At 44.4% G+C, this 57,671-nt stretch carries 47 protein-coding genes (1 of these 47 running past the window's edge); 30 read left to right on the top strand and 17 right to left on the bottom strand.

The features are described 5' to 3' along the window. Window positions 1-1,237: the 3' portion of a dihydroorotase gene (locus FEM33_RS02400; RefSeq protein ID WP_139010522.1), read on the top strand. Its footprint begins 125 nt before the window's first position; the window shows 1,237 of its 1,362 coding nt (coding positions 126-1,362); the start codon falls outside the window, past its left edge; its stop codon occupies window positions 1,235-1,237. Here the strand turns inward: FEM33_RS02400 and FEM33_RS02395 are convergent. From FEM33_RS02395 to FEM33_RS02385, 3 genes are all read right to left on the bottom strand, one after another. Beyond that, the gene (locus FEM33_RS02395) at window positions 1,220-1,645 is read right to left on the bottom strand and encodes a (deoxy)nucleoside triphosphate pyrophosphohydrolase (RefSeq protein ID WP_139010521.1); all 426 of its coding nucleotides are present in this window, start codon (window positions 1,643-1,645) and stop codon (window positions 1,220-1,222) included. The genes FEM33_RS02400 and FEM33_RS02395 overlap by 18 nt on opposite strands. An 88-nt stretch (window positions 1,646-1,733) precedes the next feature. Further along, a complete protein-coding gene (ruvB, locus tag FEM33_RS02390; protein WP_138283369.1) occupies window positions 1,734-2,759 on the bottom strand; it encodes a Holliday junction branch migration DNA helicase RuvB in 1,026 nt (341 codons plus the stop codon). A 99-nt stretch (window positions 2,760-2,858) separates the two neighbouring features. Next, on the bottom strand, window positions 2,859-5,735 hold the full coding sequence (locus FEM33_RS02385; protein ID WP_139010520.1) for a PKD domain-containing protein: 2,877 nt from the start codon (window positions 5,733-5,735) through the stop codon (window positions 2,859-2,861). A gap of 224 nt (window positions 5,736-5,959) precedes the next feature. On the opposite strand from FEM33_RS02385, the gene FEM33_RS02380 reads away from it, so the two are divergent. Both FEM33_RS02380 and FEM33_RS02375 read left to right on the top strand, forming a co-directional pair. Then, window positions 5,960-6,991 carry a PorP/SprF family type IX secretion system membrane protein gene (locus tag FEM33_RS02380; RefSeq protein ID WP_139010519.1) on the top strand — a complete coding sequence of 344 codons (1,032 nt, stop codon included), beginning with the start codon at window positions 5,960-5,962 and terminating at the stop codon, window positions 6,989-6,991. A gap of 107 nt (window positions 6,992-7,098) precedes the next feature. Then, the gene (locus FEM33_RS02375; protein WP_139010518.1) at window positions 7,099-7,887 is read left to right on the top strand and encodes an NIPSNAP family protein; all 789 of its coding nucleotides are present in this window, start codon (window positions 7,099-7,101) and stop codon (window positions 7,885-7,887) included. Window positions 7,888-7,978: 91 nt separating this feature from the next. Here the strand turns inward: FEM33_RS02375 and murQ are convergent, their stop codons facing one another. Beyond that, the gene (gene murQ, locus FEM33_RS02370) at window positions 7,979-8,788 is read right to left on the bottom strand and encodes an N-acetylmuramic acid 6-phosphate etherase (protein WP_310588801.1); all 810 of its coding nucleotides are present in this window, start codon (window positions 8,786-8,788) and stop codon (window positions 7,979-7,981) included. A 344-nt stretch (window positions 8,789-9,132) separates the two neighbouring features. Between murQ and ilvD the strand changes: the two genes are divergently transcribed. The 13 genes from ilvD (at window position 9,133) to msrC (ending at window position 25,065) form a co-directional block, all read left to right on the top strand. Further along, a complete protein-coding gene (gene ilvD, locus FEM33_RS02365; RefSeq protein ID WP_139010517.1) occupies window positions 9,133-10,818 on the top strand; it encodes a dihydroxy-acid dehydratase in 1,686 nt (561 codons plus the stop codon). Window positions 10,819-10,875: 57 nt separating this feature from the next. Next, a complete protein-coding gene (ilvB, locus tag FEM33_RS02360) occupies window positions 10,876-12,636 on the top strand; it encodes a biosynthetic-type acetolactate synthase large subunit (protein ID WP_139010516.1) in 1,761 nt (586 codons plus the stop codon). A 17-nt stretch (window positions 12,637-12,653) separates the two neighbouring features. Continuing rightward, window positions 12,654-13,187, top strand: a complete 534-nt coding sequence (gene ilvN, locus FEM33_RS02355; RefSeq protein WP_138283363.1) for an acetolactate synthase small subunit — start codon at window positions 12,654-12,656, stop codon at window positions 13,185-13,187. A 67-nt stretch (window positions 13,188-13,254) separates the two neighbouring features. Further along, complete coding sequence (ilvC, locus tag FEM33_RS02350; protein WP_139010515.1) at window positions 13,255-14,301, top strand: ketol-acid reductoisomerase; 1,047 nt, start codon at window positions 13,255-13,257, stop codon at window positions 14,299-14,301. A gap of 69 nt (window positions 14,302-14,370) precedes the next feature. Next, a complete protein-coding gene (ilvA, locus tag FEM33_RS02345) occupies window positions 14,371-15,627 on the top strand; it encodes a threonine ammonia-lyase (RefSeq protein ID WP_139010514.1) in 1,257 nt (418 codons plus the stop codon). A gap of 540 nt (window positions 15,628-16,167) precedes the next feature. Next, on the top strand, window positions 16,168-16,983 hold the full coding sequence (locus FEM33_RS02340; protein WP_139010513.1) for a hypothetical protein: 816 nt from the start codon (window positions 16,168-16,170) through the stop codon (window positions 16,981-16,983). A gap of 30 nt (window positions 16,984-17,013) precedes the next feature. Continuing rightward, window positions 17,014-17,874 (top strand): AraC family transcriptional regulator, encoded by an 861-nt coding sequence (locus tag FEM33_RS02335; RefSeq protein WP_139010512.1) that lies wholly within the window; start codon window positions 17,014-17,016, stop codon window positions 17,872-17,874. Window positions 17,875-18,056: 182 nt separating this feature from the next. Beyond that, entirely contained in the window at window positions 18,057-19,460 is a 1,404-nt protein-coding gene (leuC, locus tag FEM33_RS02330; protein ID WP_139010511.1) for a 3-isopropylmalate dehydratase large subunit, read from the top strand. Between the two features lie 84 nt (window positions 19,461-19,544). Continuing rightward, on the top strand, window positions 19,545-20,141 hold the full coding sequence (leuD, locus tag FEM33_RS02325) for a 3-isopropylmalate dehydratase small subunit (protein ID WP_139010510.1): 597 nt from the start codon (window positions 19,545-19,547) through the stop codon (window positions 20,139-20,141). Between the two features lie 83 nt (window positions 20,142-20,224). Beyond that, complete coding sequence (locus FEM33_RS02320) at window positions 20,225-21,796, top strand: hydroxymethylglutaryl-CoA lyase-like TIM-barrel protein (RefSeq protein ID WP_139010509.1); 1,572 nt, start codon at window positions 20,225-20,227, stop codon at window positions 21,794-21,796. A gap of 61 nt (window positions 21,797-21,857) precedes the next feature. Beyond that, entirely contained in the window at window positions 21,858-22,928 is a 1,071-nt protein-coding gene (gene leuB, locus FEM33_RS02315; protein ID WP_139010508.1) for a 3-isopropylmalate dehydrogenase, read from the top strand. 261 nt (window positions 22,929-23,189) lie between these two features. Beyond that, on the top strand, window positions 23,190-24,347 hold the full coding sequence (locus FEM33_RS02310; RefSeq protein ID WP_139010507.1) for a 2-isopropylmalate synthase: 1,158 nt from the start codon (window positions 23,190-23,192) through the stop codon (window positions 24,345-24,347). 232 nt (window positions 24,348-24,579) lie between these two features. Further along, complete coding sequence (gene msrC, locus FEM33_RS02305) at window positions 24,580-25,065, top strand: free L-methionine (R)-S-oxide reductase MsrC (protein ID WP_139010506.1); 486 nt, start codon at window positions 24,580-24,582, stop codon at window positions 25,063-25,065. A gap of 67 nt (window positions 25,066-25,132) precedes the next feature. Here msrC and FEM33_RS02300 read toward each other — a convergent pair whose 3' ends face one another. Beyond that, window positions 25,133-25,429: a muconolactone Delta-isomerase family protein gene (locus FEM33_RS02300; protein WP_139010505.1), complete on the bottom strand. Its 297-nt coding sequence runs from the start codon at window positions 25,427-25,429 to the stop codon at window positions 25,133-25,135. A gap of 288 nt (window positions 25,430-25,717) precedes the next feature. On the opposite strand from FEM33_RS02300, the gene FEM33_RS02295 reads away from it, so the two are divergent. From FEM33_RS02295 to FEM33_RS02275, 5 genes are all read left to right on the top strand, one after another. Beyond that, window positions 25,718-26,287, top strand: a complete 570-nt coding sequence (locus FEM33_RS02295) for an RNA polymerase sigma factor (protein ID WP_138283350.1) — start codon at window positions 25,718-25,720, stop codon at window positions 26,285-26,287. Next, window positions 26,256-27,734, top strand: coding sequence for an outer membrane beta-barrel protein (locus FEM33_RS02290; RefSeq protein WP_229214045.1), 1,479 nt, complete (start codon window positions 26,256-26,258; stop codon window positions 27,732-27,734). Before FEM33_RS02295 ends, FEM33_RS02290 begins: the two co-directional genes overlap by 32 nt. A 380-nt stretch (window positions 27,735-28,114) precedes the next feature. After that, window positions 28,115-29,422: an LVIVD repeat-containing protein gene (locus tag FEM33_RS02285; protein WP_139010504.1), complete on the top strand. Its 1,308-nt coding sequence runs from the start codon at window positions 28,115-28,117 to the stop codon at window positions 29,420-29,422. Then, window positions 29,419-29,997, top strand: a complete 579-nt coding sequence (locus FEM33_RS02280; protein WP_139010503.1) for a hypothetical protein — start codon at window positions 29,419-29,421, stop codon at window positions 29,995-29,997. The genes FEM33_RS02285 and FEM33_RS02280 overlap by 4 nt, the downstream gene beginning before the upstream one ends. Window positions 29,998-30,291: 294 nt before the next feature. Continuing rightward, a complete protein-coding gene (locus FEM33_RS02275; RefSeq protein ID WP_139010502.1) occupies window positions 30,292-32,475 on the top strand; it encodes a S9 family peptidase in 2,184 nt (727 codons plus the stop codon). Between the two features lie 84 nt (window positions 32,476-32,559). Here FEM33_RS02275 and FEM33_RS02270 read toward each other — a convergent pair whose 3' ends face one another. From FEM33_RS02270 to FEM33_RS02260, 3 genes are all read right to left on the bottom strand, one after another. Further along, on the bottom strand, window positions 32,560-34,092 hold the full coding sequence (locus tag FEM33_RS02270; RefSeq protein WP_139010501.1) for a M28 family peptidase: 1,533 nt from the start codon (window positions 34,090-34,092) through the stop codon (window positions 32,560-32,562). A gap of 427 nt (window positions 34,093-34,519) precedes the next feature. Continuing rightward, a complete protein-coding gene (gene hemB / locus FEM33_RS02265; protein WP_201747687.1) occupies window positions 34,520-35,503 on the bottom strand; it encodes a porphobilinogen synthase in 984 nt (327 codons plus the stop codon). Between the two features lie 173 nt (window positions 35,504-35,676). Next, on the bottom strand, window positions 35,677-36,363 hold the full coding sequence (locus FEM33_RS02260) for a response regulator transcription factor (RefSeq protein ID WP_139010500.1): 687 nt from the start codon (window positions 36,361-36,363) through the stop codon (window positions 35,677-35,679). A gap of 114 nt (window positions 36,364-36,477) precedes the next feature. Between FEM33_RS02260 and FEM33_RS02255 the strand changes: the two genes are divergently transcribed. The 4 genes from FEM33_RS02255 (at window position 36,478) to FEM33_RS02240 (ending at window position 40,288) form a co-directional block, all read left to right on the top strand. Then, window positions 36,478-37,497, top strand: coding sequence for an alpha/beta hydrolase (locus FEM33_RS02255; protein WP_139010499.1), 1,020 nt, complete (start codon window positions 36,478-36,480; stop codon window positions 37,495-37,497). A gap of 108 nt (window positions 37,498-37,605) precedes the next feature. After that, the gene (locus FEM33_RS02250; RefSeq protein WP_139010498.1) at window positions 37,606-38,430 is read left to right on the top strand and encodes an enoyl-ACP reductase FabI; all 825 of its coding nucleotides are present in this window, start codon (window positions 37,606-37,608) and stop codon (window positions 38,428-38,430) included. Window positions 38,431-38,570: 140 nt separating this feature from the next. Then, window positions 38,571-39,380 carry a hypothetical protein gene (locus tag FEM33_RS02245; protein ID WP_139010497.1) on the top strand — a complete coding sequence of 270 codons (810 nt, stop codon included), beginning with the start codon at window positions 38,571-38,573 and terminating at the stop codon, window positions 39,378-39,380. 86 nt (window positions 39,381-39,466) lie between these two features. Then, window positions 39,467-40,288, top strand: coding sequence for a DUF4349 domain-containing protein (locus FEM33_RS02240; RefSeq protein ID WP_139010496.1), 822 nt, complete (start codon window positions 39,467-39,469; stop codon window positions 40,286-40,288). Between the two features lie 33 nt (window positions 40,289-40,321). Here the strand turns inward: FEM33_RS02240 and FEM33_RS02235 are convergent, their stop codons facing one another. Then, window positions 40,322-41,863 carry a YifB family Mg chelatase-like AAA ATPase gene (locus FEM33_RS02235; RefSeq protein WP_139010495.1) on the bottom strand — a complete coding sequence of 514 codons (1,542 nt, stop codon included), beginning with the start codon at window positions 41,861-41,863 and terminating at the stop codon, window positions 40,322-40,324. A 156-nt stretch (window positions 41,864-42,019) separates the two neighbouring features. Between FEM33_RS02235 and FEM33_RS02230 the strand changes: the two genes are divergently transcribed. Further along, window positions 42,020-43,030, top strand: a complete 1,011-nt coding sequence (locus tag FEM33_RS02230) for an N-acetylmuramoyl-L-alanine amidase family protein (protein ID WP_139010494.1) — start codon at window positions 42,020-42,022, stop codon at window positions 43,028-43,030. A gap of 1 nt (window position 43,031) precedes the next feature. On the opposite strand, the gene FEM33_RS02225 is transcribed toward FEM33_RS02230, so the two are convergent. Together FEM33_RS02225 and FEM33_RS02220 are read right to left on the bottom strand one after the other, a co-directional pair. Beyond that, the gene (locus FEM33_RS02225; RefSeq protein ID WP_139010493.1) at window positions 43,032-43,880 is read right to left on the bottom strand and encodes a TIGR01459 family HAD-type hydrolase; all 849 of its coding nucleotides are present in this window, start codon (window positions 43,878-43,880) and stop codon (window positions 43,032-43,034) included. A gap of 45 nt (window positions 43,881-43,925) precedes the next feature. Further along, window positions 43,926-44,966, bottom strand: a complete 1,041-nt coding sequence (locus FEM33_RS02220) for a hypothetical protein (protein ID WP_139010492.1) — start codon at window positions 44,964-44,966, stop codon at window positions 43,926-43,928. Window positions 44,967-45,164: 198 nt separating this feature from the next. On the opposite strand from FEM33_RS02220, the gene FEM33_RS02215 reads away from it, so the two are divergent. Then, the gene (locus FEM33_RS02215) at window positions 45,165-46,148 is read left to right on the top strand and encodes a 1-acyl-sn-glycerol-3-phosphate acyltransferase (protein ID WP_139010491.1); all 984 of its coding nucleotides are present in this window, start codon (window positions 45,165-45,167) and stop codon (window positions 46,146-46,148) included. A 46-nt stretch (window positions 46,149-46,194) separates the two neighbouring features. Here FEM33_RS02215 and FEM33_RS02210 read toward each other — a convergent pair whose 3' ends face one another. Continuing rightward, the gene (locus FEM33_RS02210; RefSeq protein ID WP_139010490.1) at window positions 46,195-47,250 is read right to left on the bottom strand and encodes a VOC family protein; all 1,056 of its coding nucleotides are present in this window, start codon (window positions 47,248-47,250) and stop codon (window positions 46,195-46,197) included. 303 nt (window positions 47,251-47,553) lie between these two features. Between FEM33_RS02210 and aroB the strand changes: the two genes are divergently transcribed. Beyond that, a complete protein-coding gene (aroB, locus tag FEM33_RS02205) occupies window positions 47,554-48,588 on the top strand; it encodes a 3-dehydroquinate synthase (protein WP_139010489.1) in 1,035 nt (344 codons plus the stop codon). 95 nt (window positions 48,589-48,683) lie between these two features. Beyond that, window positions 48,684-49,253, top strand: coding sequence for a DUF4136 domain-containing protein (locus FEM33_RS02200; RefSeq protein WP_374756417.1), 570 nt, complete (start codon window positions 48,684-48,686; stop codon window positions 49,251-49,253). A 360-nt stretch (window positions 49,254-49,613) separates the two neighbouring features. On the opposite strand, the gene mraY is transcribed toward FEM33_RS02200, so the two are convergent. The 5 genes from mraY to rsmH all read right to left on the bottom strand — a co-directional run bounded on the left by mraY (window position 49,614) and on the right by rsmH (window position 56,127). After that, window positions 49,614-50,828 (bottom strand): phospho-N-acetylmuramoyl-pentapeptide-transferase, encoded by a 1,215-nt coding sequence (gene mraY, locus FEM33_RS02195; protein WP_139010487.1) that lies wholly within the window; start codon window positions 50,826-50,828, stop codon window positions 49,614-49,616. Between the two features lie 137 nt (window positions 50,829-50,965). Next, window positions 50,966-52,447: a UDP-N-acetylmuramoyl-L-alanyl-D-glutamate--2,6-diaminopimelate ligase gene (locus tag FEM33_RS02190; protein ID WP_139010486.1), complete on the bottom strand. Its 1,482-nt coding sequence runs from the start codon at window positions 52,445-52,447 to the stop codon at window positions 50,966-50,968. An 8-nt stretch (window positions 52,448-52,455) separates the two neighbouring features. Then, entirely contained in the window at window positions 52,456-54,606 is a 2,151-nt protein-coding gene (locus FEM33_RS02185; protein ID WP_139010485.1) for a PASTA domain-containing penicillin-binding protein, read from the bottom strand. A gap of 56 nt (window positions 54,607-54,662) precedes the next feature. Further along, entirely contained in the window at window positions 54,663-55,073 is a 411-nt protein-coding gene (locus tag FEM33_RS02180) for an FtsL-like putative cell division protein (protein ID WP_139010484.1), read from the bottom strand. Between the two features lie 136 nt (window positions 55,074-55,209). Beyond that, on the bottom strand, window positions 55,210-56,127 hold the full coding sequence (rsmH, locus tag FEM33_RS02175) for a 16S rRNA (cytosine(1402)-N(4))-methyltransferase RsmH (protein ID WP_139010483.1): 918 nt from the start codon (window positions 56,125-56,127) through the stop codon (window positions 55,210-55,212). Between the two features lie 137 nt (window positions 56,128-56,264). Between rsmH and FEM33_RS02170 the strand changes: the two genes are divergently transcribed. Further along, window positions 56,265-57,512 carry a peroxiredoxin family protein gene (locus tag FEM33_RS02170; protein WP_139010482.1) on the top strand — a complete coding sequence of 416 codons (1,248 nt, stop codon included), beginning with the start codon at window positions 56,265-56,267 and terminating at the stop codon, window positions 57,510-57,512. The last annotated feature ends 159 nt before the right edge of the window (window positions 57,513-57,671 follow it).

Here is a 57,671-nt window from a genome sequence, read left to right as displayed (position 1 = left end):
CGTTATTGATGCCGGCGGCAAATACCTGATGCCCGGCGTTATCGACGATCAGGTGCATTTCCGGGAGCCCGGATTAACGTATAAAGCCGATATTCATACAGAATCAAAAGCAGCAGTTGCGGGCGGTGTGACTTCCTTTATGGAAATGCCGAATACCGTTCCGAATACGCTGACGCAGCAACTGTTGGAAGATAAATACAAAATCGCTTCTGAAACGTCATTTGCCAATTACTCGTTTTTTATGGGTGCATCCAATGACAATTACGACGAAGTGATGCGTACAAACCCGGCGGAAGTCTGCGGCATCAAGATCTTCATGGGTTCTTCAACGGGTAATATGCTTGTGGATGCACCGCAGGTTCTGGAAAAACTGTTTGCCAATGCGCCATGCGTCATTGCAACGCATTGTGAAGACGAGCCGACTGTACGTCATCGTATGGAATTTTTTAAAGAAAAGTACGGCGAGAATGTTCCTTACAACATTCATGCATTGATCAGGAATGAAGAAGCCTGCCTTAAATCATCTTCCTTTGCAACTTCGCTTGCGCACAAGCATAATACAAGGCTGCATATCCTGCATATTTCAACGGGTGATGAAGTATTCCTGTTTGAGCCGGGAATCAGAAAAGACGGCAATATCCTTCTGTCCGACGGAAATCCGAAACTCGTAACGGCCGAAGCCTGCGTGCATCATTTATGGTTTGATGCAGAGGATTATCACAGCCTCGGCAATAAAATAAAATGCAATCCGGCGATCAAGGCACCGCATCATAAAGAAGCTATTCTGCAGGCTGTTCTGGACAACCGCATTGATGTCATTGCTACGGATCATGCACCGCACACGATTGCCGAAAAAGCACAGCCTTATTGGCAGGCACCTTCCGGACTGCCGCTTGTGCAGCATACGCTGAATGTAATGCTCGAATTAAGTAGAACAGGAAAAATCTCTGTTGAAAGAGTTGTAGAAAAAATGAGCCACGCCGTTGCCGATTGTTTTCAGATCAAAGACCGCGGCTACGTGCGGGAAGGATACTGGGCCGACCTGATTTTAGTAGATACCAATGCCGCTACAAAGGTGGAAACAGCAAATATTTATTCCAAATGCGGATGGTCTCCGTTTGAAGGAACCAGCTTCCAGTCTGTCGTTACGCACACGTTCGTTTCAGGCAATCTTGTATTTGAAAACGGAATGTTCAGTGAAGCTGGAGATGGAAAAAGATTACAATTTGATCGATAAGTAATCGTAATAATTCTGAATAATATTCAGATCTCCTTCTGTCCAGTCAATGGAAGGCAGTTCCTCGGGATTCAGCCATAAAACCTGCTCGTGTTCGGTTAACGTAATTACGTGAGAACGAAGCCTGCATACGAATGGGACAAGAATGATTTCACGCCAGCCCTGGTCTTTCACAGTAACCGGGAGTTTGTGAATGATTTCGATTTCTACATCCAGTTCTTCCCTGATTTCACGGATAAGACCTTCTTCGTCGGTTTCTCCTTTTTCCAGCTTGCCGCCGGGGAATTCCCATTGTAGTGGGAACGATAATGCCGCGCTACGCTGACCTGCCAGTATTTTTCCTTCATGTTCAATCACAGCACAAGGCACTCTCACTACTAACTTTTCAGAAACAAATACTTCAATCATAGAGGCAGTTACAGTAAATTTTACCGCAAAAGTACTACATCAATTGTTAATATACATTTAATTCTTAAAACAAGATTGTATTTTTTTGCTAAAACAATTCTCCGGAACGATGGCGCGGAAGTATTCCTAAGTGCTTGAAAGCCTTTTCAGTAACTTCGCGGCCGCGTGAAGTTCGTTTCATATAGCCTTCCTTGATCAGAAAAGGCTCATATACTTCTTCAATGGTTTCCGCTTCTTCTCCGCAAGCCGTTGCAATGGTGGAAATTCCGACCGGACCGCCTTTGAACTTTTCTATGATTGTGCTTAGAATCCGGTTATCCATTTCGTCCAGACCATTCTGATCGACGTCCAGTGCCTGCAAAGCCATTTCAGCAATGGCAACGGTGATTTTTCCGTTTCCTTTCACCTGTGCAAAATCACGCGTACGGCGAAGCAGATTATTGGCGATCCTGGGCGTACCTCGGCTTCGGCGGGCAATTTCGTAAGCTGCATCTTCATCCAGCGGCGTCCCCAGAATAGCTGCCGAACGTCTTAATATAGTTGCCAGAAGCTCGGCATCGTAATATTCCAGACGTGCATTGATGCCGAACCTTGCACGTAAGGGCGAAGTCAGCATACCGGCTCGTGTAGTAGCACCGATGAGTGTAAAGGGATTCAACCCGATCTGAATGCTGCGTGCATTCGGACCGCTGTCAAGCATGATATCGATTTTATAATCCTCCATGGCTGAATAAAGGTATTCTTCAACAATGGGGTTCAGGCGGTGGATTTCGTCTATAAAAAGGACGTCGTGTTCCTGTAAATTGGTCAGTAAGCCGGCGAGATCGCTTGGCTTGTCCAGAACCGGACCGGAAGTGATCTTTATTCCTGCGCCAAGTTCATTGGCTACAATGTTGGACAAAGTAGTTTTCCCCAAACCCGGAGGCCCGTGCAGCAGCACATGGTCCAGTGCATCGCCCCGCTGGCGTGCAGCCTGAACGAAAATTTTCAGGTTTTCAAGAATTTTATCCTGTCCTGTAAAATCATCAAAGGTAAGCGGACGCAATGCACGTTCGATTTCCTTTTCAGTATTGGAAAGCTGTTCTTTATCTCCGGACAGATAATCCTGGCGCATAATGTTTTTTACAAATTAACAGGCATTTGCAGCTTTCAAACTGCAAATGCCGAAATGATTTTAATCAAAAATAACGAATTTTATCCGTAAAAAGAAGGATCAGCGGATGATCATTACAGAGCCGCGCTTTACATACGGGGCACGTTCGGGATAGTACTGGCTTTCATAGGAAAGCACATAAGGATAACTTCCCGGCTGTACTTTTACACCTTTATAAGTGCCGTCCCAGCGGTCTTCAATGTTGTTTGTAGCGTAAATGACTTCTCCCCAGCGGTTGTAAATCCGGATCGAGAAATTGGTATAATAAGCTCCGAAAATCTCCAGAATCTCGTTATGGCCTTCTCCGTCCGGCGTAAATGCATCCGGAATAAAAAACCGCGGTTCACATCTGTCAATGACATTGGTTGTCTGTTGCGCAACGCAGCCCTCTTTGTTGGTTGCCTCTACTGTATAAGTACCTTCCTGATTTACAAGTACCGTTCGCGTTGTATCTCCGGAATGCGGCCAGTTATATGACAATGGCCCCTGACCGTTTGCGTCCAGCATAACGGACTGTCCGTCCGGAATACAAATTGCGTATTCGGGCGCGAGGTTAATAATTGGCGAAGGCAGTTCACCAACCTGGATCGTATCGGAATTGAAGCAATCGTTTCTGTCTTTTACAATGACAAAGTAGGAGCCCGGCTGGCCAACTGTGATGTCTCTGGTCTGTTCGCCTGTGCTCCAGTTGAACTCAATCCATCTTTCACTTTGCACGGACAAGAGTATGGAGCTGTCGCGGCATAAGGTCGTATCCGGCCCGATCGAAAATGCAGGTGGCTTGCGGAGTGTTATTTCAATGGTATCGGCTGAAAAACATTCACCTTCCGGCCCGTTAAAAGCCACTGCAATGTATCTTCCTGTTGCCACTGCATTGTAGGTCTTTTGTCTTCCCACAACCCTTCCGCGATGAATCCATGCATAAACCTCGGCCTGAACATTCATGTCCAGCGGAACAAAATTGCCGCAGGTATCTTTATCCGCACCCAGGTTAATCTGCGGAGGCGTTTCATAAATGGTTACTTCCTGAACAATCGTTGTGTCCTTGCATTTGTTGCTTGCCCGCAGCGCAACCAGGTACGTTCCGGGTTCGGTATAAGTGTAAGTTGCCTTTTGTTCTTTGGAAGGAGCAGTAAAATTGCCGTTTCCGAGAAAATCCCATTGATACGAATCTTCTATCGGGTCGCATATCGGGCTGGCCTGGAATGTCGTCGGTTCATTGGTACAAAATCCATCCGCTTCAAAACCGGGCCCGGACGATTCCTGTGTGAAATCCTGAACCATATTCGGCAAGCCCAGCTTGCTTACTTTCCCGCCCAGATTAACGCCGTCTCTTTCGTAATCCACGCCGGTAAGTGAACTTCCTTCCGGCTCGCCAATCACTGCCAGGTATTCGCTTCCTTCAATGGCCATGTAAATTTTGCCATCGGGAGCAAACTGCAGCGCACCGAAATTCCGGGTAGCCGAACTGTCAATGGTTATGGCCGTTTCTTCCAGAAGGCTGTCGGGCAAAGTAAGGTCGTATTGTTTCAGGTATGAACTTGCACCGTTACCGCCTTTGAATGAAATGTACATTTTTTCACCGCTTGGCGAAAATTCGATACCGTACGCCGTAGGCGGCGCAGGCCCGAGATCAATGGTTTTATCATAAGTAAGAACGCCTGTTGAATCGTTGAAGCTGAAAAGCTCTACATAATTCTGGGGCGGGCCGGGCACAATCACAGCCAGTCTCCGCTGACCGGTTGTACTGTCCGGAGAAGAAAATTTCATGTAACCTTCGGCTTCTGTCGGCGTGTCATGCGGCATACCGAGTTCCGGTGCACTGGTTTCTACCAGTCCGCCTGTTGTTGCATGGAAAATCCGGAATTTATTGGTTCCGTAATCGTGAGAAATAACCCAGTAAGTACTGTCACGGTCGTTGCGTGCAGAAATGATCCGTTCGGTTGTAGGCTGCTGAAGAGTTGTATTTTGCTCAATAATGGCGCCGAGGCCATTATTTCTGCGCATATCCACAACGCTAACTGTTAAAAGCTTTTCGCCGTTGATATCCGAAGTTGTAAAAACATTGAATAAATACTCGCAGCCTTTACAGGTCGGTTGCGGCACAATAAGAACGGACTGCGTGGAATTCGGGCTTCCTTTCAACGGTGCGCAGTTCCCCGGTGAAAAGCACGGCATGACGTCCCCGTTTTTGTTCCATACCGTAATTCCGTCGGAATAAAACAGCAACTGACCTTTGGAATTGGCAATGGCCGATGTTCCTTCGGGCGTATTCAGCTTTCCGTCCGTAATGGGCGTCGGCGGGCTGTTTGAAAAATCAAGTCCCGCATTTCCGCCGAAAAACCATTTGGCACCTTCCTGATTGGCCGGTTCCATACAGATCTTGACATTCACGCGATCCTGTATTTTACAGCCGTTTGGCAGAATCACTTCCACGGAGTAACAGCCAGAACTGTCCACATTCAAAGTTTGTGTCGTGTCGCCTTTCGGGTACCAGACAAACTTTGCGCCGGACGGTGCTCCGTTCGGATAGGGGTCCAGAACAAGCGTATCGCCGGGGCAAATGGTCGTATCTGTTTTCCATTCCTGAAATGAAGGCGGCAATTCACCGATCTGCACCACTTTTGAAACTGTTTCCGTGCCTCCGCCATTTAATGTACGCGTAAGTGTAACGGTATATGAACCCGGCGCAAGATAAGAATGCTGCGCATTGCGGCGTGTATCCGTAGCGCCGCCTTCTCCGAAACTCCATTGCCACGCAACGGCTGTACTCAGCGTATCCCTGAAAGAAGTCGAGTCGGCCTGGCAGTCCGGATTCTGCATGCACTGACCTTCCACAAGAAACGGAACCTGTGCTTTTACTGATACTGCTGCAAGCAATAAAAGAAAGAAAGTCGAATAAAATATTTGTTTGTACTTATTATAAAATCGCCCCATGTTTCGTTACTTGTTCAAACACCCCTGTCCACCACATTTGATATTCAGTTTACCCGACTTTACTAACGAAAATAAAATATTAAAATTTTGTGCGGTAATGTCGTTAAAAGCACTCTAATTTGAATATCAGTACGCAATTTGATGATATTTTGTGAATTTAAATTTGTAATTGTTTTTTGCCTGTTATCCAACCGCTTTTAAAGTGCGGTATTCAATAAAAATTTATGACCAAGTGTTTACTTTTCCTGTTTATACTGACACTGTCCGGCCTTAAAGGTTGGAGTCAGGACCCGCAGTTTTCCCAGTTTTATGCCAATCCGCTTTACCTTAACCCTGCACTCGCAGGCGGGGCGCTGGCGCCGCGGGCAACGATCAATTACCGGAACCAGTGGCCGTCGCTTTCAGCAAATTTTGTAACAACGACGTTTGGCGGAGATGTATTTCTTCCCAATTATAACAGCGGGCTCGGCGTACTTGTAACCATGGACAGCCAGGGTTTGGGAAACCTGAAATCAACCGAACTGGCATTGCAGTATTCCTATCAGATCCAGCTGAATGAACTGACATCTTTGCGTCTTGGCATACAGGGCGGTTTTGCTTCCCGTACACTCGATTATTTCGGGCTGACTTTCGGTGACCAGTATGACAACGGCGGACTTACCGGACAGCCTTCCGAAGATCCGTTTGCACAAGGCGGCCCCAATGTTTTTTATGCAGATTTCGGAACGGGTGCAATGCTGTATTCGGACTGGTACTGGGCGGGGGTTTCGGCACATCATTTAAACAGGCCGAATCAGGCTTTTTCCTCTTTGTCCCAAGCACGTTTGCCGGTAAAAGCGAGTCTGCAGGCCGGTTTGAGGATTCCGTTTGCCGGATATACTTTCCTGGGTGATGAAATTGACAAGGAAAAAACGATTTCACCTGCGATTATGTACAAAAAACAGGGAAAATACGATCAGTTTGATGCCGGCATGTACGTAACTATTGAACCGCTGGTTCTGGGCGCATGGTACCGCGGTATTCCTTTCAAAAAGTATGAAAAGAATATAAACAATCACGAATCGCTGGTTTTTCTTGCAGGTTTCCGTCAGGACAAGTTTTCAATCGGTTACAGTTATGACCTGACGATTTCAACTTTGGGCGCAAGCAGCGGCGGTGCGCATGAAATTTCCTTGTCTTACGTGTTTGCTCCGCTTGATCCGAAACCGAAACGACACAAGAGCAGCAAGAGGCAGCTTTCCTGTCCGAAATTCTGAATCTGTCAATCCGATGAATTTAGGTATGATTTTTTTGGGTAAACGAGGCTTTAAAATGCCTTTGTCTATTTCAAAAACTATCCATAATTTATAAATTGTTGATTAACATGATTAAGTTTTCCAAACTAAACCTTATCGTTACCCTTTTCTTCTTAGCGATTACTTTAAATGCCGTTGCAGCCAAGCCAAAAAGAGAGTATTATGAAATAAAAATGTATCAGCTGAAAGGGCCGGAACAGCTTGCACGTGTGGAAAGCTATCTGAAAGATGCCTACATTCCCGCCATGCACCGCGCAGGTATCAAAAATATCGGTGTTTTCATGCCCGTTGAATCGGATACGTCCGCAGGAAAACTGATTTATGTTTTTACACCATTAAAGTCACTCGATCAGCTTGTATCGCTTCCGAAAACGCTGGAAAAAGATGCCGCTTACCTTTCAGCCGGAAAGGATTACATTGATGCCGAGTATAAAAATCCGCCTTACGTACGCATTAAATCAACGGTTCTGCAGGCTTTTGAAAAAGCGCCTATGATGAAAAAACCCAATCTGACTTCACCGAAAAGCGAGCGTATTTACGAGCTGAGAAGTTATGAAGGCCATACTGAAAAGATTTACCGGAATAAAGTAAAGATGTTCAATGATGGCAATGAAGTCGGGATTTTTGATCGTCTGGGATTCAATGCCGTGTTTTATGCAGAAGTTATTGCCGGCGCAACCATGCCAAACCTGATGTATATGACCACATTTTCTGACAAGGCTTCCCGCGATGCACACTGGAAATCTTTCGGTGATGATGCAGAATGGGGAAAAGTAAAATCAATGCCTGAGTATCAGAATAATGTTTCTAAAAATGTAACGCTGTTTTTACATCCGGCTGAGTACTCAGATATCTAATCAGTTCAGAGTTTAAATAAAAAGGGATGAATATCAGCAGCTGTGCTCTGATTTCATCCCTTTTTATTTTTCACTTTTTACTTTTAATTATTTAAGCCTGTTTTCCGTATGCTTCAATGGAGGCCCGTACACTTCCGTATTCATTCAAAAGCGATTCTGCTTCTTCCGGTGACACATTTATTTCATCTGTAATCATTTTCAGGGCCCGGTTTACAAGTTTTTCATTCGTCAGCTGCATATCGACCATCTTATTGCCTTTTACCTTTCCAAGCCGGATCATCACTGCGGTTGAAATCATGTTCAGCACCAATTTTTGAGCTGTTCCGGCTTTCATCCGTGTACTTCCTGTCAGAAATTCAGGACCTACAACGACTTCCACGGGAAATTCCGCTGCTTTTGCCACTGCCGAACCGTCATTGCACACAACGCATCCGGTGAGCAGGCCTGCTTTCCGCGCTTCATTCAGGCCGCCGATTACATAAGGCGTTCTTCCCGAAGCTGCTATTCCGATTAATGTATCGTTCGCATTCGGCTTGTAAACAGCAAGATCAATCCACGCCTGATTCCAGTCGTCTTCTGCATTTTCCACCGCTTTTCGGATGGCCGTGTCGCCGCCTGCAATTATTCCTACAACCAGATCAAAAGGAACACCAAAAGTTGGCGGGCATTCGGAAGCATCCACGACTCCGAGCCTTCCGCTTGTTCCTGCGCCGATGTAAAACAGCCGTCCGCCTTTCTTCATACGCGGAACAATCTGCGAAACCAGCGCTTCAATCTGCGGAATTGATTTTTGAACTGCGTTCGGAACTGTTTGGTCTTCTGTATTAATGGAGGTCAAAATGTCTTTGACGCTCATTTTTTCCAGATCATTATAGCTGGAAGGCGATTCTGTTGTCATCATTTGAATGGCGATTTTAATAAATCAAAAATAAATGTTTTCCGATTACTATTCTTTACCAAGGATAAATTTGGTATTTATCATAGAATATTGTCAAATAATCATGTTAATGTTTGGAAAATAAAAAGATACCCTTCTAATTTGTATCAAATACTAACAGTTAGCGAAATTTCGCTGCAATTTAGTATTCCGCTATTAACTGTTAGTGTAATTCTCATGAAACTGTTTGCAATTACTCTCTTATCCATTTTGGTCACGTCAAAGGCGTGAGTGGGATGACAGCATATATCTGGCACCTCACTCACGGCAAAGAGTGAGGTGTTTTTATTTATAACAAAAATTCACCAATGGCGACTGAACTGAACAAATTTTCAAAAACCCTTACCCAGGAAGTTACAAACCCGGCTGCACAGGCAATGCTGTACGGCATCGGACTGAAAGAGGAAGATCTTGCCAAGCCACAAATCGGAATTGCCAGTACGGGTTACGAAGGAAATCCCTGCAACATGCACCTGAACGGACTTTCCGTTTATGTAAAGCAGGGTGTTACGGCAAATGATATGGTTGGTCTGATCTTTAATACAATCGGTGTTTCCGACGGAATGACCAATGGCAACGACGGCATGCGTTATTCGCTGCCAAGCCGCGATATCATTGCCGATTCGATTGAAACGGTTGTTTCTGCTCAATGGTACGACGGTGTAATTGCTGTCGTTGGTTGTGACAAAAACATGCCCGGCGCAGTAATGGCCATGGCCAGGCTCGACAGACCAGCCATTATGGTATATGGCGGAACCATCCGTTCGGGGCATTATAAAGGTCAGAAACTGGATATTGTTTCGGCGTTTGAAGCACTGGGTAAAAAGTTTGCAAACAACATTTCAGACGAAGATTTTAAAGGTGTAATCCAGAACTCGATTCCGGGCCAAGGTGCCTGCGGCGGGATGTATACGGCCAATACAATGGCTGCATCCATAGAAGCTATGGGATTGAGCCTTCCTTTCAGCAGTTCGTATCCGGCCACGCATGAAGGCAAGCAGGAAGAGTGCAAAAAGATAGGAACAGCAATGAAAAAGTTGCTGGAACTGAATATTACGCCAAAAGATATCATTACCAAAAAGTCGCTTGAAAATGCCCTGACACTCGTGATGGCACTAGGCGGTTCTACCAATGCGGCGCTGCATTTTCTTGCGATTGCACGTTCGGCAGGCCTTTCGCTGACTTTGGATGATATTCAGGAAATTTCGGATCGCACTCCGTTCATTGCGGATCTGAAGCCAAGCGGAAAGTACTATATGGAAGATCTGCTTGGAATCGGTGGTGTTCCGGCGGTCATGAAATATCTGTATTCCAAAGGTCTGATTCACGGAGACTGTATAACGGTAACAGGCAGAACGCTGGCGGAAGACCTTGCGGAAGCGCCTGATCTGAATTTTGAAACACAGAAAATTGTATTCCCGCTTGAAGAGCCAATGAAACCGAGCGGACATATACAGGTTATGTACGGAAACCTGGCGCCTACCGGTGCAGTTGCCAAAATAACCGGTAAAGAAGGAATGACTTTCAGCGGTGAAGCAAAAATATGCGAGCACGAGTCGGAAATTATTTCTGCTTTGGCAAATGGTGAAATCAAGCCCGGCCATGTTGTTGTAATCCGCAATGCAGGCCCAAAAGGCGGCCCGGGCATGTCGGAAATGCTGAAACCGACTTCTGCCGTAATCGGCGCCGGTTTGGGTGATAAAATCGCATTGATCACAGATGGCCGTTTTTCAGGCGGAACACACGGTTTTGTTGTAGGGCATATTACACCGGAAGCTTTTGACGGCGGTCCGATTGCCTTGGTAAAAGATGGTGACAGGATCAGCATTGATGCAAATACCCGCCAGCTTACATTGCATATTACGGACGAGGAAATGGCTTCCCGGAAAGCAGCATGGGTGCAGCCTGCACCACGGTTTACTAAAGGAATGCTGGGAAGATATATCAGAACCGTAAAGTCGGCAAGCGAAGGCTGTGTGACGGACGAGGCATAGCAGCAGCTGACAATACAAAATCCAGAAAATTCATCGGACTAAATAAAAAGACAGGTCATGGAATTCAATGAAAATCAAACACAAACAATACTGGTCGCTGAGCCCAAGGTTTCGATTGACAAACCTGAACTTATCAACGGTTCGCATGCGCTGATCCGCTCATTGATTGAGGAAGATGTGGAAACGATCTTCGGATATCCCGGAGGAGCCATTATGCCGGTTTACGATGCCATTTATGATTATCAGGATCAAATCAATCATATTCTGGTCCGTCACGAACAGGGCGCTGCACATGCGGCGGAAGGCTTTGCCAGAATGACCGGTAAAGTAGGTGTTTGTCTCGTTACTTCCGGGCCGGGCGCTACCAATATGGTAACGGGAATTGCAGATGCTATCATCGACTCCACGCCTATGGTATGCGTGATCGGACAAGTTGCGGCGCATTTGCTGGGAACCGATGCTTTTCAGGAAACGGATGTAATCGGTATAACCATCCCGATCACAAAATGGAATTATCAGATTACAAGAGCTGATGAAATTCCTGAAATTATGGCCAAAGCGTTTTACATAGCAAAATCCGGCCGTCCGGGACCTGTTTTGATTGATATAACCAAAAATGCGCAGCAGGAACTGATGTCAAAATCATATTCCTATAAAAAATGCGAAAGTCTGATCAGCTATCGCCCGCGCCTTGCTCCGAAACAGCATCAGGTGGAAGCTGCCGCAAAACTGATCAATGAAGCAAAACGCCCGTTTCTTTTCGTGGGCCATGGCGTGCAGATTGCCAATGCTGAACAGGAGCTGCTGGCGTTTATCGAAAAAACGGATGTTCCGGCAGCATCTACATTACTGGGTTTATCTTCTGTTTCCGTTGACCATCCGAACTATGTAGGCTGGCTGGGTATGCACGGCAATTACGGAACGAATGTGCTTACCAATCAATGTGATGTCATTATTGCCATCGGAATGCGCTTTGACGACCGTGTAACCGGGGATCTCACGCGTTATGCAAAGCAGGCAAAAGTAGTTCACATTGAAATAGATCCTGCCGAAATCGACAAAATCGTGAAGGCCGATGCGCCGGTTGTAGGCGATGCGAAGAAAGCACTTGAAATGCTGCTGCCGCTTTTGAAAGAAAACAGACATGAAGCATGGCGTGCCGAATTCAAGAAATTCGATGTCATTGAATATGAAAAGATTACTAAGCCTGAATTGGCTCCTACAACGGAGAAAATAAAAATGGCCGAAGTGATCCGTAAGCTTTCAGATAAAACAAAAGGCGAAGCGGTGATCGTTGCGGACGTTGGCCAGCATCAGATGATGACTGCACGTTATTATGAGTTCAAAAAACCGAATTCGTTCATTACTTCGGGCGGACTGGGAACAATGGGTTTTGCTTTGCCTGCTGCGTTCGGGGCCAAAGTGGGCGCGCCTGAGCGGGAAGTGGTGGCAATGATCGGTGACGGCTGTTTCCAGATGACCATTCAGGAGCTCGGAACCATTGCGCAAAGCGGACTGCCGGTGAAAATCATCATTCTGAACAATAACTTTTTGGGAATGGTAAGACAATGGCAGCAGCTTTTTCATCAGAAACGCTATTCGTTTGTGGAACTTCAGAATCCTGATTTTATAACGATTGCCAAAGGCTTCGGAATCGACGGACATACGTGCGGGTCCAGAGAAGAACTGAACGAGTCGCTGGACAAAATGCTGGCTTCCGACAAGCCTTACTTGCTGGAAGTACTTGTTGAAAAAGAGGAAAACGTATTCCCGATGGTTCCGACAGGAGCTTGCGTGGCCGATATCAGATTAGAATGATTTAAATAAAAGTAGTCATGACAACTTACACGATTTGTGTCTTTACTGAAAACACGATTGGTATTCTTAACAAGATTACAACAATCCTGACACGCCGCCGCATTAATATTGAAAGCCTTACCGTTTCCGAAACCGAACGCAAGGGAATTTCACGTTTTACGATTGTGATCCGTCACGAATCCCGCGATGCAGTTGAAAAGCTCGTCCGCCAGATCCGGAAGGTAATAGAAGTACTTGCCGTTTTCGGTTATCTCAACAACGATATTGTTTATAACGAAATCGCATTGTTCAAGATTTCAACGCCGATCGGTGCAAAACCGCTGGATATTGAAACCATCAACAAGGTTTATAAAGCATGGGTCGTTTACTGGCATCTTACTTACGTCATTATCCAGAAGACGGGAACAGAAGAAGAAATCTTTGAATTTTTTGATTACATCAAGCCGCATGAAATCCTGGAATTTGTAAGATCGGGAAGGGTTGCGGTGAGCAAGTCGCCTCAAACGCTTGTGGATTATCTTCCGGAAGCAGAGTGGGAGTATTATCAGTAATCCTGTAATTTTTAGTAGTATTGTTTTTTAATTCGTAGTAAATCAAATTAATCCAATCCAATAATCAATGGCAAAATTAAATTTCGGCGGGGTCGAAGAAGAAGTAGTAACCCGTGAAGAATTTCCTCTTGAAAAAGCACGCGAAGTACTTTCTAATGAAACCATCGCTGTAATCGGTTACGGCGTACAAGGTCCGGGCCAGAGCCTGAACATGCGTGACAACGGATTCAACGTGATCGTTGGACAACGCAAAGGCGGTAAATCATGGGACAAAGCCGTTGCAGACGGATGGGTTCCTGGCGAAACGCTTTTTGAACTGGAAGAAGCACTGGCAAAAGGAACGATCATTTGCTACCTGCTTTCGGACGCCGCCCAGATTGAATTATGGCCAACCGTTAAAGCAAATTTAACTGCCGGAAAATCATTGTATTTCTCACACGGCTTTGGTGTAACGTATAAGGATCAGACAGGAATCGTTCCTCCTGCCGACGTAGACGTATACCTTGTAGCTCCAAAAGGATCGGGAACTTCACTGCGCCGCCTGTTTGTAGAAGGAAAAGGATTGAACTCTTCATTTGCTGTTTTCCAGGATGCAACCGGCAAAGCACGTGAAAAATGCATTGCAATGGGTATCGGCGTAGGTTCCGGTTACCTTTTTGAAACGGATTTCTACCGTGAAGTAACTTCCGACCTTACCGGCGAGCGCGGAACACTTATGGGTGCCATTCAGGGAATTTTCGCTGCACAGTATGAAGTGCTTCGTTCCAACGGACACTCTCCATCCGAGGCATTCAACGAAACAGTAGAAGAGCTTACGCAATCGCTGATGCCGCTTGTTGCTGAAAACGGAATGGACTGGATGTACGCAAACTGCTCTACAACGGCACAGCGCGGTGCACTGGACTGGTGGAAACCTTTCCGCGATGCTACAAAACCTGTTTTCGAACAACTTTACAATTCTGTAAAAAGCGGCGAGCAGGCTAAAATCTCCATTACACGTAACTCGCAACCGGATTACCGTGTGAAGCTGGAAGAGGAACTGGCCGAATTGCGCGATTCGGAAATGTGGCAGGCTGGATCAACTGTACGTGGTTTACGTCCGGAACGCAGCTAATCATAATATTTGCATATCAGAAAATACCGGGCTTTACGAATTTCGTAAAGCTCTTTTCTTTTCCAACACATGAATACTTCACTCCAGACACCGACTTTAGACAATATATTTCTTGCAGCTGAAAGGCTCCGCGGGGTTATTAATCATACGCCCATATTTTACAATGCCCATTTATCGGAACAGTATCAGGCGAATATTTACCTGAAAAGAGAAGATCTTCAGACGGTTCGTTCCTACAAAATCAGAGGGGCGTATAATAAAATGGCCAGTATGTCCGCGGAAGAACTGACAGCGGGAGTCGTATGTGCAAGTGCCGGAAACCATGCGCAGGGTGTTGCTTATGCCTGCCGGAAAATGGAGGTGAAAGGAGCTATTTTCATGCCGACGACTACGCCGGCGCAGAAAGTAAAGCAAGTAAGATTATTCGGAAAGGAATGGATTGAAATTCATCTGGTCGGTGATACGTACGACGATGCTTATTATGCTTCTAAAGAGTATCAGACACTTACAAACGCCATTTTTGTCCATCCTTTTGACGATCTGCAGGTTATAGAAGGGCAAGGAACCGTCGGGCTGGAAATTTTCAAGGATGCTGATTTCAAGATTGATTATCTGCTCATGGCCATTGGCGGCGGCGGGTTGGCTTCGGGCATTTCCACTGTTTTCAAGCAGCTTTCTCCCAAGACAAAATTGATCGGCGTAGAGCCCGAAGGTTCGCCGACGATGTACAATTCCATTGGCGAAGGACAGGTGGTTACATTGAAACAGATCGACAAGTTTGTGGATGGTGCTGCGGTCGGAAGGGCGGGAGAAATAACCTTTGAAGTCTGCCGCGAGAGCCTGAACAAGATTTTGCTCGTACCGGAAGGCAAGGTATGTTCTTCTATTTTACAGCTTTATAACGAGGAAGCCATTGTAGCGGAGCCGGCCGGCGCGCTGACCGTTGCAGCGCTCGATTTTATCAAAGATGAAATTAAAGGAAAAAACGTGGTTGCACTGATCAGCGGAGGCAACAATGACATTACGCGTACGGAAGAAATCAAGGAACGTTCACTGCTTTACGAAGGACTGAAGCATTATTTTATCATCCGTTTTCCGCAGCGCTCGGGCGCATTCCGGGAGTTTCTGAATGTACTGGGACCAAATGACGACATTGCCCGTTTTGAATACGTCAAGAAAACCAACCGGGAACAAGGGCCTGCGTTAGTCGGCATTGAGCTAAAAAACCGGGAAGATTTTGCACCGCTGATCGAGCGAATGGATGAAAACCGTATTGTATATGAATACCTGAACGATCAGCCGGATTTGTTTCAGTTTATGGTGTAGAACAATTAGTATATTTATGTAAATATAATTTTATGTTTGCCGTTTACTTTATGTAGAGAGTCAGCATTTGTTATATAAGATTTTTTGAAGCCAGTGACAAAGAAATCAACCTTTCTTATAAGATCTTCTTCTAACGGCCTTGCTAAAATTACAGCTGCCAAATAAAAATTATATTACCATTTATCATACACTTTCAATATGTTTCTTCATTTTACTCGCGTTACTTTTTTATTGTCCGGAATTTTTTCATTCATTTTCTCCGTTTCCACTTTATCAAATGCAAATGGCCAAGGTAAATTAGTTGAAGGCTATATTATAACCACTCAAAAAGATACGATTTTTGGCTCGGTGAGAGATGAAGGATGGACTGCAAGCCCTGCTAAAATTCAATTTAAAAAGAAAGAAAGTTTTGTTGAAGAGCAGTATTTAGCGGAACAAATAGCAGCATTCTGTATGCTGTCAAACAAGGCGATATACAAGAGTAAAAAAATCGGAATCCGAAATATAACGCTGGAGCAAATCTATAAGACAGCTCCGTCTATGATTGCAAAAGATTCCATTCATATTTTTTTACAGGAAATTGTAACCGGAGAAAAGGCGTCTTTATTTGAATATGTTGAACTTACAGAAGTATCCCGCTTTTTTGTCGAGAAAGAAAAACAGCTAACCGAACTTTATTATTATCCTTTTTACAAGGAAGTCAATAATAAGAAATATCTGCTGATCTATGATGATTATAAAAGACAATTAAAAAGTTTGACTTTCGATTCCGAAACGTTCAAATCTCCAATTCCTGAATACCAGGAAAAGTCTCTGAAAAAATATATTGAACAATATAATCAGTCCTTAACCGGCGAAATAAAAGTCTATGTTGCGGATGACAATAAAGTTAAATATGATCTGGATGTAAACTTGGGAAGTGAAAACTGGAATTCACCTTATTTAAATATGAGCAATGAATTTACATATGGAATTGGTCTTAGAATAACACTGCCCAGAAGATTTCAAAACAGGTATTTCCGGCTGAATGTATTTATGACGCCGGGCTTGACTATTCGCTACGATAATACTTATTCAGAGAAGATTACATTGAAAACCTTTGAGGCTGCCATGGGCAGTTACATCGGTTCGGGAGTAATACGGCCGTATCTTGGGTTTAATTACAGCGGCGTATACAGAAACTATCGCTCAACGTTTCTGGGAATGCATGGAGGCATCAGTTACAAACGTCGTTTGAATCTGGAAGTAGGGCATCTTGCAAATTTCTATTCTGTATTTGGAGAGTCTGAATTCTTTAACAAACCCAGAATCAGTCTTCATTACATGATAAGTATTGACAATCTGTTTAAAAAATGATTTCTGTCCTAACAATTTCCATATAGTACCTTGCTGCGCGTTCCGTCCGATATCAGCTCTCAGGAATTTGAGTCCCTGAAAATTCAGGATATGACTTTTGTTGCATACCGCAATGAAGTTTATCCTTCCAAGTACGATGTGTTTTTTGAAGAGCATGCGGTCATTGTTGTGCTGGAAGGGGAAAAACGCTTTACAAGTCCGACGCAGGAAGTGCATGTGGAAAAAGGCGATATTCTGTTTATTCAAAGGGGTTTTTACCTGATGTCGGAATCCATTAATGAATCCTATAAAAGTCTTGTATTTTTCTTTGATGAAAAACTGCTGAAAGAATTCGTCAGCCTGCATCCCGAGCTTTTTAATCCGGACGTAGCGGTTACAATTTTTGAAAATCCGATTCTGCTGCTGAAATCCGATGACAATTTTGAAAAGTTCATCCAATCCGTATTTCCATATTTCCGGTCCAGAACGGATTTGAAAAACCATTTTCTCCGGCTGAAATTTCAGGAGCTGCTGCTGCATTTGCTGGAACTTGATAATTCCAAACAGCTGCGTGCCATTCTTTACAGTTTGTACAAAGGCGAAAAAGTGGACCTGTCGTTTCTGATGAACAGTTATTACCTTAAACCGCTTACATTAAATGAACTGGCACGGCTTTCCGGCCGAAGTCTGTCCGCTTTCAAAAGGGATTTTCAGGATGAATTCCATACTTCGCCGGCATTATGGCTTAAAAACAAACGCCTTGATTATGCAGATTTTCTGCTGCGGAACAGTACCAGAAACGTTTCGGAGATCAGTACGGAAATCGGCTATGAAAGCGTTTCGCATTTTATTAAAACGTATAAAGATAAATTTGGCATGACGCCCAAAAAACACACGGAACTGAAACAATAAAGATTTCCGTTCAAAGTGTACGTCCAAACCAGAATCGCTATTTTTTGAGCCTTTAACGTTATCCTTATTCCTTATAATTTTCTCTACTTTGTATTGTCATTTCTCCTTTAAGGAAATTGCATTTTACACAGTCATTTCTTTGAAGCCAGTATTGCAGAGGCGAAATTTTTAATTTATAGAAAATGAGTAATCAAGCGAGTACCCTTTTTGACAAAGTGTGGGATGCACACGTTGTCCGTAAAATTGAAGACGGTCCGGATGTGTTTTTTATAGACCGTCATTTTATCCATGAAGTAACAAGTCCGGTGGCTTTCCTCGGACTCGAAAGCAGAAATATTGGCGTCATGTACCCGGAACGTACATTTGCCACTGCCGATCATAACACACCCACAATTAACCAGCATCTTCCTGTTCAGGACCCGCTTTCTGCCAATCAGCTGAAAGCACTGGAAACAAATTCAGCCAAATACGGCATTTCACACTGGGGCCTTGGCCATGCAAGAAATGGTATTGTCCACGTTGTAGGCCCTGAAAACGGGATTACATTGCCGGGAATGACGATTGTCTGCGGTGACTCGCATACGTCTACGCACGGCGCATTTGGTGCCATTGCATTTGGAATCGGTACTTCGGAAGTTGAAATGGTGCTTTCATCGCAATGCATCATGCAGCCGAAGCCAAAGAAAATGCGTGTGAATGTCAACGGTACGTTAGGCAAAGGCGTTACGCCGAAAGACGTCACTTTGTATATTATTTCCAAGCTGACGACTGCGGGCGCAACGGGTTATTTTGTAGAATATGCCGGCGACGTATTCCGTAACATGAGCATGGAAGGTCGTATGACCGTTTGCAATATGAGTATTGAAATGGGTGCACGCGGCGGTATGATCGCTCCGGACGAAACCACATTTGCTTATATCAACGGCCGTGAACAGGCTCCGAAAGGCGAGAAGTGGGACAAAGCGCTTGCTTACTGGAAAACATTGAAAACAGACGAAGGTGCTGTTTTTGACAAGGAATATACTTTCGACGCGGCAGAGATAGAACCGATGATTACGTACGGAACCAATCCGGGAATGGGCCAGGGCATATCCAGAGCAATTCCTACTTCGGATCAGGTAGAAGGCGGAAAGGCTACGTATGACAAGTCATTGAACTACATGGGTTTTCATGAAAATGAATCCATGCTGGGCAAAAAAATCGATTACGTCTTTATAGGAAGCTGTACAAACGGCCGTATCGAGGATTTCCGTGCATTTGCATCCATTGTAAAAGGCCGTAAAAAAGCGGACAATGTAACGGCATGGGTTGTGCCGGGTTCGCATATTGTTGAGGCACAAATCAAGGAAGAAGGAATTCTGGACATCCTTACCGATGCAGGGTTTGAACTGCGCCAGCCGGGATGTTCCGCTTGTCTTGCCATGAACGATGATAAAATTCCGGCCGGAAAATATGCGGTGAGTACGTCGAACCGCAATTTTGAAGGGCGTCAGGGTCCGGGTGCACGTACACTGCTGGCCAGTCCGCTCGTTGCTGCTGCCGCTGCTGTAACAGGAGTCGTTACGGATCCCCGCGAGCTTCTTTAATTTTAATTTCCGGCTCATTTGAAATTCAGTTAAAATATAAACGCTGGCATAATGCTATTTCCCAATAGCTGACAGCTCATAACCATGGCTTACGATAAATTCACAATATTAAGAAGTACTGCAGTTCCGCTGCCGATCGAAAACGTTGATACGGACCAGATTATACCGGCCCGCTTTCTGAAAGCTACAAAGCGTGAAGGTTTTGGTGATAACCTTTTCAGGGACTGGCGCTACAATGGAGACGATACGCCAAAGCAGGACTTTGTTCTGAACAATCCGATTTATTCCGGGAAAATCCTTGTCGGAGGCCACAATTTCGGAAGCGGATCGAGCCGGGAACATGCTGCCTGGGCTATTTATGATTACGGTTTCCGCTGCGTGGTTTCCAGCTTTTTTGCCGATATTTTTAAAGGTAACTCGCTGAATATCGGTATTTTGCCAGTACAAGTAAGTGCTGCATTTCTGGATAAAATATTTCTTGCCATTGAAGCTGATCCCAATGCAGAACTGGAAGTAAATCTTCCTGACCAGAAAATTACAATTCTTTCCACAGGCGAAAGCGAATCATTTGACATCAATGGCTATAAAAAGCACAATCTGATGAATGGCTTTGATGATATTGATTATCTTCAGGCTATGAAAAATGAAATTAGGGAGTTTGAAACCGAGAGAATTTACTAAAATGGTATCGGCAGTTGGCTGCGGGCAATCGGCTTCTTTACCGTTACTGCCGGAAGCGAACGGCCGGTAAGCCGAAAGCTCCTATGAACAGCCGCTATATTGAAATAATGGATACGACACTCCGCGATGGTGAGCAAACCAGCGGAGTGTCTTTTTCTGCTTCAGAAAAACTGACCATTGCACAAATCCTGCTTCAGGAAGTAAAAGTGGACCGTATTGAAGTTGCTTCTGCCCGTGTTTCGGAAGGAGAATTTCAGGCGGTGAAGCAAATTACGGATTGGGCAAGAAGCAATGGTTTCCTGGATAAAATTGAAGTCCTGACGTTTGTGGACGGAGATGCTTCCATTAACTGGATGCTTCAGGCAGGTGCCAGAGTGATGAATCTTCTGACCAAAGGTTCGCTGAATCACTTGAAATACCAGTTAAAGAAAACGCCGCAGCAGCATTTTGAAGACATCCGCAATGTCATTGAACTGGCCGAAGCCAGCGGAATTGCATGCAATGTGTATCTGGAAGACTGGAGCAACGGCATGCGGAATTCGCCGGAGTACGTTTTTGCTTCGCTGGACTTTCTGACAACGCAGCCTGTCAGAAGAATTTTGCTTCCGGATACTTTGGGCATCCTTACGCCTGCGGAATCCTATGCTTTTGTAAAGGCCATTGTAGACCGTTACCCAAATCATCATTTCGAGTTTCATGCGCATAACGACTACGATCTGAGTGTTGCCAATGTAATGGAAGCTTTGAAGGCGGGCGCGCACGGGCTGCATCTTACCGTAAACGGAATGGGTGAAAGAACCGGAAATGCGCCGCTTGCGAGTACAATTGCTGTTATAAACGACCTGATGCCGGAATATAAAACTTCGGTTAACGAGCGCTCGCTTTATTCGATCAGCAAGTTGATTGAGACATTTTCAGGCATACGGATTCCAGCCAATAAACCGATCGTCGGAGAAAGTGTTTTTACACAAACAGCCGGCATTCATGCAGACGGCGATAAAAAAAACAATCTCTATTTCAGCAAGTTGATGCCTGAACGCTTTGGCCGTCAGCGCTTGTATGCATTGGGCAAAACTTCGGGCAAAGCCAATATTGAAAATAACCTCAGAGATCTTGGCATAACACTTTCCGATTCGGATCTGCGGAAAGTCACACAGCGGATTATCGAGCTTGGCGACAGAAAAGAAGCCGTAACGCCGGAAGATCTTCCGTATATTATTTCGGATATTCTTGCGAGCAATGCCATTGAGGAAAAAGTGGTGATTGTAAATTATGTCCTTACGCATTCCAAAAATCTGAAGCCTTCGGCTACTTTGCAGATAAAATTCGGCGATGAGGTTTACGAGGAAAATGCACAGGGCGACGGTCAGTATGATGCGTTTATGAATGCACTTAAAAAAATATACTGTCAGAAAGGGATCAGCCTTCCGATGCTGACCGACTATGCCGTGCGCATTCCGCCGGGCGGAAAAACGGATGCACTCTGCGAAACGATTATAACCTGGGAAATTAACGGAAAGGATGTGAAAACACGGGGTCTGGATTCGGACCAGACTGTCTCTGCGATTATGGCTACCCAGAAAATGCTGAACCTGATCGGTATTCCGAACGCTCCGCAGTTGATTTCGGAAGTCCCGCTGATTAATGCTTTATAGATAAAACCATAACTTTTTAAGGCTGCTTACAAATAAATCTGATTATCAATTTAACACTTTAATGAAGAAGAATATATTAATCGTTCCGGGCGACGGAATCGGACAGGAAGTTACCGAAGTAGGAAAGAATGTGCTGGTGAAGATTGCCGAAAAATTCGGTCATGAATTTATTTATGATGAAGCATTGATGGGCCATGTTGCCATTGAAGCAACGGGAAACCCGCTTCCGGATGAAACGCTTTCCAAAATGCGTGCGTCGGATGCCATTCTTTTCGGGGCTGTCGGACATCCCAAATACGACAACGATCCGACTGCAAAAGTACGTCCTGAACAAGGTTTGCTGAAAATGCGCAAGGAACTTGGATTGTATGCCAATTTGCGTCCGATCAAATTATTTGATGAGCTGCTTGGCGCTTCTTCCATCAAACCGGAGATCCTGAAAGGTTCCGATATTCTGTTTTTCAGAGAATTGACCGGCGATATTTATTTTGGTGAAAAAGGGCGTAAAAATGATAATAGTACTGCTTTTGACCTTGCAGAATACAGCCGTTATGAAGTAGAACGAATTGGTCGCAAGGCTTTTGAAGCAGCGCGTACCCGCAGCAAGAGATTATGTTCTGTGGATAAGGCCAATGTTTTGGAAACAAGCCGTTTGTGGCGCGAAGTAATTCAGGCGCTTGCTCCTGAATATCCGGATATTGAGGTTGAGCACCAGTTTGTGGATTCCGCTGCCATGATGCTGATCAAAGACCCGCGCCGTTTTGACGTTGTGGTTACGGCTAATTTGTTCGGTGATATTCTGACGGACGAAGCCAGCCAGATCGCGGGTTCAATGGGTATGCTGGCGTCAGCTTCAGTTGGTGACAGTACAGGAGTTTACGAGCCTATCCATGGTTCTGCGCACGATATTACCGGAAAAGGCATTGCCAATCCATTGGCTTCCGTTTTGTCAGCAGCATTGCTTCTGGACATTTCGTTTGGCCTGAAAGAAGAATCGGATACGATTATTGCAGCAGTCGACAAGCTGCTGAAAGACGGTTTCCGGACCCGGGATATTGCAGATTCAACAACAGCACCGGAAATGATCCTGAATACACAGGCGGCCGGAACTGAACTTTTAAAAAGAATCTGATTAACGACAAGTTTTGCCAAATTATATTTGCAAGAAGCAAAACTTATGTTTTCTTTGCAGAACAAACATACAGTTAGCGAAATTTCGCAACTTTCCAATGAACGCACGCGATACAAATCTTGATCTTATTATTCTTACATTTCCGTGATAACGGGAAAGGTTAAGTTTTGACTCGTTTTAAAACCCTTTCTCTCATCAGGAAAGGGTTTTATATTGTTTGAAATTTATTAAATTCGTATCCATTAAAATTACTACCCACCAATGAGTAATCGAGTTCAGATCTTCGACACAACTTTGCGAGACGGCGAGCAGGTTCCAGGCAGCCAATTAACAACAGAAGAAAAGATTGTTGTAGCCAGGCAACTCGAAAAACTCGGTGTAGATATTATTGAAGCAGGCTTTCCGGTATCGAGCCCGGGTGACTTTCGTTCTGTTGTCGAAATTTCCAAAGCAGTGCGTGAACCCGTCATTTGTGCATTGTCACGCGCTGTACAAGGCGATATTGACGCAGCAGCAGAAGCATTGCAATATGCCAGCAGAGGAAGGATTCATACCGGAATCGGCTCATCCGATATTCACATTCAGCACAAATTCAATACAACGCGCGAAAAGATCATTGAAAGAGCAATTTCTGCTACCAAATATGCCAAAAGCAAAGTTGAAGACATTGAATTTTACTGTGAAGATGCAGGGCGTGCGGATCTGGTTTTTCTGGCTCAGCTTGTAGAAGCGGTAATCGGAGCCGGCGCGACGGTCGTAAATATTCCGGATACAACCGGCTACTGCCTGCCTGACGAATACGGTGCAAAAATCCGCTACATATTTGAAAATGTTTCCAATATTCACAAAGCAGTTATTTCCATTCACTGCCATAATGACCTCGGACTTGCAACTGCCAATTCTCTTGCGGGAATAATCCAGGGAGCACGGCAAGTGGAAGTTACCATTAACGGAATCGGCGAACGCGCCGGAAATACTTCTCTGGAAGAAGTAGTAATGGCTTTGAACGTGCATAAGGAGCTTGGTCTGGAAACGGGAGTGAACTCGCAGTTCATTTATCCTACAAGCCAGCTGGTTTCCAAAATGATGCGCATGCCGGTACAAGCCAACAAAGCGATTGTCGGGCGTAACGCATTTGCGCATTCTTCGGGTATTCATCAGGACGGTTTTCTTAAGCATACTTTGAATTACGAGATCATGAATCCGCAGGATGTGGGCGTGGACAAATCCGATATTGTACTGACGGCAAGAAGCGGCCGCCATGCTTTGAAACACCGCCTGGAGTTGCTTGGTTTTAGTTTTGACAAATCAGCACTGGATGAACTTTACACTAGGTTCCTGGAAGTTGCCGATCTGAAAAAGGAAGTTAATGATGCGGATCTTGTGGATCTTGCACGTACAGCCATTCCCGTAGAATAATTAGAATATCCTTAAAATTACATAACCCATTGAATCTGAATTTGATGTTTTGAAGATTTATTTGTAACATTACACATTCAATAACATCCATCAGATTGCAAAAAGCCCTCGGTGATTCTGACTAAGGGCTTTTTTCTTGTGCCTTGCCCAAGGTTTTTTACTGTGCGAATGAACGTGCCGGAGTGCTTCAAATGTTCATTGTCAAAAAGATTTTCATAATAAATTTCCAGAAATGGCAGAAGAATTATTGATTCCTGTAAATGCGGATCGCAAAGCCGTTTACAATGCACTGTTTCCTCAGATCAAAGCATTGATAGCGGATGAAAGTGATCTGGTTGCGAATTTGTCCAACATTACCGCTGCGTTAAAAGAAGCGTTCGGCTTTTTCTGGGTGGGATTTTATCTGGTCAAAGAAGGCCAGCTTGTACTGGGGCCGTTTCAGGGGCCGATTGCCTGTACGCGCATTCCGTTTCACAAAGGCGTTTGCGGAGCCAGCTACACGCGCAAGGAAACAATTATTGTTCCGGATGTGGAAGCGTTTCCCGGCCATATTGCCTGCAGTTCTGCTTCAAAATCAGAAATCGTGCTTCCGGTTTTTCACAGAAACGGAACCGTAGCAATGGTTCTGGATGTGGATAGCGACATAATGAACGATTTTTCCGAGGATGATTCCGAAGGGTTGAAGCAGATTATAAAACTGATAGAAAAGAAGCTTTGACCTTTTTCAAAAAGCATAAAAAAACCTCATTGCCGGAAGACAATGAGGTTTTTTGCAAATTATACTTTTAGTTCAGCGAAAACATGGGCAGTCGTAATGCAACAACATTGTTAAACATCAGTTTGGAAATTTTTGGATCCATGTAATCAATCAGTGGAAACTCCGAAACAAGCGACATCACTTCAAACTCACTCTCTGCTTTTACCACGCACCAAAGTCTGGAATAATCATCCGAAAGGGCATAAGACATCATTCTGCCTTGTTCCATCATTTCATTGATCTTTTTTCTCTGAGCAGGTATTTTCGCTGTAAAATCTTCCGACATAACTGCGGGAAGCTGAATTTCAACCATATAGTGGCTCATGGGCGATAGAAGTTAGGTGTATGTAAATACCTGGAATTATATCTCAGCTTATATTAAAAGGATAAGAAGTTATGATTAGTTCCTGCAAGTAATGTACTAAAAAATAAACGATTCTTCTGCAAAGAAATTTTCATAAACTTCCAACGCTTTTCATACTTGAAGTGTCACACCTGTACGGTTTGAGAACCAAAAATGTTCAGCCGGATGACAAAGATGCAGTATTCAACTATCTTTGGATAGCGGTGCTGATATAATTACAAAACCGAACGAAGCACCCCTAAACTTCGGATGAATTTTAACGAAAAGGATTTGGTAAATGGCTGTAAACAGCGAAACCGGGCCGCCCAGAAGCAACTTTATGATGTTTTTGGTGGCAAGTTGTTTGCTATTTGCCTGCGATATACCAAAAACCGCGCCGATGCAGAAGATGTTCTGCAGGATGCGTTTATTAAAATTTATGAAAATATTGATTCTTTCAGGAATGACAGTCCGCTCGAATACTGGCTCCGGTCCGTTGTCGTAAATACGGCTCTGAACCATTTGAGACAGCAAAAGTACCTGAAAGATCTGGATGATATTGACATGCATCATAACGGGATTGCCGACAGGGAAATTACCCTTGGGAATTTTCAGATGCAGCAGTTACTGGAACTGATCCGGGAGTTGCCTACGGGTTGTCAGACAATTTTCAACCTGTATGCCATTGAAGGTTATCAGCATAATGAAATTGCACAAAAACTGGGGATATCCGAAGGAACCTCAAAATCGCAGTACGCACGCGCAAGAAGCCTGCTTCAGCAAAAATTGAACAAAGAAAAAAGATTTGATGATGGATCCGTCCGAAATAAACAACTTTGAAGATCAGTGGCGAAAGGCTTTTCAGGAAGCTTCTGAAACACCTCCTCAATCCGTTTGGGAAGGAATAGAAGCGCATCTTGATAAAGATGATAAAAGCACGATTGTTCCGCTTTGGTGGCAGTCTCCAAAGTTATGGTATGCTGCTGCGTCCATTGCTGCTATCCTGCTGGTGGGAGCAGGATTCTGGTTTTCTAAATCTGGAGAAAGTTACAAGAAAATGGATACGGAAATTGCTGCAAACAAAATGCCGCAGCAAAAGAAGGATTCCAATAAAGCTCCGACTGATCAAACTGTAAAATCTGAAGAGGAAAACAAAGTGCTGGCAGTAAGTCCAGGCGTTACGACAGACTCCTTTGTTAAACCGGAAAATAAAACAAATAAAAACAATGAACGCGCAGCTTTCAGGAATTCTTCACAGAGTTTCCTTGCGAAAAATACGTCCGGGAATAAAAAATCAGAAGCTGCCGTTGATGAATCCCAAAAAATTATAAACCCTTCTTCTATCTCTGATTCCGAAAGATCATTGTTGGCAGCAACGGATGCCAATGATTCTGTTCCGGAAATCGCAGGACAGCAAACGCTTGTGTCTTCACAAGCGCTTGCTGCATTGCCTTACAACGATCTGGAAGTCCATTTTCAGAAACGTTATATTTTCTTCCGTCCCGAGTCAAATTCTGAGGAATCCGTAAAACCAGTGAAACACAAGGAATATTGGGCAGGACTCGGCTTGATGCCGGCTTCTTTTAACCCGGACCTGAAAATCAAAGAAGCGCCGCTTGCATTTACAAGTAATTTTGTTTCAAACAGAAAATCAGTTTCAGGTTCCAGTCAGCCCGGTGCTTCTTACGCCATCCAGACGCAGGGCGGAATGCGGCTTTCAAAGCACTGGTCTGTTGAGCTTGGCGTCAGTTATCTGCAGGGCAATTCCAGCTATGAAGGCGGAGGTTACGTGCTCAGCGCCAAGAATTATAAAAGTGCCAATGTTCTTGAAAACGCCCTTGCCGACCTTGCACCAAATGCCAATACGCCCAGCAACAGTTATGATTTTATAAATGGCGGATCAACTTATATCGATGTGTCCAAAACGGTTAGCAATAATTACCAGTATCTGCAGTTGCCTGTTCAGGCCGGATTTACAATTAACCCGGACAAAAAGCTCAGCTACTCTGTTTTGGGAGGTATGATGGCCAACTTTTTCCTGAGCAACGACCTGGAATCTGCATCCGGTGAAATCATCACGACAACAGCCAGCGACGACATTTACCGCAGTGTAAACTGGTCTGCGACAACAGGCCTGCGCTTTAATTACCGGTTATCATCCAAATGGAAAGCCAATCTTACGGGCTCTTATCAAAAAGCGGTTTCTTCCGGATTTCGCTCCAATCAAAGTCTGGATTTACATCCGGTTCTGTATGGCGTATCGTGGGGAGTCCGTTATTCTTTTTAAAAATTTAAAGAACATTCCAACCATTCAGGATTCTTTTGAATCTATCATTTACAGACCTTGGGAACAGCAGGATTTATCGTTTTGCTTTTATCGTTCTCCCGGAATCTGTTAGCCATGAACAAAAATATTTAACCGGCCGGCAAAACTTGTCATCATATGCCTGCCTGCATTTCTCATAACTGTCTTGTTTAAACAACAACGGGAAATTAAAGTTATCTAAAATAAAAGTGCCGGTAGTCCTGGCATTTTCGGGGTGCGTTATCGTCCGAAGGCATTGCTTTCGGACGATTTTGTTTTGGTTTCCAACCATTTAGCAATCCGTGGTGTCCAATAAAAACTTACCTGAACCATATTTTACAAATCCTTTAAACTCGAAAGTTATGAAAGCCGGATTTTTACATTTGCTTCTTTTTATTGTGGCATTTGTTTCCTGGTCATGCAACGATCAGTGTACAGAAACGAGAATAACACGCCGCCTCACACCCATTTCCAGACCGCTTGCTGAAATCCGAAGTTCAGTAAGAACAGAAGCCGCTCACACCCTGAAAAAGCCCGGGAAAATGTATGTTAAAGGCAATTATCTTTTCATCAATGAAATCAAGGAAGGCATTCACATTATTGATAACAGCAATCCCGCAGCGCCAAACTTTATTTCGTTCATTAATATACCGGGAAACGGCGATATAGCTGTAAAAGGCAACATTCTCTACGCCGACAGCTTTTCTGATCTTGTTGCATTGGATATCAGCGATGTAAACGCACCCAAAGAAGTAGGAAGAGTAAATAATGTTTTTCAGACAGGACAGTTCGACGGCGTTTGGTGGACGATGACTGCACCGAATGCCGGCATTCAGGACAATGCAATTACAGATTATAAAGTAGAGTACGTCACTGAAACGGTTTCGACAAACTGTGAGGAAAATATCATGTACCCTATTCTTAATAGCGCGACAGCTATGTCATTTTCCGATATGGCTTTTTTTAGGGGCAAATCCGCTTCTTCCAGTTCTAACAGCGGCGGTACAAGCGGAAAAGCCGGATCAATGTCCCGTTTTGCACTGCATGATAATTTTCTTTATACCGTAAGTCAATCCAGCCTTCATTTGTTCAATATCAGCAAGCCAAGTTCGCCTTCTGATTTCTCAACGATCAATCTGGGCTGGAATATTGAAACCATTTTCCCTTATAAAAACAAGCTTTTTATCGGTTCGTCCACAGGAATGTTCATTTACGACAACAGCAATCCTTCGGCTCCGCAGCAATTATCGGTATTTCAGCATGGCAATGCATGTGATCCGGTTGTTGTTCATGACGACATCGCATATGTTACGCTCCGCACCGGAACTGCATGCGCAGGAACTCAAAATCAGATGGACCTTGTGGATGTAAGTGACGCCTCATCGCCGCAGCTGATCAGAAGTTACCAAATGCAGAATCCGCATGGCCTCAGCATTGATTTTCCTATCTTGTACTTGTGCGAAGGCGAATTCGGGCTGAAAATTTTTAATGCCGAGGACAAAATGGATATAGAAAGCAAACTGCTTGCGCATTTTAAAGACATGGATGCATACGATGTAATTTCATTGGGTAAAACAGTGCTTGTAATCGGAAAAGACGGGTTTTATCAGTACGATGCCAGTGATGTCAAAAATCTTCGTTTGCTCAGCAAAATTCCTGTTTCCAAATGAAAGTATTTTCTCAGCTACTGATCTGTTTTCTGCTTTCAGGTTCTTTACTTGCGCAGGAAAATACTTTTAAACGAAGGTATGTCAATCATACTGAATTTGGTGGTTTGTTCGGCCGCGTCAAATCTTCTTATGGCTATCAGCAAAACGCAGTGGAAAGCAAGGCAAGCATTACTGCCCAGATTTACAATGGTTTGCAGCTAAATAAAAGCCTGTCCGCCGGAGTAACAGCCGGAATGGATTGGTATAAAACCGCTTTGGTTAATCCGCTGGCAGCCGGAATGCGTTACGATTTGTTTAAAGGTAAGTCCGCCAGATTATTCGGGACGCTGGACGCAGGTTACGGGTTTACATGGTTTCATCAGGATACGGACGGATATAAAACCAAAGGAGGCTGGATGCTGAACCCGGGTGTTGGTGTAAAATACGGGAAGCCGGGCGGCAATGCATTTACAATTGTTTTCAGCTATAAAAGACAGGAACTGCACGTTGACAAACCTCTCTGGTATGACCAGCAAGTCCGCTTTGAAGAACGCATTTACAACCGGCTTGCTTTAAGATTGGGAATGTATCTGTGAGTCGACGATACTTTGACTATGCCATAATTACATAAAATAATTAACCATTTATTCAGCTCCTGAGCCGTACATCTGCTTGGGAGTTTTTTATATCTATGCAACAGCATGTCGGTTTAGAATTGAAATCCGTTTTTACTGAACCGGTAATTTCAGGTTCAATTGATTTTTGTAAGTTCCGAATGCAGTTGGTAAAAGCCATTCATGATATTCCATAAAGCAATTTTGGTGTTTTTGAAAATCAATGTATTAAAATTGCATTACCTTAGTTGTTATACTATCTATTTCAAAGCTCCGATGAAGCAAATTTTTAAGACATTCATTTTAACATTTCTTACTTTTCAGCTTTTTGCCCAAATTCCAGATACTTTCCAATGGCTCCCGGATGGAAGCGGGTACCGGGATGTTGCCGAAGATGAAATTATAGAAGTGGCCTTGCCTTCCAATCAGCCAAAAACCATTCTTACAAAGGCTCAGCTTACGCCGGCAGGAACCAGTACACCGCTTTCCATAAGGAGTTATACGGTGAGCAAGGCCGGTGACAAAGTGCTGATTTATACCAATACAAAGCGAGTGTGGCGCTACGATACGCGTGGCGATTACTGGCTTTTTGATATGGCTTCCAAGTCGCTCAGACAGCTTGGAAAAGGACTTCCCGCTTCTTCGCTGATGTTTGCAAAGTTTTCGCCCGACGGCAAAAAGGCAGCTTACGTAAGCAATCACAATGTATATGCAGAGGATCTTCAAAGCGGTCAGGTTAAACAGCTTACAACCGACGGAACCGACCGTATTATAAACGGTACTTTTGACTGGGCCTACGAAGAAGAATTTGACTGCCGCGACGGTTTCCGATGGAGTGACGACAGTAAAGCTGTTGCATATTGGCAGCTTGATGCGCGCAAAATCCGCAATTTCCTGATGATCAATACCACGGATTCTATTTATTCCTTCAATGTGCCGGTGGAATATCCGAAAGTAGGCGAGACGCCTTCGCCATATAAAATCGGAGTTGTTGACATTGCGAGTGCACAAACCAAATGGATGAACATTCCCGGTGATCCACAGAATACGTATGTTCCCAGAATGGAATGGTCCGGACAGCCGAATGAACTGGTTATTCAGCAATTGAACCGCAAGCAAAACGAGAGCACGCTATTTTACATCAATACTGCAGACGGCAGTTCCAGACCGTTTTACTCCGAAAAAGATGAAGCTTTTATTGATATTAAAAGCCGCTGGGAAGATGATCCCGTTGGCTGGGACTGGATCAATAATGGAAAAGAGTTTTTGTGGGTAAGTGAAAAAGACGGCTGGCGGCATACTTACCGGGTTAGCCGGGACGGTAAAAAAGAAACTTTAATTACGGTCGGAAACTATGACATGATCCATCCGGTGCGTATTGATGAAAAGAACAATGCATATTATTTCATTGCCTCGCCGGACAATGCAACGCAAAGTTATTTATATAAAACTTCGCTCGACGGAAAAGGAAAAACCGTTCGTCTTTCTCCGGCAGATCAGACCGGATCACATAATTATGAAATCTCGCCTTTGGGAAAATTTGGCAAACATAGTTTTTCCAATGCCCGGCTCGCACCGATGACAGAATGGATTTCACTTCCTGATCACAAAGCCATTGATCCGGCCAATTCCATCAGTCAGACTATGATGCGGATCAGACCGGCAGCCATGGATATTGAATTTTTTAAAATCAAAACAGAAGAAGGCGTCGAAGTGGATGCTTGGATGGTAAAACCTTCCAACTTTGATCCGGCAAAAAAATATCCGATTGTTTTCACGGTCTACGGCGAACCGGCTGGAAGTACGGTCAAAGATGTTTACGGAACCGGCCGCAACCGTTTATATGCAGGAAGCATGGCGGAAGATGGTTACATATATGCTTCTATGGACAACCGCGGAACACCGTCACCAAAAGGCCGCGCATGGCGGAAAGCAATTTACAGGAATATCGGAACTGTTAATATCAAAGATATGGATGGCGCTGCAACGGCCATGTTCAAAAAATATCCTTTTATTGACACAAGCCGCGTAGCCGTTCATGGATGGAGCGGAGGCGGATCTTCCACATTGAACTTACTTTTTCAGTATCCGCAGCATTTCAAAACGGGAATTGCGGTGGCGGCAGTAGGAAACCAGCTGACGTACGACAATATTTATCAGGAACGGTATATGGGAATTCCGCAGGAAAACCGGGAAGATTTTGTAAAAGGCTCACCCATTACGCATGCAAAGAACCTGAGAGGAAATCTGCTTTACATACATGGAACGGGCGATGACAACGTACATTATCAAAATGCTGAAATGCTTGTCAATGAGTTGATAAAGAATAATAAAGTATTTCAGTTCATGCCTTATCCGAACCGGTCACACGGTATTTACGAAGGCGAAGGAACTTCGTTGCATTTAAGGACTTTGTTCACAGATTATCTGAAGAAAAACTGTCCTCCGGGAGCAAGGTAACATTAGTAAATTTTAGAAGTATCTATTAAATGAAAAAGCCGGCTTGTCCGGCTTTTTCATTTAATAGATAAGATATAGGAAACATTATTTCCCGTACAACTTTTTGGCTGCAGCTTCGTATTTGTCACCGGCTATCCATTGCGGGGCGGTTTTCCGATCAGCAATAAGCCGCGTCGTATAAGCATAAGCCTGAGAAAATTTCAGTAGATAATTGAAATTGACCGTTTCGGGATTGTCTGAAACCTGATGGTAATTTTTCATAATGTCTCCATTAAATTCCCTGAAACCCGGCGTAAATGTCGGTGCCGGAATTCCTTCTTTTGCAAAACTGACATTATCCGACCGGTCGAACAATCCCTGTTCCGGCGAAGGATCAGCAAATACGCCTAATCCGAAAAACTTGCTTGCTGCTTCAATTTCTGCTTTTACACCTGTTCTTTCCAGTCCCATTACGGCAACAATGGTAGTGTCATTGTAACCGGCACCGTCAGAATTAAGGTTTAAGATACACTTGTTCAGCGGCATTAGAGGATGACTTGCATAGTATTTGCTGCCCAGCAACCCGACTTCCTCGCCAGTAAGTGCAATCACCAAGACAGAACGCTTTGCAGGTTTTTTTGACAAAGCCTCCGCCGCTGTAAGTAATGCAACCGTACCAAATGCATTGTCGCGTGCACCGTTGAAGATGCTATCCTGCGGCGTAAAAGGTTGTCCGCCTTGTTTGCCAACACCGACATGATCATAATGCGCGGTTAGTAAAACGTATTCTTTTTTCAGCTCCGGATCAGTTCCGGGAATGAAACCGGCGACATTGTAACTGTTGATTAAAGTACTTTTTCTGCCGCTTGTTTTAAATTCTACTTCCTTAACACCGCGCAACGCACGAGAAAAACGGGCCTCTTTGCCATTAACCCATGCATGCGGAATGGACTTCAAAACTGCATTGCCACCTTGCGCCAGAGAAATCTGTTCGCCTGCAAAATATTTGTTGACAAGGTTCCAGGGAGTCGGGGCATTAAACAATTCAATAATGCCCAAAGCTCCTTTTTCAACAGCAAGTTTTCTTTTTTCAACAGAAGAAGCAATGATTTCGGAAGGAGTCTGCACGTCAGGCGTTCCGCTTTGTATCAGTACGATTTTCCCTTTCACGTCCAGACCTTTGTAATCGTCCCATTTTTTTGCTGCATTTTCCAGTCCGTAGCCTGCATAAATGATTGGAGCTTTCAGATCGGATGCTTCTCCGTTCATCAGAATCCAGTCATCGCCGCTTTTCATGATTTCAGCATCTGCAACGATTTGGCCCGTTCCATTGGCGCCTGTTTTCTGAAAAGGGACATTTTGATAGTATGAAGAAACGTTTGTTCCGGAATCGGAAACAACCGGTTTTAAGCCCAATTTGCGAAATTGCTCTGCTATGTATCTGGCTGCTACAAAATTGCCCTGTTCACCCGTACGCCGGCCCAGCAGTTCATCCGATGCCAAAAAGCGCAAGTGTGCTTCCGTTTCTGATTTTTTGATTTGGGATTCAGGCAGTTCATTGCCTTTCTTCTGAGCAGAAGCAAACGGATTGATTTGTATCAGGCATATAAAAGCCAGTATTGTCATTTTTGTATTCATAAATAAAAAGGAAGTATTGGTAAGAGACAGAGATAATCTACAAAATAACAATTTACAAATTGTATTTCTTTACAAACAAGATGTTATTGCATAACAGCATATGTGTTGCCGCGGAGCGGCACCCTGTTTGTAGCAGTTTGATTGGAATAATTTATCTCGCAGGGAGGCTCCTGCGGAGCCGCCAAAAATTATCTTAATGCCATTTTTCTATAAACAGGAGGCTCCTGCGGAGCCTTGCATTATGCATTTTCGTAACTTCCTACAAACAGGATGCTACTCCGTAGCAACATGCATTTGGCCGCGGAGCGGCATCCTGTTTGTAGGAAGTTGTTTGGAAGAATATATCTCGCAAGGGGGCTCCTGCGGAGCCGCCAATCAATTGCATAACCTTGATCTATAAAACGAAGGCTCCGCAGGAGCCTATAAATTATCTTCCGTTTAATATTACCGCAGCTTCTTTGGCAAAGTATGTAAGAATACATTTGGCTCCGGCTCGGCGAATACTCATCAATACTTCCATCATGGCACGTTCACCGTCAAGCCAGCCATTCTGGGCAGCGGCTTTCACCATCGCATATTCCCCTGAAACATTGTATGCAGCAATCGGAATGTCAAAGTTCTCGTGCAGCAAACGGATAATGTCAAGGTAAGACAACGCAGGTTTCACCATCAGCATATCCGCGCCTTCCTGAAAATCCAGCTGAGCTTCAAGCAACGCTTCTCTTTTATTGGCCGGGTTCATCTGATACGTTTTCTTGTCACCAAATTTCGGAGCAGATTCCAGTGCATCGCGGAACGGGCCATAAAATGCACTGGCATATTTTGCTGAATATGACATAATGCTGACATCCGTAAACCCGTTTAAATCCAGATTGCTGCGAATGTATCCAATGCGCCCGTCCATCATATCACTTGGTCCGATTATATCTGCACCTGCTTTGGCCTGAGCAAGCGTCATTTTGGCCAGAATTTCCAGCGTAGCATCATTCAGGATCTTTTCATTTTCTACCAAACCGTCATGTCCGTCAGAACTGTACGGGTCCATGGCTGCATCCGTCATAATGGCAAGTTCAGGGAATTTATCCTTGATGGCTGTAATGGCTTTCAGATAGAAGGTATCTTCCTTGTAACTTTCAGAAGCAAAACGGTCTTTTTTACTTTCTCCGTAATTGGGAAAAAGATCAATGGCCCGAATTCCCAGATCGGTAACTTCTTTAAGTTCTTCAAGCAGATTGTCCAGAGAAAACCGGTAAATACCCGGCATTGATTTAACCTCAATTTTCTGGTTTGTACCCTCCTGAACGAACATCGGAAAAATAAAATCGGAAACCTGCAGCGTTGTTTCCTGCACCAGATCTCTGATTGCAGAAGATTTTCTATTGCGCCGCGGACGACGGGATATATTGATCATGATTGGCTTTATGCGAGCAGTTGTAAGCTGTCGGCTTTTTATAAAGGCTGATTATTATATGTACTGCACAAATAACCAACTCGGGAAAGCTAGAGTTTCAAACACAAACGGGTTCTTCGTGCAAAATGGTCAGGTTTGTTTTCTGCTTTTTGCAGACTGATCCAGCTCCGGGTTCAGCCAACCATCAGCTTGAATCCTTCGCCGTGCAGGTTCATAATCTGAATGGACTGATCTTCTTTAAGATACTTTCTCAGTTTGGTGATATACACATCCATGCTCCTAGCATTGAAATAAGAATCGTTGCCCCAGATGGTTTTAAGCGCAAAACTTCTGCTGATCGGCTGATTAAGGTTCTGGCAGAAAAGCCGGAGCAACTCCGATTCCTTGCTTGTAAGCCTTGTGGATTTGTCACCGGCTTTCAGTTGCTGATGGCTGTAATCAAATGTAAATTGTCCTACCTGGAAAACGTTTGTTTCATTCTGTGCATCCGGCTGCTTTTTATACCGTCTGAGAATGGCTTCAATGCGGAGCAGCAATTCCTCTCTGTCAAAAGGCTTTGTTACATAGTCATCGGCGCCCACCCGGAAACCCTGCATCGTATCTTCTTTCATGGATTTTGCCGTCAGAAATATAATCGGAACATCGCGTCCGCTCATTCTTACTTCTTTGGCGAGAGAAAACCCGTCTTTTTTCGGCATCATCACATCGAAAATACACAGGTCATATTCCTTATCTACAAAACACTGCCAGCCTTTCTGGCCGTCCGTGGCCAGGTCCGTAGAAAAACCTTTATCAATCAGGTATTCCTGAAGTAAAGATCCCAGATTGCTGTCATCTTCGACAAGTAAAAGATTGGGCATTATTTAAAGATTAATAATATGTTTGCAAGATAGTAAAACTGTAATGGCAGCATGTAAATAAATGCCTAAAACTAGTCATCTTTCGGGTGCGCAAAACTTCTTAATTTATAAAAAATGTTAAAAGCCGTGTTTTGGATTATTGGTATCCTTGCAGTCATCCTGATCGTTTTTCTCGTCGGTCCCGACGTACCCGATGCACAACTGAACCCCGAGCTTCCGACTGTTACTGCCGATCTGGTCAAACTGGAACAGGAAATTAATCATACAGAAAAAGAAACCAGACTGCTGAAGCCGGATAATGAAGCACGGATTGTATGGGCAGACAGTTCAAAAAAAGAAAAAACACCGTACAGCATTGTTTACATTCATGGCTTCGGAGCCAGCTGGGCAGAAGGCGATCCTGTTCACCGGGATCTGGCCAGAAAATACGGGGCCAATCTGTATATGGCACGTATGCACGACGCCGGCATCAGCGACCCGAACGCATTTGACGATCTTACGCCTGAAAATTTCCTGAATGGTGCAAAGCGTGCGCTGGCAATCGGTAAAGTACTCGGTGACAGCGTAATTGTTATCGGAACTTCGGCCGGCGGCCTTCTTTCGGTGTATCTTGCGGCCAATAATCCTGAAATAAAAGGAGTTGTACTTTATGCGCCTTGCATGGCCGTCGCAAATCCTGCGCTCAAACTGATGACAGGCCCGTGGGGAAAACAGATATTGCATGCCGTAATGGGCGGCCACCGCCTGCCTACAGACAAAGATCCGGATCAGGCCAAATACTGGCTTCAGGGTTATAACACCAACGGACTTGTGACCTTGCAGCAAATGATCGATGCAATTGCCCGCAAGGAAGTTTATGAAAAAATAAAAATGCCTGTTTTTGTAGGCTATTATTATAAAAATGAAAAAGAACAGGATCCGGTGGTTTCGGTAAAAGCAATCAGGGAAATGTTTGCAGAACTGGGAACGCCGGCGGACCTGAAAGTTGAAAAAGCGTTTCCCGAAGCCGGGGACCATGTAATTGCATCGCGGCTGCGTTCCAAAGATGTAAAAGGCGTATATGAAGCTACAAACGAATTTTTCCGGGAAAAGCTGCATCTCAGGCAAGTAGAAAACACGACGGCATTACCTTGAAATTGTGTGGTATAAATGCATACGGTGCAAAATATATGGTTAAACCCGGCAAAATGCTTTATTTTGCCGCATTAAAAATGACATTATCCTAAATAATAAGAGGAAAGTATGGCTTACGGTTTGTTAAAAGGAAAAAGAGGAATTATCTCGGGTGCACTTGATGAAAATTCAATTGCGTGGAAAGTAGCATTGAAAGCAAAGGAAGAAGGTGCCATTTTCACACTTACAAACGCGCCGATTGCAATGCGGATGGGCGCCATAAATGATCTGGCAAAGCAATGTGATGCCGAAATCATTCCTGCGGATGCTACTTCCGTTGAAGATATAGAAAACCTGTTCTCAAAGTCCGTTGAAATCCTGGGCGGTAAAATCGATTTTGTGCTGCATTCCATCGGTATGTCGGTGAATGTCCGTAAAGGAAAGTCATATGGCGATCTTAACTACGAATGGATGCAGAAAGGACTGGATATATCGGCCATTTCGCTGCACAAATTTCTGCAGGTCGCTGAAAAGCAGGACGCGATCAATGACTGGGGTTCCGTTGTGGCTTTGTCTTACATTGCCGCGCAACGTACATATTCTTTTTATAGCGATATGGCCGAGGCAAAAGCCATGCTGGAAAGTATTGCAAGAAGTTACGGGTACCGTTACGGAAAAGCAAAAAATGTACGTGTCAACACCATTTCACAGTCACCGACCAAAACAAAAGCAGGATCGGGAATCGACGGCTTTGATGCATTCTACGATTTTGCTGAAAAAATGAGCCCGCTCGGAAACGCAACGGCCGACGATTGCGCAAATTATGCCATTACGCTGTTCTCTGACCTTACACGCTTTGTAACCATGCAGAATCTTTACCACGACGGCGGATATTCCTCAACGGGTATTTCCGAGGAACTGGTTGAAATGATCCAGAAGCAAAGCCAGCAATAACTTTAGAATATTGAATGTAAACCCTTCAAAGCATCTGTTTTGAAGGGTTTTTGCTTTTTTGTTAAAATAATTCAGCCGCTCGTCCGTTCCGCGTTGTATGATATTTGTGAACCAGTTAGTTTCGCTAAATAATTATAAATATGGATCCTCAGCCAAACCGCGCTCTTTTCAGAAAAATTGTAAGTAAAAAACTGGCATTTCTTTCAGGAATTATCATTGCACTGGCATCATGTAGCAGTGAGAAAGAAACTACGCAGACAAAATCGGATACGCCGGTGCATACACTTGTGTTCCTGGACAAAACGCAGAGCGTGAATGTGAACAAGAATTACGTCAATGACAAATACCGTCAGGCATTGACTGATATTGTTGAAAATAACATGAAAAATAAAGGGGACAAGCTCGAAGTTTACTTCATTCATGAAAATACTTCCAAAGCACGGGCCTTGTCGCTGACTGTCCGCAGTGAAAAAGACAATACAGAAGGCGTCAATGCAACGGATCGTGAAGGAATTGAAACAGCCTTTCAGCTTGCGTTGCAACGGGAAAAAAGCATTTATCTGAGACAGCTTCTAACCAAACTGAATCAGCAGAATACAGGTTTTTCCAATCAGTCAACGGACATTTGGGCCAGTCTGCCCGTGATTGCCAAAGCGGGTGAAACCGGCTCGGACGTGAAAGTGTACTATTTCAGCGATATGGTGGAAAGTGTAAAAGGCGAGGGCCGCCGGGATTTTCACAAAGCACCGCCTGCAAGCGATGCGGAGGCTGAAAAAGAAGCCAAGGAAGATTTCAAACAATTGCAGCAATATGCAATCGGTTCGCCGCAGGTCACAATCGTTTCTCCGTTTGAACCGACTGCTTCCACCAAGGAAAACAACCCGCATGTAACGCATTACTGGCAAACGCTTTTTCAGGAACTCGGAGGCGTAAGTGCTGAAGAATTGTAAGTGGCTTCGATAGAAAATATTTAATGAATAATATATAATTTATTTATATATTTTGTAAATTTTCACACACTTATTTCCTTCCTCTTATGAAAAATTTGATCCTGTTACTCTTCTTATTTTTACTAATTGTATCCTGCTCAAACCCGAATGAACAGGAAGAATTAATGTCGCAAGTAGATTTCATGCAAGTGCCGGAACCAAGTTCAGGAAAACCAGTTCCCAAAGTTGTTCAGCAACATGCTGCTTCAAAAAAACTGATCCGGCAAGGAACGATTGAGTTTGAGACAACGGATGCCGAAAGAACCCGAAGTCAGATTATGGCCGCTGTTTCCAAACATCATGCCTATGTCTCATTGGATAAGCAGGATAAGTCGGCGGATAAAATTAGTTTTATGCTGATCATACGCGTGCCTTCTGCCCAATTCGACACTTTCCTTAATTCTGCAACTGAAGGAGTACCGTATTTTGATAATCGCGTAATCGATGTAAAGGATGTGACCGCTGAATTTGTAGACACAGAAATTACGCTTAAAACAAAAAAGCAAATAGAATCACGTTATCTTCAACTTCTGGAAAAAGCATCCAATATCAAGGATATTCTCAGTATCGAAAAAGAACTCGGTACCATTCGCACTGAAATAGAATCTACCGAAGGACAATTGAAGCTTCTAACAGATGAGGTTCAATATTCTACGCTTAAGATCAAGTTTTACAAAATCAGCTCAACTCCAGCAGTTTTTTCATATCAGGTAAAATCCTCCATAGTCACTGGCTGGGAAAATTTGCTTTCTGCCTTGCTTGCAGTAATAAACATTTGGCCTTTTCTCCTGATTACAATAGCATTGTATATTGCTTTTAGCAGGCGTAGAAAAAGGAAACGGCTGGCTGATGCAATTGGCAGTTTGTAAATCGGTGGCTAAAAAACCAGTTACGGTTCCTTTTCAACCGGCCCAGTTTTCCCGGTCCAGACTGCGGTACTGAATGGCTTCGGCCAAATGTTCCACCCGGATTTCATCGCTGTCGGCAAGGTCGGCGATCGTGCGTGAAACTTTCAGGATGCGGTCGTAAGCTCTTGCGGATAGCCCGAGCCTTTCCATTGCTTTTTTTAAAAGTGCCTTGCCCGCTTCTCCGATTATACATACTTCTTTCACCATTTCAGGCGTCATCATGGCGTTGGAGTAAATTTCCCTTTTATTTTTAAATCGCTCGGTTTGTCTTTCTCTGGCTTTGATAACCCTTGAACGGATATGTTCGCTGCTTTCCGACTTTCGCGTTGAGGCAATCTGATCAAATGAAACCGGCGTTACTTCCACATGCAGATCAATCCGGTCCAAAAGCGGGCCGCTGATTTTGTTCAGGTATTTCTGTACAACGCCCGGGCCGCAAACACATTCTTTTTCAGGATGATTGTAATAACCGCAAGGACAAGGGTTCATGCTGGCAATAAGCATAAAGTTTGCCGGAAATTCCACAGTCATTCTGGCCCTTGAAATACCTACTTTTCGTTCTTCCAGCGGCTGGCGCATGACTTCAAGCACCGTTCTTTTAAATTCGGGAAGTTCGTCCAGAAACAGTACGCCGTTATGCGCAAGTGAGATTTCACCCGGCTGCGGAAAACTTCCTCCGCCTACAAGCGCGGCATCGCTGATGGAATGATGCGGCGCACGAAACGGTCTGCGGGAAACGAGCGTTGCCCTTTTCCCAAGTTTGCCGGCTACGGAATGGATTTTTGTTGTTTCAAGTGCTTCGGGCAGGCTTAATGGAGGAAGTATGCTGGGAATCCGCTTTGCCAGCATCGTTTTTCCTGCTCCGGGTGGCCCGATCATAATGGCGTTATGTCCGCCGGCAGCCGTTATTTCCAGCGCACGTTTGATATTTTCCTGTCCCTGAACGTGTTCAAAATCGGCATCATATTCATTCTGGGAAGTGAAAAACAAATCGCGCGTATCGACAAGTAGCGGCTGAATCTCTTTTTTACCTTCAATAAAGGCAATGGCGTCGTTCAGCGTTTCTGCCGGAATGACGTCAATATTATTTACAATAGCAGCTTCATGCGCATTTTCTGCTGGCAGGATAAATCCTTTAAATCCTTGTTTTCGCGCTTCGATGGCTATGGGAAGTACGCCTTTGATCGGCCTCAGCGTACCGTCGAGCGACAGTTCGCCCATAATGATGTAATCTTCAAGACTGCGTTCACAAGCAAGCTGTTCGGATGCGTGCAGGATACAAAGCGCAATGGGCAGGTCGTATGCGGAACCTTCTTTGCGGATATCGGCAGGCGCCAGGTTTACGACCAGCTTCTGCCTCGGCATTTTGTATTCAGAATATTTTAAAGAAGCTTCAACCCGCTGCTGACTTTCCTTTACCGCGCTGTCTGCAAGCCCGACCATATAAAAGCCCAGTCCCTGCGCTACGGTTACTTCAATGGTAATCAAGGTGGCGTCCACGCCGAAAACGGCACTTCCGAAGGTTTTTGCTAGCATGTGTGTGTAATATTGTTGTGATCAATTGCCCTGAATTCTTTTCAGGATCTTTGGCAAAAATAGCAGGAATTACTAAAAACATAGCATAATTGGAATATTGCTTGCTGTTCAGTCAAAACCTGTCTATTTTATTGAAAAATTTCCCAGGCCCTTACAATGAATAAATTTTTTGCATTGCTGTTTCTGCTGACTGTTTTCAAAAACCCTGCTTTTTCCCAAAACGTTGAAAGCACTTTAAAAGGAAAAATCATTTGTGTGGATCCCGGGCATGGCGGTACCGCATTGACGGACAGCTACCGCGTGGGCCCGGCCGGCGAACGGGAAGAATGGATCAATCTTCGCGTAGGAATTTTGTTGCGCAAAATGCTGGAAGAAAAAGGAGCGACCGTTATTATGACAAGAACAGAAGATAAATTTGTTCCGCTTCCGGACCGTGCCAAACTGGCTGTGGACAACAAAGCCGACTTGTTCGTTTCCATTCATCACAATGCAACGGCGGATTCAACGGTTAACTTCCCGATTATTTACTTTCACGGCAATGCGTCTGAAAATGTCGCAAGCGTTGATTTTGGCAAAGCGCTTGCGTCCAGTTTGCTGAAACATTTGCACAAGCCCGGAGCGCCGGTTTCACTCGTTTCCGATTTTACCATTTTTGCAGAATCCGGCGCTTCGGTTTTAAGAAATTCGTACGGCATTCCGGGCGTTCTGGCCGAAGCCTCTTTTTTTACCAATGCGGAAGAAGAACAGAAGCTGAAACAGGAAGAACACAACAGAAAAGAAGCAGTTGCCTTTACCGAGGCACTCGAAGTGTTTTTTTCAAAACCCGTTCAGAAAATAGCTCCAAAAAATTCCGTCTTGCCCGTTATTCCGGCTTTCAAAGTTTTTCAGGAAGCGGAACGCATGACGCCCGTTGCCAAACGCTGGCATCAGGATTTTCTGGAAGGTCAAAAATTAATGTCAAAAAAGGACACTGCTTCGCTGCGTCAGGCTTATGACCTTTTTACCCGTTCTGCACGTTCTTTCCCGGATTCCTATGTAGCTTTCCAATGCCATGCAAACCGGGCTGAAATTCTGAAAATGTCAGGCAAGTTGCAGGAGTCGGCACAGGAAGCACAAAGGGTAAAAGAATATTATGTGAATTTTCCGAAAGAAAAAGGCCGGAAATAAATCAGTCCACAACGGCCGATACGCAGATGTAAGTCGGAATGATTCCTGCACTTCTGATCCTTACTTCGGCGTCTTCGGCCTGTGTGTTTCCGGTTAAAACCAGCGCGGTATCGAGGCCGAATTTGTTTCCGCCCAGAATATCGGTATGCAGCGTATCGCCGACCATTAAAATATCCCTTTTGCTGATATCCGGATAATTCTTGATATGCTGATAAGCAAAAATAAACATCTGCGGATCGGGTTTTCCGAAGCGTATAAACTGTCGGCCAATCGTATCTTCAATCATTTTGGCCAATGCACCCACGGCAATGGACAAGCGGCTCTTGGACGCAGGATAAGTCTTGTCTGTATTGGCTACAATAACCGGAATGTTGCGTTTGCGCAGCAGATTGAGTGTTTTGGTCAGATCGGTGTTCCAGTCGAAACCTTCGTCGTCCAGAAAAACAAGCGCGCTTACGTCGGCAACCGAATCCAGGTTCAGGCTTCGGATGGAAACGGTTTTCAACTTGGACGTTTCAAGATAATGCGCGGAATTGTCCGTGCCGAGGTAAGCGACAATGCCGTTACGGACCTTCAGTTCCAGATATTCCCTTGCCAGCATTCCTGAAGAAATGATGCGGTCCGGCGTAATGTCATCAATGCCAAGGCGGACATACGATTCCGCGAGCTGATCCGGGCTGCGCGAAGCATCATTGGTTACAACATAAAAGTCCTTTCCGTTTTCTTTCAGGTATTTAAAAGTATTTTCAATGCCGGGAATAAGTCCGTTATACGTTTTTAAAACACCGAAGGCATCGAAGAAAACGACTTCATACTTGGATATAACGGATTTGAAATTGTCAAGAATCATAAGGTGGTGTCTAAAGTAAGGAGTGAAAACCGGAAACGTGATAACTTATATTTTCAGGGCTCTCAGAATTTTTTCGTCGTCGAAGCCGTCAATGGATGGAAAATAAAGTTCATATGCTTCCTTCTGCAATTTTGTACAATAGGATCTGTGAAAAAAATATTTACCGTATTTGACAACATAGTTCAGAATAAAAAAGCGGTAAGCTTCTTTCATAAACCGGACTTCGTTTTCTGTCAGCGGATACACTTTGTGGTATTCCTGAAGAAAGATCATAAACCGGTCTTCATTCAAAGTACTCATCAGATAACTGAAAACCGTTCTGTCGCCGACATTGGAAACCACTCTGCTGAAAAAGTAAAAATCCATAATTCTGGTCGACACGCGAAACCAGTCGTAATCCCAGCGCGAATATAATTTCAGATCTTCGGTTACCGAAAAGTTGCCGATATTCCAGTCTACAAATACAGGCATTTTGTCAAAAGAAGCGACATTCAGCCTTTGAATGTTCTTCATAAAAACATCGCATTGTCTGTTCAGCGTGTGAATATAGCCTCTGTGCTCATACTGTCCGGTATCCGTTTCCAGAATATCCCGCAGGTGCTGAATATCCGTACGCAGGTTTTTGGACGACTTGGGAATCGACTTGCTGGCCCGGAAGCAGGCCAGATGAAATTTCGCCGTTTCGGTCCCGAGCTTCCGGATATGCATTTCGTCCAGCCTTCTCGGAAGCCGGTTCATAGCCCGGATCGGATTGTAGAAAACAACCCAGGTGTCAATAAAGTCTTCCTGATAGCGATAGGTATAAACCTGATTGTTTTTTACGAGTGACTTGGCCAGCACATTCTCAAAAGGGTACAGCAGATTATTGGAAAGCGCCTGAATAATCCGGTGATCTTCCTTGAAATGCTCGTACTTCCCGAAATAGGAAAGTTTGGCAATAACCTTGTCATCATTGTCCAAAGTAACTCTGAAAACGTGGTTCGTTGATACTTTGGCACTTATATCTTCTACAAATTTTACTCCAATCGAATTATCAAATCCTGCCCAGGCTTTTCGGATAATTTCAGGATAATCTTTTAAACGCATTATTATTTTTCATTAAGCCTTAAGTGCTGATCGCAACTTAAAATATTTCAAAGGTAGCAACTTCAAAGGAGCCCGGAGACGATTTTCGGCATATTAGTAATATTTATATTGGAAAATGAATATTCCGGAGCTTTTACAAACAAGGCTTATTTCAAAACTTTGAATAATTTTACAAACCAAAAAATTACTTTACATACCTTGTTTTACTACTTCTCCCGTTTTCTGGTCCGTCTGGCACTTCCCATTTATCTTAAAAAACTTTGCGTAGTCAATTTTGATAAACTGCCAAAAAGAACTCCGATGCTTCTGGCATCTAATCATCCCGATTCCTTTTTTGATGCGGTGGTTATCGGTTCGGTTCTGGACAGGCCCATCCATACGCTTACACGCGGTGATGTTTTCAAAAAGCCTGCCATTGCTTTCTGGCTGCGCCAGATCAACCTTATTCCCGTTTTTCGCGGGTCGGAGGGAAGGCAGTACCTTAAAAACCATGACAATACTGCACAGGAAAGCCACAACGCATTGAAAGCAGGCGATTCGGTTGTGGTTTTTTCAGAAGGGGTTTGTGTAAATGAATGGCGGCTCAGGCCGCTGGGAAAAGGAACGGCGCGCATGGCGCATCAGATCTGGTTTAGCGACGACGCCTTGCCCGACATGAAAGTCATTCCGACCGGCGTTAATTATGAACATTTCCGCGGGCCGGGAAAACGGGTTATGCTGCGTTTTGGAAAAGAAATCAGTCAGGACGATATTTTGACAAGTCCGCTGGAATATGAAAAATGGCTGCGCGAATTCAACGAAATTCTGACTACGCGCATGAACGACGAAATCCTGACTTTACCGGCCGATTTGCCGAAAGACGAGCATATAAAGCAGTTGAACGCTTTTTTTGGAAATTGCACGGTTCCTGAAAAAGGAAACGCATTGTTCCGGGCAATTGGCTGGCTTGGACGTGCGATCCATAGACCCTTGTATTCGTTTTTCGAGAAAAAAGCGGCAAAACTTACGGCACGATCCGTATTTTATGATTCCGTCCTGTTTGGGTTGCTAATGTATCTGTATCCGCTTATTGTATTGCTGCTTTCTGTGATTGTGGGGATTTTCGCAGGCTGGCAGGCGGGCGTTATCCTGTTTTTTGCGCTTCCTTTGCTTGCATGGTTCTGCGGACGATTTTACAAGTGACTGTAACCATTCGGAGATTGCAGTCACTTGTAAAATACACTTGGGATCAATCTTTAACGCGGCTCAGGCTCATGAGTTTCAGCATCCAGTCGGGCAGTGGCTTCTGGTCTTTCCTCTTTTGTATATCCAGAAACCAGCCTATTTTCTTCAAAATCGGCAGTTTATGCGTTTCTACAAGTTCAATCAAAGTGCCGTCGGGATCTTCCAGATAGGCAAAGCGGCCGGCCGCGGATTCCATACCGAATGATCTTTCACTGTCAATCGTAAACGGGTAACCTTCTGCCTGAAGCTTTGTTTTCAGTGCATCCATATTCAGCGCATCGAAGCATAAATGGATAAACCCGCAGTCGCCCCAGAAACGGTTTTCAAAAATTTTCCTTGGCTCACGGTCCAGTGCCTGAATCAGTTCAATATTGGTATCGCCCAGTAACCGGCTGAAAGCGCCGTCGGGTGTAAAGCTTTTGCGCAGTAACATTCTGCGGAACCGCTGACCGGAGACGGAAGCAGGCAAATCCTTGAAAAAACCGGTTTTGTCGTAGACTACTTCCAGCGGCTGCAAAAGACTTTTGTAAAAAGCCAGCGATTTGTCGATATCTGAAACGCCGACTACAACGCCGGAAACCCCGCCGACGGCTTTATCCGTTTTCTGGAACCACGAATTGTCGCCTGTAATCTGGAAAGTATTTCCGTAAGGATCATTTCCCCAGAAGCCTTCACCATCCGGAAATCTCACCAGATCGCCTGCCGAATTGTTTGTACGGCTTTGTACCCATTCATGCGCTTTTCTTACATCCCGGGTTTTAAACCGGATCGCATTGATCCCAAGATCGCCAGGCTCGGCCTTGAAAGCAGCAGGCTGCGACACGCGGCTTGTAAATGACCAGATCTCGAGTCCGCCGCCTCCCGCCATGTTAATGGCCAGCACGGCGTGCCGCTGATGAACTGCTCCTCCGGTATACGGCGTCATGAGCGGTGCTTCCGCTTTTTCGTCAAATACCGGCACGTCAAAGCCCAGAATCTGGCGGTACCATTTCCAGGCTTCAGGCACATTCTGAACGCCAATTCCTACTTGTTGAATTCCTGAGATAAGCGGAGCACTCATTTGTTGAGATAAATTAAAGCTGTAAAAACAAACTTGTTAAAGGGTTAAAGCAAAAGCAATTTTACAAAATAAATGCGATATCAGGCCTTTCGAAGTGTAATTGGGATAAAAGTGTGGAGTGTAGAAAAATTTTCTTAGAGTACAAAACCCGATTGATTATCTGGTGAACATAATAATTCATATATTTAAATGAGATTTCCAGAATATTATTTTAAAAAGCTGGTTATCAACGCATCCATTTGGAAGCACCCGTCGTATATACAGCTGTATATACGACGGGCCGGATCTCAATTTAATTTTAGAATGAATCAGTCCGTAGTCATTGCACCCATTGCCGAAAGTTTACCCGAATTTACCAGTTCAGATCAGTATTCCAGGATAATCGTAATCGCTGATAACAATACAAAGAAGCACTGTTATCCGGTTTTGAAGAAAATTTTGCCGAAACACAGCCTTGTTACGGTTCCCGCCGGCGAATCGCACAAGACTTTGGCAACATGTGAAAAAATCTGGAAAGCGATGACGGAAGAGGAACTGGACCGTCATGCGCTGGTGATCAATATCGGGGGCGGAGTGATCGGAGATATGGGCGGATTTTGTGCGGCAGTTTACAAACGTGGAATAAATTTTATACAAGTGCCAACGACTCTGCTTTCGCAGGTGGATGCAAGTGTAGGCGGTAAGCTGGGGATTGATTTTCAGGGATTTAAAAACCATTTGGGTGTATTTGATTTACCCGAAAAAGTCCTTATCGACCCGGTTTTCCTGAATACATTGCCGGAAAGGGAAATCAGGTCGGGTTTTGCAGAGATTATAAAGCATTGCCTGATTGCTGACGCCGCCAAGTGGGAGGAAATCAGGCAAAAAGACTTTGAAGATCAAAACTGGCAGGATCTGATCGCACATTCTGTAAAAATCAAGCAGCAGGTTGTGGAGCAGGACCCGAAGGAAAAAGGGTTAAGGAAAATACTGAATTTCGGACACACACTCGGACATGCGGTGGAAACCTGTTTTTTAAGCAAGCCGCAAGGACAAAGGCTGTTTCACGGAGAAGCCATCGCAATCGGGATGATCATGGAAAGTTACTTGTCCTTCGCAAAGAAAATGATCGATCAGCAGACCATGACGGACATTGAAGAATTTCTTTTTGCCACTTACGGAAAAGTAAATATTTCGGCGGATGACATAGAAGAAATCATCGCACTGACCCGTCAGGACAAAAAGAACAAAGGGAAAGAAATACGGTTTTCATTACTGAAAGGAGCGGGGCAATGCGAATACGATGTTGTAATATCTGCTTCTGAAATGCGTAAATCAATAGCTTACTATTTGGGATAGTTCTAACAAGGCATCAGCATAAGCTATTGGTCATTGAAATGAATTCAAATCATTCATTATATATTTTTATTCACAACCTGACAAATCAAATGCTTATGTTGAAGTACGTTACAATTTACACCGCTTTACTTTTCGTAATGATCATTGCAGGATGCTCCAGTGGCCGGAAGGTGTTTGTAGAACACGATTACAGTTACGAAACCAATTTTAAAGATTACTCTTCCTATACTTTTCTGGAATGCGAAAGAGATACCAATAATCTTTGCACGGAAATATACGAGGCCATCCGCCGGCAGATGCAGGTAAGAGGATACAAGCTGACTGCCGAAAAACCTACTTTACTTGTTAATTACGGTATTTTCTACGATAACCTTCGTTACCAGGGATATATGCAGCCGGTTATAAAAAACTGGGTCGATACCGAAAATGACGGTTTCCGTTACGAGCCGATAAAATATGCGCTGGATAAAGGAACTTTGATCGTATCGCTTATTGATGCAGAAAGCGATCAGGTTGTGTGGAGAGGTTATGCTTCGGGCATTTTCAATGGCGTTGAAAACTCAAACAATCATTACAGAAGCGTTGTAAGACGTATTTTTGATCAGTACCCGCTTTTTGCAAAAGGTTACGATCCACGGAGATACAGCGAGCAGGTAGGAAGGTAAGCTGGAATGAAGGATTGTCATGTATTGTCAAGCATTGTCATTTGTAGTTGTGGGTTGTCATTTGTGGTTATGAATTGTCATTTGTGGTTATGAATTGTCATTTATGGTCATGGGTTGTCATTTGTTGTTATTTTAGTCAGGGGTTTTTGTGTTGAGTACAGCCGTTCATTTACGCTTCGTCCTTCATTCAAAATAACAATCTATGACAATGCATAACAATCTATGACAATTTCTTACAATTCATTACTATCCATAACAATCCATGACAATCCATGACAATCCATGACAATCCATGACTTTTACCACAAAGTTCCAATACAGCAGAGCCGCCGCTTTCCAACAGCTTTTAGCTTGATCAAACTACCTTAATTTCAAAGTTGCCAAAGTAAGAATGGCGAGAATAATTCCTACGATCCAGAACCGGGTTACGATTTTGGATTCGTGGATTCCTTTTTTCTGATAATGATGATGCAAAGGTGACATTAAAAATACCCTGCGTCCTTCTCCGTATTTCCTTCGCGTATATTTGAAATAACTGACCTGAATGATTACTGAAAGGTTTTCAGCAATGAATATGCCGCACATGATCGGGATGAGCCATTCCTTGCGGATCGCGAGCGCAATTACGGCAATGACGCCACCCAGCATCAGACTTCCTGTGTCGCCCATAAAAACCTGAGCAGGATAAGCATTATACCATAAAAACCCGACACAGGCACCGATGAATGCCGCACAAAAGATCACAAGCTCACCCGAATTCGGGATGTACATGATATTCAGGTATTGTGAAAATTTGGTGTTACCCGATAAATAAGCCAGAACGCCCAATGTAAGCGCAATGATACCGGAAACGCCGGCTGCCAGCCCGTCAATTCCGTCTGTAATGTTTGCACCGTTCGAAATTGCCGTGATGATGAAAATTGCAATAATGGTGTAAATAACCCAGGTATATTCCTCCGGAAGCCAGCCGAACAAAAGTGTTTTATAGTCGAACTCGTTGTTTTTGGTAAAAGGAATTGTCGTAATGGTCGGATGAATAATATCTCTGTACCGCTGAATTTCGCCCAGGTTGGAGCTTAGCAGTGGTTTTTCGTAAATCCGGATTCTTACATTGTCGCTGAAAGAAAGCGTCAAGCCTACAATCAATCCAAGACCGACTTGCCCGACAATCTTGAATTTTCCGTGAAGACCGTCTTTGTTATTTTTGAATTTTTTAAGGTAATCATCCACAAACCCGATCAGGCCGGTCCATAAAGCAGTGATGATCAATAAAATGATATATACGTTGCTTAGCTTGGCAAAAAGCAGTACGGGGATCAGCAGGGATGCAAGAATAATGAACCCGCCCATGGTAGGCGTTCCGGCTTTTTCCATTTGCCCGGCAAGCCCGAGGTCACGGATGGATTCTCCCATCTGTTTTTTACGCAGAAAATTAATAATGGTTTTTCCGTAAGTAGCGGCAATAAAGAGCGAAAGTACCGTTGCACCTAACGCCCTGAAAGAAATATATTGAAATACACCGGCACCGGGTATATTGAAATTCCTGTCGAGATAATCGAATAAATAATAGAGCATTGAAGAACGTGTTGGGATAATGGCTGCAAAGTTGCTTTTTTTCAGAGATTAAGCAAAAGGCCTTCCGGTTTAAAGTCGTATTTCCGGATTATTATTAATCCGGAAACAGGGAAAGTTCAGGTTTTAACAGCAGGAATTCAGTTGGAAAGATGCTTTTTGAAAACTTCAAGCAAAACTTCCTTGTCGTCGAAATGATGTTTTACACCATTTATTTCCTGATAATTTTCATGGCCTTTGCCTGCAATCAGAATAATATCTTCCGGATTTGCTTCCAGGCCGGCTCTGAAAATTGCTTCGCGTCTGTCAGGAATTACGGTTGTTTTCTTGAAATCCTGCGCAGGAACGCCTTTCCGCATTTGTTCAAGAATATCCAGCGGGTCTTCATAGCGCGGATTATCTGAAGTCAGGATTACGAGATTGCTGTACTTACACGCAATAGCCGCCATTTTCGGCCTTTTTTCTGCATCGCGGTTTCCTCCGCAGCCAACAACTGTAATTACTTTTTCATTTCCGTGACGCAGGTGAGTAATGGTTTCAAGCACATTTTCAAGCGCATCCGGCGTATGCGCGTAATCCACAATGCCAACGATATTGTCGGCGGAATGAAATTGTTCAAACCGCCCGGGAGGGCTTTTCAGATTGGAAAGTTCGGTAAGCACAGCCTCGGAACTTTCGCCAAGCAGCAAAGCAGCGCCATATACAGCCAGCAGATTATACGCATTGAAACGGCCGATTACGCGAAACCATACTTCCTGCTGATTAATCTCCATGTGCATGCCCGCCAGCGTATCCGAAATGATCTTGCCCTTGAACGAAGCCAGTGTCTGCAGCGAATAGGTTTCCACTTTCGCTCTGGTATTCTGTACCATAACCGATCCGCGGCGGTCGTCCACATTCACAAGCGCAAATGCCGTTTTTGGAAGCTGGTCAAAAAAGCCTTTTTTGGCTTTGATGTAATTGTCAAAAGTCTTGTGAAAATCGAGGTGATCGTGTGTGATATTGGTAAAAATGCCGCCTGCAAAATGCAATCCCGTAATGCGGTGCTGAGCAACCGAATGCGAGCTTACTTCCATAAATACATGGCTGCATTTTTTTTCCAGCATTTCCGAAAGCAGCTTGTTCAGTGCAACGGCATCCGGCGTTGTATGCGTGGAAGGGATAATTTCGTCTTCAATCTGGTTCTGAACGGTCGACAAAAGCCCGCATCGGTAACCCAGTGCGCGAAAAAGCTGGAAAAGGAATGTGGCAACGGACGTTTTGCCGTTGGTTCCTGTAACGCCGACCAGTGAAAGTTTTTGCGAAGGATGGCCGTAAAAAGCCGCAGCTATCATTCCCATTGCCGCCGCAGAATCCTCGGTCTGGATATAAGTGACGTTGTCGTTCAGCTGTTCCGGAAGTTCTTCGCAAAGTATGGCGCTTGCGCCGGCATTAACGGTCGTTTCAATAAATTGATGTCCGTCCGTTTGTGTTCCGCGCAGTGCCACAAACATACTTCCCGGCAAGACTCTTCTTGAATCTATGATAATATTACTGATCGTAACTTCCTGTGAACCCGTTATTGTAATTACTGGAATTCCGTTTAAAAGGTCGCTGAGTTTTTTTTCCTGATTGCTTTCCATAAATGGAATTACTGTAATGTTAAAAGGATTGTTTTTATTCCGGTTTTATTGGCGCCGGGCGGTAGCGACTGTTCCACAACTTTGCCCGATCCTTTGAAAGTAACCCTGAAACCTTTGTTTTCCAGAATGTACAAGGCATCGCGCATGGCCATACCCTGCAGATCGGGAACATCTTTGGAATCAACGCTGCGCGGCGTCCACTTGGTTTTGCCTTTTTTGAAAAGAGAAGCAGCGGCATATTCGGTATCTTCGGGAGCAGGCGTAAGATTCAGTTCCTTGCTGATTATTTTCAGGTCAGAAGATCTGCCGGCCCATTTCACATCTTTCGAAGTTTCCGGAAGCGAATCTTTTACCGGTTTCTGAATGCTCACGTCATAGGCGTAAATGCGGTCTGCAACTTCCTTGAAAACAGGCGCGGCCACGCTTCCTGCGTACAACGTATAGTTTGCGCCTTTTCCCTGAGGCGTGTCAATGATGACAATGCAGCTGTATTTCGGTTTGTCGGCAGGAAAGTAGCCGGCAAACGACGTGTAGTATTTTCCGGCCGTGTACTGGCCGTTGATCAGTTTCTGTGCCGTTCCGGTTTTTCCTGCAATCTGATAAAGTTCCGAACTGATATTTTTTGCCGAGCCTTCATTTACAACGCCTTCCAGCATTTTTTTAACTTTCCGGATGGTTTCAGGAGAACATATCGGCTTATCTTCGACATAAGGCTCCATTTTATCCTCGATTTCCTCGGCATTCCTGATTTCACGTACGATCATGGGCCGTACCCAGTAACCGTCATTGGCAACCGCATTGTACAGGGCAAGCGTTTGCAGCGGCGTCATCTGCATTTCATATCCATAAGACATGAAAGTGAGCGAATAATGGCTCCACCGCTTGGACGTCCGGTCTTTGATATAAGGAGGTTTTTCTCCTTTCATGTGAATGCCCGTCGGTGTAGTCAGGTGAAATTTCTTAAGATAGGAAAGATACGTGTCCGGTTTGGAGAAAAAATAACGCTGCATCAGCAAATGTACGCCGATGTTTGACGATTTTTCAAAAACCTGCGTAGCGGTCAGAACGCCGTGCCCGCCTCTTTTGGAATCATTGATCTGCGTTCCCCTGAATCTTACCGAGCCTGAACCCGTATTGACCGTAACGCGATCCGGGTCCAGTTTTGTTTCTTCCAGCAAAGCCATCATCGTCGGCAGTTTGAAGGTTGAGCCGGGATCGGCGCTTCCTGCAACGGCATAATTGAACACTTCCTCGTATTTTCCGTCGCCTCTTTTGGTCAGGTTTGCCATGGCCCGGATTTCTCCGGTTGCTACTTCCATCACGATCACGCAGCCGAAATTGGCCATGCTTTCAGTCAGTTTCCGGCGCAACGCAATTTCGGCCATATCCTGAAAGTTCATATCAAGCGTTGTATACACGTCTCTTCCGGCTTCGGGCTGCACGTTCAGTGCGTCGCCGACCGGGATTTTCATGCCGCCTTCCACCATTTCCACCCATCCGATTCCGGATTTTCCTTCCAGCTTTTTGTCGAAGCTTGCTTCGATGCCGATATAGCCTCTTCCGCTTTTCGGGTCAATGCCGCCGACAGTACGGTCGGCCATCGGACTGAAAGGTTTGTATCGCCTGTAAATGGTTTCGAATTTCCCGCCGCCGCCTTTCCGGTCTTTGTTAAAAAACGGCCAGCTCTTGATTTTCTCCCGTTCAAGATGGCTTATCTGCCGGCTTTTAAGTCTTAAATATCTTTTGGTTTTGCTTTTACGGTAACGCTTGATCTTGGCTTTGTATTCGCCGGCTGTATTTTCCCCGAAGTTGCTTGCAAGCAGCCGGGCAAGTTTGTCAATATTGTTATCGAAATAGACCGAATCCGCCACCTTGGTATCAAAGCCGACGTAATAATAAGGAAGCGAAGTAGCGAGCAGACTGTTGTCGCTGGAATAGATATTGCCGCGCATGGCCGGAATCGTATCCAGTTTCAGGTCATTTTTAACAGAATATTCGGCCCACGTCTTTCCTTTGAATTCATCGTAATACTGAACGCGGATGAGTTTGACAAAAACCATAATGGCAAGGCAAAACAGCAGCCAGCCCACCATCCTGGCACGGTTAATCAGCGCTTTCTTGTTGTTTGAACCGCTTTCTATATCATTCTTTGTACCCATTTTGAGAAAAGTGCCTTGATTTAGAGTAATGATTGCGTCCCGAAAAGCCGGAGCAGCTATTCATCTTCTTTGATAATGATCTTTTTGGGCGGGTTCAGGTTTTCTTCCAGCCCTTCTGCTTTTACCTTTTCAATAACGACCGACTGTTTCCCGCTTTTCATGTATTCCGCATGAATGGAAGTATATTCGGCACGAAGGTCGTCTACTTCCTTTTTAAGCTTGATGCTGTTCCTCACATATTGTTCAGACTGAAAACCGATTCTTTCATAAGCAACCAGCAGCATGACAACCCAGCCGAAATAGTAAAAATACTTGACGGGCAGGCGTTCCTCTTTTCCGGGAATCCTTTCTCCAAAAGCTTTATCCAGCGGCAAAAAACGGTTCAGCCAGTTGAATAAATGATATTCCCTTTTGCGTTTGGGCGGCTTTGGCGGAACAGGTTTCGGTCTTTTTTTATTTTCCGACATGGCTAGAAATCGTCAGGATAGTTTTTACTTAAATTAACTGCAATGATCCGTTTTTACAATCACGTCAAACAGCAAACATGTATGTTCCCAAAAGCGAATGGCTAAAAGCCGATTGCCCAAAGCACATGTTCATGGCTTACGATTTTTCTGCGATCCTCAATTTGGCGCTGCGTGCTCTCGGATTGGCTGCAATTTCCTCTGCAGTTGCTTCTATCGGCTTTCTTGTGACACTTGCGAGCGGTTTGATGATATTGCCGTAAAAATCCTTTTCCATTTCTCCGTCGAATTTTCCTTTCTGAATAAAATTCTTGACAAGCCGGTCTTCCAGCGAATGGTAAGACATGACCACAAGCCTTCCGCCGGGATGAAGCACTTCCGGAACCTGCGTCAGAAACTCTTCCAGAACGCTCAGCTCGTCGTTTACTTCAATGCGCAATGCCTGAAAAACCTGTGCGAAATACTTGTTTTCACGATGTTTGGGCGCATACCGCATCAGAATTCCTTTAAGCTCATTGACGGTTTCAATCGGTGAATTGTGCCGTGCTGCAAAAATCGCTTCCGCCGCCGTACGTGCGTTGGTGACTTCGCCGTACATGCCGAGTATGCGCTGAAGTTCGGCAGAAGATCTTGAATTCAGGACTTCACGTGCGGTTTTTTCGATATTCGGGTTCATGCGCATGTCCAGGTCGGCATCAAAGCGCGTTGAAAATCCCCTTACCGGCGTATTGATCTGATGTGAAGACACACCCAGATCCGCCAGAATGCCGTCTACTTTTTCCGCTTTATGCAGTTTGAGGTATCGTTTGAGATGCCTGAAATTGGCGGCGATAAATGTAAATTTTTCATTACCTTTAAGGACCTCAGCGTTGGCAGCAGCATCCGGGTCCTGGTCAAAAACCAGCAGTCGGCCTGTCGTCAGTTTCTCAAGAATGGCTTTTGAATGGCCGCCTCCGCCAAAAGTCACATCCACATAAGTGCCCTCAGGTTTAATCGCAAGCCCTTCCAGGCATTCAGTTAACATGACAGGCTCGTGATATGTACTTTGTGAATCCATTTGTTAAAAGGAACGTATTAGGAACTATTTCTTGCCGGGTGGCAGTTACAAACTTAGCAATTTTCAGGCGTAGGAATTGCGGTTTACAAGGGATTTAATTTAATGACGCGCAGGTTATTTTATAATAATTTATTGATATGAAGTTAATAGTTTCTGTTCTGAGTGCTTTGGCACTGATCATACCGGCGGCGTGCAAATCATCGGCTGAAAAGGATTTAAAGACCGGAATATGGCGCGCAAGCCTCAGTCGGGAAGGCCATACCCTGCCTTTACTGCTCGATATAACGAAAAATGCCGGTGATAAAACATATGCCGTTTACGTCGTGAACGGAAAAGAAAGGCTGCGAATGGACTCGGTTTATTTTGAAAATGACTCGCTTGTTATTCCCATGCAGCTTTTTGATTCCAAAATCGTGGCAAAAGCGGATGGAGATCAGCTGAAAGGGAAATATTACCGTTACAGCAACGGCGCAGTAGCAGGCTCATTGCCGTTTGAAGCCCGTTTTGGTGAAAACTATAAATTTTTTCAGGAAGGAAAAGCTTCAACGACCAAAAACGTTTCAGGCAAATGGGCAACGACTTTCAGAAATGAAACAACCGGCGATACAACCCGCGCAGTTGGAAGCCTTACCCAAACCGGAAGCAATGTGGAAGGCTCGTTTCTGACTCCGACCGGCGATTACCGTTTTCTTACCGGAAGTCTGAACGGTGACAGTTTGTATCTGTCTACTTTCGATGGTTCCAATGCGATGTTATTTAAAGCTGCGATCCAAAATGACGGAACGCTGAAAGGCGGTTTGTGGTCGGGGCTAAAAGGCTATAAAACATGGACGGCAAAGTTGGACCCGAATGCTGCATTGCCGGATGCCACCAAACTTACGTTTTTGAAACCGGGCTACGAAACGGTGGATTTTACCTTTCCGGATGCCAACGGAAACAATGTCTCGTTGAAAGATGAACGCTTTAAAAATAAGGCGGTCATTATCCAGATTCTGGGTTCGTGGTGCCCGAACTGTATGGACGAAACGAACTTCCTTGCGCCGTGGTACAAGAAAAACAAGGACCGCGGCGTGGAAATTATCGGATTGGCTTTTGAAAGATCCGACAAGCCGGAAGTCTCCGGGCCAAAGATTAAAAGAATGGTTGAACGTCTTAATATTGGCTATCCGGTTTTGCTGGCCGGCACGAACACCGACGAAGCAACAGGAAAAGCATTGCCGATGCTGAACAAAGTAATGTCTTATCCAACAACCATCTTTATTGATAAAAAAGGCAAGGTACGCGAAATTCATACGGGTTTTTCAGGTCCGGGAACGGGCAAATATTACGACGAGTTTGTTGCTGATTTTAACAGTCTGATGAATAAACTGATCAGCGAAAAATAATTAAAATTCTGCAATGCACCGGATGATGTAATTTTGCACTGCCCCCAAAAAGTTAGACACTTCTTGGGGGCATTTTTTATGGGTAAAAACAGAAAATTCAGTGTAGAGTTCAGACTAACGATTGTAAATGCTTATCTGAACGGAGATAGTATTAAAGGA

The organism is Dyadobacter flavalbus (genome assembly GCF_006149045.1).
Lineage (GTDB): Bacteria > Bacteroidota > Bacteroidia > Cytophagales > Spirosomataceae > Dyadobacter > Dyadobacter flavalbus.
The sequence above is the reverse complement of the archived record's forward strand: the minus strand, read 5'-3'. Positions and strand labels throughout refer to the sequence as shown.

What these genes read in the sequence shown, in the direction of transcription:
- FEM33_RS02395 (WP_139010521.1), bottom strand. Translation starts at nt 1,645, where the DNA reads ATGATTGAAGTATTTGTTTCTGAAAAGTTAGTAGTGAGAGTGCCTTGT.
- ruvB (WP_138283369.1), bottom strand. Translation starts at nt 2,759, where the DNA reads ATGCGCCAGGATTATCTGTCCGGAGATAAAGAACAGCTTTCCAATACT.
- FEM33_RS02385 (WP_139010520.1), bottom strand. Translation starts at nt 5,735, where the DNA reads ATGGGGCGATTTTATAATAAGTACAAACAAATATTTTATTCGACTTTC.
- FEM33_RS02380 (WP_139010519.1), top strand. Translation starts at nt 5,960, where the DNA reads ATGACCAAGTGTTTACTTTTCCTGTTTATACTGACACTGTCCGGCCTT.
- FEM33_RS02375 (WP_139010518.1), top strand. Translation starts at nt 7,099, where the DNA reads ATGATTAAGTTTTCCAAACTAAACCTTATCGTTACCCTTTTCTTCTTA.
- murQ (WP_310588801.1), bottom strand. Translation starts at nt 8,788, where the DNA reads ATGATGACAACAGAATCGCCTTCCAGCTATAATGATCTGGAAAAAATG.
- ilvD (WP_139010517.1), top strand. Translation starts at nt 9,133, where the DNA reads ATGGCGACTGAACTGAACAAATTTTCAAAAACCCTTACCCAGGAAGTT.
- ilvB (WP_139010516.1), top strand. Translation starts at nt 10,876, where the DNA reads ATGGAATTCAATGAAAATCAAACACAAACAATACTGGTCGCTGAGCCC.
- ilvN (WP_138283363.1), top strand. Translation starts at nt 12,654, where the DNA reads ATGACAACTTACACGATTTGTGTCTTTACTGAAAACACGATTGGTATT.
- ilvC (WP_139010515.1), top strand. Translation starts at nt 13,255, where the DNA reads ATGGCAAAATTAAATTTCGGCGGGGTCGAAGAAGAAGTAGTAACCCGT.
- ilvA (WP_139010514.1), top strand. Translation starts at nt 14,371, where the DNA reads ATGAATACTTCACTCCAGACACCGACTTTAGACAATATATTTCTTGCA.
- FEM33_RS02340 (WP_139010513.1), top strand. Translation starts at nt 16,168, where the DNA reads ATGATTGCAAAAGATTCCATTCATATTTTTTTACAGGAAATTGTAACC.
- leuC (WP_139010511.1), top strand. Translation starts at nt 18,057, where the DNA reads ATGAGTAATCAAGCGAGTACCCTTTTTGACAAAGTGTGGGATGCACAC.
- leuD (WP_139010510.1), top strand. Translation starts at nt 19,545, where the DNA reads ATGGCTTACGATAAATTCACAATATTAAGAAGTACTGCAGTTCCGCTG.
- FEM33_RS02320 (WP_139010509.1), top strand. Translation starts at nt 20,225, where the DNA reads ATGAACAGCCGCTATATTGAAATAATGGATACGACACTCCGCGATGGT.
- leuB (WP_139010508.1), top strand. Translation starts at nt 21,858, where the DNA reads ATGAAGAAGAATATATTAATCGTTCCGGGCGACGGAATCGGACAGGAA.
- FEM33_RS02310 (WP_139010507.1), top strand. Translation starts at nt 23,190, where the DNA reads ATGAGTAATCGAGTTCAGATCTTCGACACAACTTTGCGAGACGGCGAG.
- msrC (WP_139010506.1), top strand. Translation starts at nt 24,580, where the DNA reads ATGGCAGAAGAATTATTGATTCCTGTAAATGCGGATCGCAAAGCCGTT.
- FEM33_RS02300 (WP_139010505.1), bottom strand. Translation starts at nt 25,429, where the DNA reads ATGAGCCACTATATGGTTGAAATTCAGCTTCCCGCAGTTATGTCGGAA.
- FEM33_RS02295 (WP_138283350.1), top strand. Translation starts at nt 25,718, where the DNA reads ATGAATTTTAACGAAAAGGATTTGGTAAATGGCTGTAAACAGCGAAAC.
- FEM33_RS02290 (WP_229214045.1), top strand. Translation starts at nt 26,256, where the DNA reads ATGATGGATCCGTCCGAAATAAACAACTTTGAAGATCAGTGGCGAAAG.
- FEM33_RS02285 (WP_139010504.1), top strand. Translation starts at nt 28,115, where the DNA reads ATGAAAGCCGGATTTTTACATTTGCTTCTTTTTATTGTGGCATTTGTT.
- FEM33_RS02280 (WP_139010503.1), top strand. Translation starts at nt 29,419, where the DNA reads ATGAAAGTATTTTCTCAGCTACTGATCTGTTTTCTGCTTTCAGGTTCT.
- FEM33_RS02275 (WP_139010502.1), top strand. Translation starts at nt 30,292, where the DNA reads ATGAAGCAAATTTTTAAGACATTCATTTTAACATTTCTTACTTTTCAG.
- FEM33_RS02270 (WP_139010501.1), bottom strand. Translation starts at nt 34,092, where the DNA reads ATGAATACAAAAATGACAATACTGGCTTTTATATGCCTGATACAAATC.
- hemB (WP_201747687.1), bottom strand. Translation starts at nt 35,503, where the DNA reads ATGATCAATATATCCCGTCGTCCGCGGCGCAATAGAAAATCTTCTGCA.
- FEM33_RS02260 (WP_139010500.1), bottom strand. Translation starts at nt 36,363, where the DNA reads ATGCCCAATCTTTTACTTGTCGAAGATGACAGCAATCTGGGATCTTTA.
- FEM33_RS02255 (WP_139010499.1), top strand. Translation starts at nt 36,478, where the DNA reads ATGTTAAAAGCCGTGTTTTGGATTATTGGTATCCTTGCAGTCATCCTG.
- FEM33_RS02250 (WP_139010498.1), top strand. Translation starts at nt 37,606, where the DNA reads ATGGCTTACGGTTTGTTAAAAGGAAAAAGAGGAATTATCTCGGGTGCA.
- FEM33_RS02245 (WP_139010497.1), top strand. Translation starts at nt 38,571, where the DNA reads ATGGATCCTCAGCCAAACCGCGCTCTTTTCAGAAAAATTGTAAGTAAA.
- FEM33_RS02240 (WP_139010496.1), top strand. Translation starts at nt 39,467, where the DNA reads ATGAAAAATTTGATCCTGTTACTCTTCTTATTTTTACTAATTGTATCC.
- FEM33_RS02235 (WP_139010495.1), bottom strand. Translation starts at nt 41,863, where the DNA reads ATGCTAGCAAAAACCTTCGGAAGTGCCGTTTTCGGCGTGGACGCCACC.
- FEM33_RS02230 (WP_139010494.1), top strand. Translation starts at nt 42,020, where the DNA reads ATGAATAAATTTTTTGCATTGCTGTTTCTGCTGACTGTTTTCAAAAAC.
- FEM33_RS02225 (WP_139010493.1), bottom strand. Translation starts at nt 43,880, where the DNA reads ATGATTCTTGACAATTTCAAATCCGTTATATCCAAGTATGAAGTCGTT.
- FEM33_RS02220 (WP_139010492.1), bottom strand. Translation starts at nt 44,966, where the DNA reads ATGCGTTTAAAAGATTATCCTGAAATTATCCGAAAAGCCTGGGCAGGA.
- FEM33_RS02210 (WP_139010490.1), bottom strand. Translation starts at nt 47,250, where the DNA reads ATGAGTGCTCCGCTTATCTCAGGAATTCAACAAGTAGGAATTGGCGTT.
- aroB (WP_139010489.1), top strand. Translation starts at nt 47,554, where the DNA reads ATGAATCAGTCCGTAGTCATTGCACCCATTGCCGAAAGTTTACCCGAA.
- FEM33_RS02200 (WP_374756417.1), top strand. Translation starts at nt 48,684, where the DNA reads ATGTTGAAGTACGTTACAATTTACACCGCTTTACTTTTCGTAATGATC.
- mraY (WP_139010487.1), bottom strand. Translation starts at nt 50,828, where the DNA reads ATGCTCTATTATTTATTCGATTATCTCGACAGGAATTTCAATATACCC.
- FEM33_RS02190 (WP_139010486.1), bottom strand. Translation starts at nt 52,447, where the DNA reads ATGGAAAGCAATCAGGAAAAAAAACTCAGCGACCTTTTAAACGGAATT.
- FEM33_RS02185 (WP_139010485.1), bottom strand. Translation starts at nt 54,606, where the DNA reads ATGGGTACAAAGAATGATATAGAAAGCGGTTCAAACAACAAGAAAGCG.
- FEM33_RS02180 (WP_139010484.1), bottom strand. Translation starts at nt 55,073, where the DNA reads ATGTCGGAAAATAAAAAAAGACCGAAACCTGTTCCGCCAAAGCCGCCC.
- rsmH (WP_139010483.1), bottom strand. Translation starts at nt 56,127, where the DNA reads ATGGATTCACAAAGTACATATCACGAGCCTGTCATGTTAACTGAATGC.
- FEM33_RS02170 (WP_139010482.1), top strand. Translation starts at nt 56,265, where the DNA reads ATGAAGTTAATAGTTTCTGTTCTGAGTGCTTTGGCACTGATCATACCG.